We start from the raw sequence: 40,530 nt of genomic DNA on the forward strand, positions 1-40,530 counted from the left end.
GGAAAACCAAAAAACACCCCGGCACCAAAAAAGAATAAGGTCGTCAAAGCACGCGGAACATCGCTCACCATTTCAACCATCACGCCCGTCGCACAGCAGCTTGAAAGACTCATTCCGGCACCAAACATGACTCCCCCCAGCACTAAGCCCAGATTGATAGGGTTAACCCATAGATTATAACTGCCGGGACTGGCATTCAGCAGCAAACCCGCATTAATAATAGCGGTAATAACGAACATAAACATTAATGTCTGCAGCAATTGCGTCGAACCACGGCGATAGGCGCGGTTAACACTGCCGGCAAAACCTATCGACCCCTTTGTTAGAACAAAACCGAGGCTCAAACCGAACAATAAACGCAAAAAAAGTGATGAACTTTCAAGAAAGACGGCACCTAAAAGAAGAGAGGAAATGGCGATAACAATACCAAATGAAGCTTGTTTTTTATCCATGGTGATAATCCAGAAGAAATGAAAAGTAGGCATTCATACACTGCGGATTTTTGAGCCGGTATGAAATGGAGCGCGGATTATTCTCTTGCCGTGGATATATGTCCAACCCTAGTTTATAACTTATTGTTATATATGCATTGCTATACTTATATCGGACGAAAACCGACTGCAAAAAATAATGCTTCCAGATCTATTTTTTATCTATGACTCTCTTTTGAAAGAGATAAATCATGGTCTACCCATTTATTAAATCATTTGAGTTTGATGGTGGTTAACGAGCAGAAGAGACAACAAGTTATTATTGACAGTTTGAGATAAAACATAGAAAAAATATATGCTTAAAACGGGTACAGAATATCTGCTCTATAGATTATGTTGGAATATATAATTTAATAATTGCATTTTACGGTACTTTTCACCGAGAGTATCCTCCGCAAATCGAATCATTTTAATTTTAACTATCGTTATTTAAGCAGGGGTTATGTCTTTATTTGTTATTCTAAATTTACTCACGTTCGTGGGTATTCTGTATGCTGTTTTCCGTTATCAACAACGAGGTGTGAGCCTTTCTAAATCTGTATTTTTGGGGTTAGTTCTTGGTAGCTTGTTTGGCCTGGCGTTACAATTCATTTACGGTGAAGGCAACGTTGAAATAGGTAATACTATTTCATGGTTATATATTGTCGGTGGCGGTTATATTAACCTCTTAAAAATGGTTATTATGCCATTGGTTTTTGTTTCAATGATATCTGCTGTGGTAAAGCTTGATAGCAGTCATGGAAGCTTAGGTAAAATAGCGGGTTTGAATCTTTCGGTATTATTAGGTACAACGGCAATTGCTGCGCTTATTGGTATTATTGTGGCTAATAGTTTTGGATTAGATGCTGAATCTATACTGCATGGTTTTAGCGCAGGTAGTCGAGAAGCAGCTAGACTCGGTGCACTAACGGCCAAGCAAGGTCAAGTAGATGATCTTAGTTTACCGCAGCTATTAGTTAGTTTTATTCCTGTTAATCCCTTTGCAGATTTAAGCGGCTTACGCTCAACATCGGTCATTTCAGTGGTTATTTTTTCAGTACTCATTGGTATCTCGGCACGCCAGGTAATGATTGAACATACTCAATTAAAAGCACCTATCCGCTTATTTGTTGACACAATGCAACGTATTATTATGCGTTTAGTACGCATTATTATGGCATTAACACCCTATGGTATTGCCGCTTTAATGGCTAAAGTTATTGCCACATCGAGTCTATTAGATATTTTAAATCTACTTAACTTTGTGATTGCTTCTTACGCAGCAATTGCTTTGATGTTTATTGTACATGGTTTGTTAGTTTCATTAGTGGGGGTTTCAATGAAATCCTACTTTAGTAAAATATGGCCGGTACTGATCTTTGCCTTTAGTTCACGCAGCTCTGCGGCAACAATTCCCTTAAATGTTGAAACACAAATTGATAAACTAAACGTTCCCCCTGCTATTGCAAACTTAGCGGCTACATTTGGGGCAACAATTGGTCAAAATGGTTGTGCAGGTATTTACCCTGCTATGTTAGCGGTAATGGTGGCACCTTCGGTTGGTATTGATCCGATGGCAATTAGTTTTATTCTGCCGTTAATAGGCATGATAGTGATCAGTTCATTTGGTATTGCCGGCGTTGGTGGTGGTGCAACATTTGCTGCACTAATTGTGCTTCCTGCAATGGGATTACCCGTTGAAATTGTTGCTTTATTAATTTCAATCGAACCATTAATTGATATGGCACGTACAGCGCTTAATGTTTCTGGTTCAATGACAGCAGGCACTATAACTAGCCGTATACTCGGAAAAACAACTGACACCAAATCACTCAGTACCGATCAAGTCGTAGAAGGCGCTTATAAAATCTAGTTCATAAACAATGACCAAAGTGAATAAAGCTTTGGTCTAAGTATGTAGTTTTTTTGTTACTAAATTATTTGTTGCTGTACCAGTTGATTTTGTATTTGATTATGACTTGAAAATAAAAAATCTGCTTTATGGGCGGTGTTATTTAACTGTTCTTCCTCTAATTGATGGCTAGCAGGATGGATCAGCAACAAATTATTATTGACTGTTTGAGAGCACAATACTGGCAAATTTATTCTTAAAAACAGGTGCGAGATATACATTAAAGTTTGTCGTTTTAATTATGTTAGATAACTCTGGGTGAGAAGTCCTATTAAAGTCCATAGCACTGAATTTAAAAGAATTATTACATCGATTAATGTCAGTAATAAGGCCTGAAACTCACCGGTACCCCTCATTCTATCCCTAATATTCTGCTGTTCAATGATATGGCATGATACTAACTACGACAAAAAGTAATAAAAAATCCCGTAAAGCATCGCGTTACGGGCTTAATGAAACCTTATGCGTTCCTATGAAATGGCTAGATGCTGTTTTACATCGTGCCGCCCATACGCACGATAAGTCATTGATATTTAACGCTATAATTAAACTGTAAAATCAAGACACCCCGCTTTATACCCCTACTTGTTCTCAGTAGTGCATCAAAAAACCTTCTAAGATGTAAACGCCCCCTAAGCAGCGGGTTGGAAGTAAAAGGCAGACGCGACCCCAGTGACACGAGTTAATGGGGTTGATACACCAGAAATACGCGGCAAAAGTGAGGCTGAAAAGAACAATTCCCGATTAGCAAAAAAATTTACAGTTGATAAGCTAAGGAATGGAAAAATAATTGAACTGAAGAATATGAAACGAAGTAAATACTTTCGAATTATTGACGACGTTTACATTGATGGGGAAAACCTAACACAACTGCTTATTAAAACTAACCACGCTACAGCTTATGATGGAGGGGAAAGAAGTTCATGGTGTAAACAGTGCAAATACCGCAATTAATCGCGGCAATCAGATTAAGACAAAAGGAAGTTACTCTTGAGTAACTCTTTTTTGCTTATCGTAAGCAGCCTGAAAATTTATACTTGGTAAAATCACAGCATCAAAGCCAGCGTTTAATGTAAACATACTTATAAAGCTTCTTAAAAAAGGAAAAGCTATAGCAGGTGCATTCACCGCTGGAAATTGGCTTTTTTTAAATTCATCTTTAACAATTTCGTTTGTTTTAAATTCAGCCACATAATTTAAAACAAATTGATAATTCTGTGTAGATTTAAATTCTACTTTGAAACGAACAATAAAAGAGTCCACTTCTTCTTCATTAAAAGCTGGTGCAAACTCAAGTTGAAAATCTTCGTCCTCAACTTGAGCTCTGCTAAATTCAAATTTATCTACCATTGTATTTAAAAGCTGTATTTGCATCGTTATGCCACCATTAAATCTAATTCATAATTGGCATCATTACCAGAGATGCAAAATGTGTCATAGGCCTGTGGATTATTCAATACAGGAGTATACCTTGCATTATAGAGAATTTCATCTTCTAGGCTGGGAACGTGAGCTTCTCCTGATTGAGCATAGTTTGGAATCAACTCAAACCCAGCTTCCACTAATTCCTGTTCAAATTCATCATCAGACATGCTATTAATGCGAGTCATAGCACTCTGTAACATTTCATCTAAATTCATTTTACTTTCCTTTTTTCTTCAACTAACTCCAATTTATCGGAGTCTATAAGCTCTCTTTTCTTTACACATAACACTAATGAGTTAGGAACATTAAGCTGTATTTTTTTTCTTCGTTCTTCTTTATGCTTTATAAACAAGCTGTTTATAACAACATCAAGATCCATTTGTTTCGAAATAAAATTCCAAATAAGACGATTGTCCTCAGATGTGTCCCGATATCTATCAAATATATTTGGATTTTTATCTATCATTACTTTTTTAAGTATATGAAATACTTTATTTCCCTCTTTTTCAGTTACATCTAACACTTTTAAACATTCAATATTTGTTTTTAACACTGAATATTCATCATAGATATAGCTGCCTTTATGATAAGCCTGATTAATTGCCCATTCACACGCATTCTCCAGAGGGCAACCTATTCCATCGATAAAAAAATAAACTCCATATCCTAACCAGTCATTTTTATTTTGACTAGAATTAAAGTTATTAGCTTGAATAGAGGCTACACGCGTAGAATCTGTACCGTGATAACCCACATAGTTAATTGATGTCATAAATATCGTTAATCATAAGTATAGAGACTTAAATATAGTTTATTAGAAGTGGACAAAATAAAGTTCCACATAGAGAATGATGATATTTTTGACTTTATCATGACATCTGCTTACCTAAAAGTATACTCTTACATATCAAGTGTATATATACTGTATGGATACTCACAAAAAAGTTTTCAACAGACTAGAAGAAAAAAAAGGAAAACTGTGCATAACTTAGTAAAAGTAATGTTTAATTTTAAAAATTCTGTTAACAACCAATACCAATCCATGTTATCCACAAAAAATAGTTATAAAATTGTGATTGTAATTGTGACTGTGATTGTTTGAAATTTAACCGTTAAAATATTCCATTGAGTTTCTTCTTGTTGCTTTGCGTGTATTGAGAACCAACTTAGTTGAAATGTATAAAAGGTTTTACGCTCGTTTCTGGAGAGAATATGAGTGTAAATAGAGGGATATCAACAGATAAATAGCATAAATGTTTTAAGACGCAGAAGTTGTCCCACATTTTTAGGTAAGCAGATCTACACTAAATAAAGATCTTAACAAATAGCTCCTACATATTTCAAGGTTATAGATATTTAGCGGTTACACAATTCTTTTTACATCCTCTTCCCGTCAAAAAGTATGTCCTCACTTTTTTCTTTAAAGAGAGCTGGTGTCTATCTGTTTTTCACCCACATTAGAGGCCATAGTTAGCATCAACTAAATCCCCACCTTAACGTTTTCATAAGACACTTTTCCTCTAATCAAGTCGATATTGGCTGATAAAATTGATATTAGAGAATAAAACGCTGAGGCTTTTGTTTTCCTCATAAAATTAACTATAAAACGCTCCAAAGCCTTACAACACACGACAGTTAAGTGGCTAACTAATTTGACAGAGTGTTCAGCGACACCAGTAAAAATTTTCCAAGTCGTTTAAAGCAACTAAACCACCAGCGTATGCCCATTGACCTTCAACCACTCCCGACATTCTTTATAATCCGGCATTACGCGCTCTACTTCTAACCAGAACTTAAATGAGTGGTCCATATGTATCAAGTGGCAAAGCTCATGGACAACGACATAATCAACAATGCGGTTAGGGGCCATTACAATCACCCAGTTAAAGTCTAAATCCCCTTTAGGTGTACAGCTTCCCCAGCGGGTTTTAAATGATTTAATATGGATTGAAGCAAGCGTTACGCCGACTATCTTGGCGTAACGCTCGGCTTTTTCGCGCAGTTTGCGTTCTGCATTACGTTTATACCAATGCACTAGTGCGCCACGGGCAAAGTGGTCTTGAATCTTTGATTCTGCCAAGCCAATTTGTAAACGGCCATTGATTAATTTAGCGGCTTGATACTCACCTTGAACCACTTTTAAGCGGTAATTCCGGCCAAGGTAAGGAAAGGCCTCACCGGAAACATATTGTTTGCTGGTGGCAGGCGTTGCTTCCAAATGACTTGCTATCTTCTTAATGATCCAGGTGTGCCTGCCCTGTATGATTTTCTCGATGCGATCGCTGGTTAGCTCTTTCGGCACCACCAGCATCACTTCACCATCATCTACCGTGAGTGAGGCGGTTTTAGTTCTGTTGGTTCTGCTTATTACAACCACATAACCCTTACCTTGAATAAACTCGGCTGCTTTCATCATAGGGTCACTTATAAGCAAACTTAGTTTTAGCCAAATCCATAAAGCGATCCTGCAAGATATTCACCAGGGTTTTATCACCAAAGGACTGATCCAGCACTTCATGTTTAATCTCTTTTTTCATACGTTTCATTTCATCGGGTTTATTAAAGAAGTCGACAATTTCAGTGGCTTGATCAAACATTTTAACCAGGGCTTGAATAGTGGTTTTAATCTCTTCATGTATGGACTCATCAATCAGATCACCGTCTTTGGCTTGTACCACCTCACTCATCAGAATATTAAAGAAAGCGAATTCAGTTTCCGATAATCCCACCTCCTGCGCAGCCTGTTGATGCTCTGTTGCAATATCGCCCGTCATGGTCAGCATCAGCTCTAACTGCAGCTCCCACTGCCCGGCGGTTTTTTCAATAATATCGCGCAAGCGTAAACTCAGTGAACGGTAATATTCAGGATCTTCACCCAGATTAATGGAAATATGTGTTTTAATGGCACTTTCTATCTCAGAGGCTTTAACCTCCGCACTTTTATGCCCGGCAAGGCTATCTTTAAAGTTACTCGCCAGCAGGTCAATCGGGGCGATTTTAGGATCAACTCCGGTGCTGATAATATGCGTATCCACGAGCTCTCGGACTTTCACGCCAATCTCTTTCATATCTAAACCGGCATCGCGGTAAAGGTTCTTTGCGGCGTTATGCACTTTACCCAGAAAACGCATATCGGGTAAAAAGGGCGCGGCGGACTTATCGGGTAAAATCACATTAAGCTGCTTGGCAAAACGTTTAAAGGCGATATCAAACTGCGCACGGACGGTTTCATCCTTTAAAAGCAACACATAATCATCCACATCACGATCATTAACCTTATGCTTGATTGATTTAAAGAATGACAGCGTGCGGGTTTGTGCCGCTTTTAACTTAGGAATTTCATCTTTTAAGCTTTGATAACTGCCCTCCACATCTTCACTGCTGAACAAATCCAAGGCTTCGGTTAAATACTGCGAGACACCATGATAATCGACCACATAACCGCAGGTTTTACCCTTGTAGGTTCGGTTAACGCGGGCGATGGCCTGCATTAAAGTGTGATCCTGCAGTTTACGGTCGATATACATGACTTGTGCAATGGGCGCATCAAAACCGGTTAGAAGCATATCTTTCACAATTAAAAAGGCGGTATTATCAAACTGTTTGTGCTTTTCATCGGTGCTGATTTTATCCGTGCCGAAGGGTTTCTTAAAATTGGCAATAACCTTTTTCTGATGCACTTTATCAGTGTATTTCGCCAGGTATTTTTCATCATTGTGATCCCCTGAAATAATGACTTCAGAGTGTGGCGCATGCAGATCATCTAAGGTTGTTTTGAATATCGCTGCGGCATGACGACTGCCGACCACTATCATCGCCTTAAACCCTTCCGGGCGAATGGAGGTTTTGTAATGCTTAATTAAATCGATACAAACCCAGCGAATACGTGCGGGCGCTTCACGAACAGCACGTTCAACACCGTATTTCTGTTTAATTTCCCGCTGTTCATCCGGCGTATAATCACCAAAATACTCATCAAAGAGTTTATCTAACGACTCCCCGGCCACTTCAGAGGTCACCGCACGGCCTTCATATAAGAGCTTAACGGTTGCACCATCCTCCACCGCTTCATTGATTTTGTATTTATCAATATAACCGCCAAAGGCTTTATCCATTTGCTGGGTTTTAAGCAAAGGGGTTCCCGTAAAACCAATCTTCGGAGCATTGGGTAACGCGGCATTAATGGTCATGGCTAAACCGCCAAACTGAGTACGATGCGCCTCATCGGCTAGAACAATAATTTTATCACTGGGATTTAAATCGATAAAAGCATCGGCGGGGCTGGCTTCAGTTTTATACTTATTTTGGTTTTCATCCTGCGCTTTCGCCTGCTCTTTCTCTAAATCGGCAAACTTCTGCACCATGGCCGTCACTAAATCAGAGCTATCTTTTTTAAGTAGCTCTTTAAGCTCGGCCACTGATCCCGCGTTATAGACGGTTTCGCCCTGCGCATCACGGAAGGTATTTGACAGCTGTTCATCAAGCTGGGTTCTGTCGGTAATAAAAACCAGTTTATATTTTTTCAGCTCGGCATCACGGCGCATTTTAACCGCCAGCATCACCATAGTCAGAGATTTACCGCTACCTTGGGTATGCCAGATAACCCCGGATTTTTCTTTTCTGTCTTTACCGGTTTTTAACCGCTTAATCACTTTATTAACCGCACGGAACTGCTGATAACGGGCAACCTTCTTAATTAAACGCCCATCACCGGTTTCAAAAAGAATAAAGTTCTGCACAATATCCAGTAAGTTAGTCTTATCGAACAGACCCGCCAATAAACGCTGCTGCGCACTAACCTGAGTAATGGCCTCATAACTTGCGGTTGGCTCTGCGACTTGAGCAAGCGGCTCAGGTTCATTCTCAATCAAGGCGTCTTCCGGCAGACTGATCTCTATTTTTTTGGCTGAGTTAATATCACTAACATTGGAGGCCAGTGCTTGCTTGCTAAGCTGCGTATCCGTAAAGGGGTAAGCATCCTTCCAGTCACCGTAATGCTGCGCACTGGAGCTGATAGTACCTACCTTAGCCTGGTCGCGGCAGCTTGATACCATCAGCTGGTTATACCAAAACAGCTTTTCCGCCCCCTGCTGTGTTGGCTGGTCGCGTAAATTGGCATAACGGCGCAGTTGGTTAATGCCTTCTGCCATGGGCGCGGAAATATAAGGCGATTTACACTCAATGACCACCAGCGGCAATCCATTCACAAAACAGACAATATCGGGGATGATATTCTGGTTAATGCCTTCGACTTTAAACTGATTGGTACAGATAAATTCATTATTGTCAGGATGGTCGAAATCGATAATTTTAACCGTCTGCCCTTTACGCCCTTTGCCTAAATCCTGTTCGACCGACAAGTAATTAACCAATGTCTGATAAAAGGCATGGTTATATTCCATTAATGCCGCAAAGTTAGGATGGGTAATATCACGCGATACCTTGCGCAGATTTTCTTCGCTGATCCACGGATTAAGGCGTTTAAGCGCGGCATTCAAGCGCTTAACTAAAACCACATCACGCAGATATGCCCGCTCCGGTTTTCCATCGACACAGGCATGCTCGGGTGAAAGTTCTTTACCCGGCACATACTGCCAGCCAAGTTTAACCAGTTGGGTAATGGCAGGCGCTTCTACTTTATCGAATTCGTTGTTTTTCACTAGCTATCCTTGCTGTTTGCTCGTTCCCATGCTCCGCGTGGGAACGGCGTTTTCACTACACGTTAACATTACCACGCAGAGCGTGGGAACGAGTCATCATATCAATACCTTGCGAGTGCGGTAATGCGGCCAACTCAATTCGCTACGCACTGCGTTCCGAATTACCAGCAGGCTAACTCTGCTCTGAATAAGTGTGTTTCCCTAATGCCGTCAATCGATATTGCTGCAATCGGCTGGTGGGTTTATCCGGGATGGTCATTTCAATCAATCCCGCGTTTAATGCGGGTTTAATATAACGCTGATTAAAGGATTTTTTATCATGCAGCTTTAATAATTGCTGCAATACTTCGCGCTTAAACTGCCCTGTTTTATGTTGATTCTTTTCTGACGCCATCACTTTTAACAATGCCAACACTTGGGGGGTGACTTGTGGGGTAACTTGGGGGGGGGCCGGAACGCCATCTTGCGAGAGAGACTGATTATTAAGGTGTAATTGCTGCAGCGCTTCTTCTATCATGGTCAACATAAACTCGATAAAAGGTGCACTATTGCTATTTTTGGTACTTGCAGCAATCGCTTGGTAATAGTCTGTTTGATGAATTGAAATTAAGCTTTCTACGGGTAGATAGGTAAAAACATCATGATATTCTTTTAAGATCAGCGTTTGCCATAAACGTCCCATTCTGCCGTTACCATCAGCAAAGGGATGGATAAATTCAAATTCATAATGAAAGACACAGCTTTTTATCAGAGCATGATCATCACTGTTTGCTAACCAGTCAAACAGGTCACCCATTAATCTTGGGACTAAATTCGCTGGCGGTGCCATATGGATCACCTTGCTGTTTTTTATCACCCCAACCCCGCCAGAACGATATTGCCCGGCGCTGTCGATTAAACCCAGCATCAATTTTTTATGGGCTGACAATAAGGATTTTTGATCAGCAAATTGCAACCTATCTAACTGCTCATAAACGCTCAAGGCATTGCTGGCTTCCTGCACTTCACGCGCAGGGGCGATAACCCGCTTACCGTCTAAAATAGCAGTGATTTGCTCTTCACTTAATTGGTTCCCCTCAATGGCTAATGAGCCTTGAATGGTACGCACACGGTTTACTTTACGCAGCAGCAATGACTGACTCAAGGCCAGTGTTGCTGACAAAGCGCCAAGCTGCTCACTGATGGATGCAACCAACGACAGGATTTTGTTGTTTAGGGTGAAAGGAGGAATATAACTCATCATGCGATCGCTTTAAGGCTAGATGCTTTAGGGCTTGAAGGTGCTGGTACCGTGACTCGTACTTTGCCAGTAAGCAGATCCTGCATCAGGGCTTTTTTGAGTACTTTATTTTTTTGTAATGTTGTAGCTGATAAATTAATTTTTCCAGTTATTGATTTTAATATACAAACTATCTTTTGTTGTTCCTGAACAGAAGGGACAGGAAGAGGAATAGAAATCAGCTTTTCTTTCGTCAAATGAGCGATGCTAGTTTGAGATATATAGTCCACTAGAAGACCAGTTTTTTTTGCATACCTCATATATTCCATTAAAAGAAATGGCTCATAAGACGACTCTATAGGTCTTAACCTGTGAATAGCTTTTTGATAATAGCAATTGCCCATTTCTCCTTGCCAAATCGCGGTTCTGCCCACATCACCACCTTCACACATCAGTAAATCGCCTTTTAATAAAGAGAATTTTTTACATTCAGCATCTTTGAAATCCATTGTTTCAAGGTTGGTTAAATCAACGTCACCCCATTGCACATTCTTATTGCCCAAGTATGGATAAGGTTTATTCCCAATTTTTGAAGCTTTACTTAACATTTTTCCAAGCTGTACTTGAAATAACTCACTAATCAAAGCAACCTCCCACCCCTTTGGAATCCTGCCCACGGGCGAGTCTTTAAATTCCGTATGGGGCTTACCATCGACACCGACGCCGCGAGTCAGTAACTCCTGCATCATGGCGGTTTTTAGATCTTTAAGCTTGTCGATTTGCGCCTGGGTTTGTTCAATCACCTCATCAACCGAGGTCAAGATCGCCGCAATTTTTTGTTGTTCAGGGAGTCGGGGAGAAATTAGTTCAATGTTAAAAAAATCGCTTGCTGTTATATTTAGTAAGCCATTCGCCCGGACGCTGGAAGTTATAATTTTTCGTAATTGATAATCTAAACATCCACCATGAAATGAGTATTGAATAAAGTCTGGGTCAGCTTTACCTTCATTAATTCGAAAACTATGGTAAACATTTGGAACAGCTGCAGACTTCCACCCATTTAATTTAAATACACAGCCATAAGGAAATGTTTTCGAGTTACCTTTATTGTACGAAAGTTCACCACGATTCAATTGCGTGTATTTTTTTAAACTTTCACCAGCCATATTTCTTGCCCATTTCTGTCGTTGGTCCATCCATCCAGAAGTTGAAGAAATGGTAAGAACGTTTTTTGGATTATATTGCACTGGTGTTCTAATTCGGCTGACCAATTCATTCAATAAGCTAATTTTCCACCCTTCAGGAACAACATCACTCATAACCCAACTCCTGCAGATAATCCTGCATTACCTTTTCAGCTTCAGTGACTTGTGCATCAAGCTGATGCAGGGAGACCTGATATTTATCCCACCAGCGTTCCAGTTGAGTGATGACTTTGCTGTCTACCTCGATGAGATTCCCGCCTGCGCGGGAATGACGGTCGATGGTTTCTCGAATCTGCTCTTTGCTTTGGATTTCATTCTTGAACTTGTAATAGCTTTCGCTTTTAGTATCAAAAACCACACTGACATCAAAACCCGCTAGCATTTCATCGACAATGTAATCATCTTCCACTTCACGTTTGGGAATGCCGCCGTGCAGAATAGCGCGCACATCAAAGATTTCAGCGGGTGGAGAAGTATCGGCATAACGGCGGATATTCAGGTTGTAATCATTTTCGGCAATCTCAGCTATAGTAACGACTTTGCAATAACGCTTAATATCGCATTCGCTTTTAAAACTATGGCTGTCAAAAGTCTCCACAATCTTGGCGATATCTTCCAAGCGCAGTTTATTCTGGTTTTTACCCGCCTGAAAATCGAGTTCGCCATTAATAAATAGAACTTTACCTTTGCGATCACTGGTTTTGTTTTTATTGATAATCAATAAGCAGGCCGGAATACCCGTGCCGTAGAACAGCCCAGAAGGTAAACCCACGACTGCTTCCAGTAAATCGTCCTCCAGAATCCCCTGACGAATGGCCTTTTCGCTTGAACCTCTAAAGAGCACACCGTGCGGCATGACCACACCGACCATCCCCTCGTTATTGGTACTGGCGATCATATGCTGGACAAAGGCTAAATCACCGGCATCTTTAGGAGGTGTACCGTAAGGAAAACGGCCAAAACCATCACTGTCACATTCCTCTTTACCCCATTTCTTTAATGAAAACGGCGGATTAGCGATAACGCGGTCAAAACTCATTAGCTCACCGCCGATAGTATGCTGCGGATCGCGCAGGGTATCGCCCTTGCGAATATCGGCATTAAGGACACCATGTAAAAACATATTCATCTTACTGATTGCCCAGGTATTAAGGTTCATCTCCTGCCCGTATAAGGACAAGTTAGCGGCATTCTCGCCATGTTCGGCAAGGTGGTTGCGCATCTGTACCAGCATACCGCCCGAGCCCGATGTCGGGTCATAAATACGCATACCGGCATGGGGTTTTAATAGGGCCACCAGTAATTGCACCACCTCGGAAGGCGTATAAAATTCACCGCCCTTTTTACCGGCGCTGTCGGCAAACATTTTAATCAAATACTCATAAGCGGTGCCAAGCAGATCCGGACGTTCAAAATCGATATTACGTAAACGGTATTGGCTGAAATGTGATAACAGATCGCGCAGTTTTTTATCGGAGAGTTTATTTTTGATATTAAAATCGATAGTGACCAATACACCTTCAAGGCTGGGGTTAAATTCTTCAATCGATTCCGTCGCTTTGTTAAGCTCTTCACCAATATTGTGCTTGAGGTCTTTCAGCGCTGCCCAGCGTGCATTAGCCGGAATAAAAAAGGTCGCGTCATATTCATCTTCATCATTGGCCAGATCAACAGCCTGTGCCTGCGTTTTGCCCTTATCGAGATAAAGCTGAATCACCTGCTCCTGGGATTCTTCAAAGGCATCGGAGAGACGTTTTAAAAACATCATGCCAAATATATAATCTTTAAATTCCGAGGCATCCATATTACCGCGCAGTATATCGGCGGTTTCCCATAAAAAAGATTCAAGCTGCTGCAGGGTGATTTTGTGGGTCATTTAAATACCTATAATGCGATCGGGAGAGAAAGAAAAGCAGAGCGCTGTCTCTTTATAATGCTTGCCAGTTTACTGCTTAGCGGCAAGGGATACAATGCGCCAGGTCGGTATTAGGCAGCTCTAATGAGATTACAAGCGGTTTAGGATCTGAGTCTTTAGATTGAATACAAAGAGGCTCCATATTATTGGATCCCCTGTATTGACAATGTACAGAGAAGGCTCTATGCCCTATCGATTTCAAATTGGATAAAGATTGGACAGTCAATCTTTTTTTGTGATCAAGGATAGTTACGAAAATATAGAAGCGGATTAATATTTGCTCAATTAGATGGGTCCAGTAATTCATTCTTGTTGATTACTGGTACAAATATGTTGGCCTAAACGGAAAAGTTATCGGTATGACCACCTTTGGTGAGTCAGCACCTGCTGAACAGTTATTTAAAATGTTTGGTTTCACCGTAGAAAACGGTGTTGAGTCTACTTTTTCTTTATAAGTCAAGGCTTTATAAGTCAAGGCTTTATCTTCCGTTTTTATTACGCTATATTAAAGCAAAATTAGATTCAAATAATAAGTGCATAACTTGAATAGGTAGAAAAATCGCTCAGCTGACTATGGGCGAATCGCTTTTTCTCCGGCAAGAGATGCAACAATAAAAATATATAACCAACCGACCTATAAACAACGATGCCAGATTTACGCCTTAAATAAAACAGGTCTGAGTCAAAATAAAATAGCAAAGCAACTTAATGTAAGCCAATAGACGATCAGCTAAGCGCTTTCGCGTTATACTGGCCAACGCGGTTCTCGTATTAAATAAGCTCATAAATTAGCAGAAAAACGTCGCTTAAAAGCTTCTAAAGCAATTAAAATGACGATAAATCTCATTGAATTCATCAACTCTAAAATCAAGGGGAAATGGGGTTCAGAGCAGATTTCAGGTTGGCTCCATGAAAATACTCTCTTTAATATTAGCCATGAAACTATCGATCAAATAGAAAGCACAATAGACATTTATTGTGAACAGCTCAAACATATCTGTTGTTAGCAGTTCAAGTTCGAAAAATTATTTTATATTTATTCACAATATATTTGAGGTTTACATGGATAATGCGCTCCAATTAGAGCTGAATGCCGAAAGGGAAAAAAACAAGTTATTGTTAAATATTGTGAACAGTATTCCAGAGCCCATTATGGCCAAAAATTGGCGGGGGAACTTTATTTTCGCAAATAAACGTGTCGCTGAACTTTATGGCACCACTCCAGAGAAGATGATTGGAAAAGAAGATTCCTTTTTTACGGGCAATAAAGAACAAGGTCAGTTTTTTAAAAAAAATATCCAGTCTATTATTCGACGCTTTGATACTGAAATGGTCTACGAAGATTCTACTGATGCAAGGACAGGCGAGATTCGCCATTTCCACTCCTTAAAAATCCCTTTTAAAAACAACAATGATGAACTCAATATTGCCATATTTGCAAAAGATATTACTGAAATCATCTCGCTCAAAAATAGAGCAGAAGCCAATGCCAAGCGTTTGGAACATGTCTTGGAGGTCTCCGGTGAGGGAATGTGGGATTGGAATATACAAACCAATGAGGTATTTCAGAATCAAAAATGGGCAGACATCACCGGCGTTAAACATTCAAAGAGATCGTTTTCAGAGTTTCAGGATTGTCTTGTTGAAGAAGATAAAAAATATGTTCTTGCCTCTCTTCAGGCGCTAATCGAAAAAAAAATTCCTTATGATATTGAGTTCAGATTTAGGCGCCCTGACGGTCAAGTGATATGGATTTGGGATAGAGGACAGGTTGTTGAGTATGATGATCAGGGCAAGCCGAAGTTATTGGTTGGGATCATGCAGGATATTACAGAGAAAAAATTCAACCAGTCTGAAATCGAGTTAATGGCCTTTTACGATACCTTAACCATGCTTCCCAACCGTGCACTATTAAATGATAGGTTAAACCTTGCGCTTGAGCATAGCAAACGTTTTAAAAAATATGGTGCAGTGCTGTTTCTCGATTTAGATAACTTTAAAACCTTAAATGACGCTTATGGACATCAAGCGGGTGATGATTTATTGGCGATCGTAGCACAACGTATTCAATCGGTTATACGTAAGGATGATACTGTTGCTCGATTTGGCGGCGATGAATTTGTGATTGTGCTTAATGAACTGGATTCTGAGCCGGTCAAAGCGGCCATTAAGGCGCAACGTCTTGCTCAGAGCATTCGTCATTCAATCAATCAAAAAATTAATATAAAAATAAGCAATACGACTTCCGAGATTGATTACTTCATTAGTGCAAGTGTCGGTATTACTATTTTTTATGGCCAGGTCAAAGCGCCCTCTGAACTACTTCAGCTTGCGGATTTGGCATTGTATCAGGCTAAGAAAAATGGCCGTGATGATTGTGCTATGTTTGACCCTGTGATGCAGGAAAAATTAGATTACAGCACTCGCTTAGATAAAGAGTTGCGTCAGTCTTTGAAACAAAAAGATTTTGTGCTGTATTACCAACCCCAATACGATGCCAAGCAAAACCTAGTGTCTGCCGAGGCTTTAATTCGTTGGAGTCATCCAGAATTGGGGTTGGTCAATCCGGGTGATTTTATCAAAGTGGCCGAAGAGTCCAACTTGATATTACCGATTGGTGATTGGGTATTAAGCGAAGCATGTCAGCAATTAAAAAAATGGCAGTCTGATCCACAATACCAGCACTTGTCCCTATCCGTTAATATCAGTGCTAAACAGATTTGGCAGAAAGATTTTGTGGTGGGGGTAAAAAGGATTGTTTCTGATTCTGGTATTAATGTGTCTAAATTAAAATTAGAAATTACAGAATCTATTTTATTAAGAGACATAAATGGAACGGCAGAAAAACTTAATGATCTGGTAGCGTTTGGATTAACCTTTTCTTTAGATGATTTTGGAACGGGCTATTCATCGTTGGGCTATTTAAAAAACTTACCCATTGATGAAATTAAAATTGACCAATCCTTTATTCGTGACCTATTTAATAATAAAACGGATTTAATTATGATCAAATCGATCATTGATTTGGGTAAAAACTTTGGTATTAATGTTGTTGCTGAAGGCGTCGAGACTGAGGCTCATTTTGAAATTCTTAAGGAGTTTGATTGCGATATTTATCAAGGGTATTATTTCAGTCGTCCTGTTCCTCTTTCAGAGTTTGCCACTTTAATTTAAAATTTAAGTACTTTTCTCTTTTATTGAATTTTATAAGTTTAGGATCTGTTGATCTTTGTTTGAAATTTATACAGTAGGCGGCAATCCCATATAATTTGCTTCACCAAAAAACAAAAAGCCCCGAAAAACAGAGTTCTTCGGGGCTTATGAAACGTTATGAGTTCCTATGAAATAATCAAAGGATGATTATCACATCATACCGCCCATTCCACCCATGCCGCCCATATCAGGCGCTGGTGCAGCGGATGCTGCAACAGGACGATCTGTTATCATACATTCAGTGGTAATCATAAGAGCCGCTACCGATGCAGCAAACTGCAGTGCGCTACGGGCTACTTTAGTCGGGTCAATAATACCCATTTCTAACATATCGCCGTATTCGCCAGTAGTTGCATTGTAACCGTAGTTTCCTTCACCGTTGCGTACATTGTTTGCCACAACAGAAGCTTCTTCACCGCAGTTTTCTACGATTTGACGCAGTGGTGATTCCATGGCGCGCAGTGCAACACGAATACCAACATTCTGATCATCGTTCTCGCCCGTTAAGCCTTTTAATATAGCAGCGACGCGTACCAGAGCAACACCACCACCGGCAACAACACCTTCTTCAACCGCAGCACGCGTTGCATGCAGAGCATCATCTACACGATCTTTTTTCTCTTTCATTTCAACTTCAGTTGATGCGCCAACTTTAATTACCGCAACACCACCAGCTAATTTAGCTGAACGTTCCTGCAGTTTTTCTTTATCGTAATCAGACGTTGAAGCTTCAATTTGCTGTTTGATTTGGCTTACGCGTGCCTTAATAGCAGACTCATCACCAACACCATCGATAATGGTTGTTTCATCTTTGTTGATAACAATACGTTTAGCCTGACCTAAATCTTCAAGTTGAACTTTTTCCAGATCCAAACCAATCTCTTCAGAGATAACCGTAGCACCGGTTAAAGTTGCAATATCTTGTAACATTGCTTTACGACGGTCACCAAAACCAGGTGCTTTAACAGCACATACTTTAACAATACCGCGCATATTATTGACTACTAATGTTGCCAATGCTTCGCCTTCTACATCTTCGGCAATAATCAATAATGGTTTAGAGGCTTTTGCAACAGCTTCTAATGTAGGTAATAATTCACGAATGTTACCGATTTTTTTATCAACTAATAAAATAAACGGGTTTTCAAGTTCAACTGTGCCGGTTTCATGATTTGTCATGAAATAAGGAGAGAGGTAACCACGGTCGAACTGCATACCTTCAACCACTTCTAATTCTGTTTCCAGACCCTGGCCTTCTTCAACGGTGATAACACCCTGGTTGCCGACTTTCTGCATTGCTGTTGCAATGATTTCACCAATTTCATGGTCAGAGTTGGCAGAGATAGTACCGACCTGAGTAATTGCTTTTGAATCTGAACAAGGTGTAGATAATTTTTTTAACTCGGCAACGGCGGCTTTTACTGTTTGATCAATACCGCGTTTTAAATCCATCGGATTCATACCAGCAGCAACGGCTTTTAAGCCATCAGCAATAATAGCCTGCGCCAATACGGTTGCCGTTGTTGTTCCGTCACCGGCAGCATCATTAGTTTGTGATGCAACATCTTTGACCATTTGTGCGCCCATGTTTTCAAACTTATCTTCCAGTTCGATCTCTTTAGCAACCGTGACACCGTCTTTAGTAATTTGCGGCGCACCGTAACTTTTATCAATCACAACATTACGACCCTTTGGTCCTAAAGTGATTTTAACTGCATCGGCTAAGATATTAACGCCGTTTAACATTTTGATACGAGCATCGTTTCCGAATTTTATTTCTTTAGACATTATTATGTTCCTTTAAATCATTAATATTGAGAGTCTTACTTTTCGAGATTGAGAAAAGCAGATGGGCGTTATTCAACGACGGCAAGGATATCGTTTTCACTTAATATAATAACTTCCTGGCCTTCAATTTTTTCTGTTTTTAGGCCGTAACCCTCACTAAAAATCACAATATCACCCACTTTCACATCAAGTGGCTTAACTTCACCGTTTTCTAAAATACGACCTTTACCGACAGCAAGGACTTCACCACGTGTCGATTTTTCAGCTGCGCTGCCTGTTAAGACAATACCACCAGCCGATTTAGTTTCTTTCTCAGTACGTTTTAAAATAACTCGATCATGTAATGGACGAATAGTCATGTTCTTTCCTCAATGGTAATAGATGTTTGGATGTAGCTAATAGATGGTGCTTAAAAACGAGTTTTCAAGTAAAAAGAATAAAAAAATAATTTTATGCGAAACTGCCTTAAACGGCAGATTTTGATATGGCAAAGCACTTGAAGAGGCAGGGCCTGAAAATTACAGGGCCCTTTATCTAAATCGGGAAGGAATACAATATAAAGCTGAAAAAGTTTGCCTTTCAACTTGCCCTGCAGGCGCTTTGTCAGAAAGCCGCCTCGGCATTACAACGGATCAGATGGTTGAAACTTTAGGTTTGGATAATTCATTAATCATACGATTAATTTCACTGACAATAATCAGGAAATTTTTATCGTTTTTTTGATATTGATAAGCAGCAACTTTGCCTTCAATTACCCTTAATCGCCCCAAACCAACAATAAAAATACGACCGTTAAAAAACGCTCGAACAAACTTGGCTATTTGTCGAGGTTGGTATTTTTTAAACGTCCGCAGTGTAATAGATTTTTTAATATTCACTTTTGACTCCTGTTAAATTCCGTTTATAAAGTCTTTATTATTAGTTCATGTTAACTTGATAACAACCTGTTAACAATAAGATGTTAGCAAGTGACGATCATTTTATGACTTCCCTCTACTTTATAGGTATTTATCAAATAAAAATTTACAAAATTGAAACTTGTCTGCTAGTGATCTTTATTATCATCTTTACGTTCAAATTCACCTTCAATGATATTTCCATCTTCTTTTTTATCACCAAAAGTTGTTCTACTTGAGGATTGGTAAAACCCGCCGGACATTGCTGAATTTAATTTCACATTAGCTAATAAATACTTGGCAACCATGCTACGGATTGTTGGCTGTAAAATTAATAACCCTAAAAAATCTGTTACAAAACCAGGCGTGACCAGTAAAACCCCGGTCACAAGTAACATAAACCCTTCAATTAACTGCTGCCCGGGAGACTCTCCCTGAGCAATGCGTTCTTGAAATTGTCGTAATACCTGTAACCCCTGACTGCGTACTAATGCAGAGCCAACAAGTGCAGAGATTACAACTAATGCCACCGTTGGCCAAGCACCTAAAAAACCGCCCACTTTGATCAGAACATAAAGCTCTAACAAAGAAACGCTGACCATAGTTAAAAATAACTTTGCAAACATACTGACTCCTGAAATTAAAATGTTACTTATATTAATTTGGGGGCAAGTTTCGATAATTCAATGTAAAAAGTGATTCCCCTGGCAGCAACAGGGTTTTGTCTAAGAAATGCTTCATAAGTTCACTTTTTAAATTATTTTTTTAGACAGAAACTTACTTTTTTTTCTAAAAAATAAAAATAGTGTGCATTTATTCAGTTTTCCAGATTTTGATGCACCAAAAAACAGGCATTAACAATAGAGACATAATGAGAAAGATATAACCGTGCAGGTCCTCGTAAAAAAGCCCGGAAAGATAAGTAAATCCAGCCATCATCAAACCTAAAGCGACTCCGGCGTACAGTGACTGGTAAGAGACCATTTCTGATTTTTTCTGTAAACTAATATAACGAATGGCCGCCAAATGTGTCACCGCAAAGGTCAATGCGTGAAAGGTTTGAAAAATTGCCAGCACATAAAAATTATCACTGACAGAAAATACCGACCAGCGAATTATTGCGGCAACAAGGCCTAATAATACCATCTGTTTAATTGACCAATTGCTAAATAGCTTTTTATTAAAACGCATTAATAATATTTCAGCAAAAACACCGATCGCCCATAACCAGGAAATACTCACACCTGAAAGACCTATTTCATTCCAGTAAATAGTACCAAAGGCATAAAAAGCACCATGACTGCCCTGAATTGAGCCAACAATGATTAAAAACAACAGCACACTGGGTCGTTTAAATAGAGTAAAAAGAGATTTTTTTTGCTCTTTGTTTAAGTCAATATCATCGTGTAATTGTGGTGATAAATTTAATAATGAAAGTATCCACATTATTAATGCCGCGGCTATAATTGCCCATAAAATAGCATCTTTTCCTAAGACTACGATCAGCCAACCGACTGAGGTTGAGCCGACAATAAAACTAAAAGAGCCCCATAAGCGCACTCTGCCGTAATCAAGCTGAATTTGATTTACTAAACGGGCACCAATAAGGTCACCTAAAGGCGGCAGTGGTCCCATCACAAAATTGGCAACTAAGGTAATGCCGGCTAACCATATATAACCATTATAAAACAATAACAATGCAAAGACTGATACAGTGATAAATCCTAATATTCTTAATAACCGCAGGGTCGATTGTGCACTGGAGACCATCGGTAATAAGGTCAGATTACTGACAAACCTTAACAGTAAACCGATCGAAAAAAACAAACCTATACTTTCACTGGACATACCTTTATCTGCTAACCAAATTCCCCAAAAGGGCAAAAACACCCCCCAAATAAAAAAGAAACTAATAAAATATAAGCTCAGCCAAAATGAAGCGGGGATAGAAAACAAAGTGCACCTCGGGGAAAAAAGTATAAAGAAAATCGTTGAGAAGATGGTACATCATAATAGCTGGTAACTGGGAATAATAAGATTGTAAATAATTAATCTGAACTGAGTCTCTAAGCTTTATAGTTTCCTGCTGAGAAAGTCTGGATTATGGCTATTTTGTTAACCCGCTATGATGATCTCCATAAACAGCTTTTCTTTTTAAGCTTTAAGCGCGAATTAAATTTCAAATAAAAAGAGTCTACCAATGCCTTGGATTATCCTGATTTTTCTTATAGTCTGTATTTCATATTAGTGCCGTCAGATTAGCCCTCGCCTCAGGCAAATAATAGGCTAAAATAAAGTATGAATTTTACCAATCTGCAAAACGAATGGGTTTGTTTTATCTTTGCAACTGCGTTACTAAGTACTTAATACAAAAATAGTGGCTTAAGTGGCGCATGCAAAAATAGCCTCTCGTTTAATGAGATTGATATTATTTTACTTTTCCCATAATTCAACAATACCATGACTCCCATTAACGGCAGTGAGCAGCATAAAATGAAGAAACCGGAAAAACTCACCATCCGCATTAACTTTCGCCGCGAAAAAGACAAGAGAGCTGAAAATGAGCGTCTCGGTCACTATCACTGGGGAAGGATCCTAGGCGTTTCCATCGTAGTGATTGTTGCCCTCGCCTCTCTTATTGGCGCTGGATCCTACTATTTAAATCAAGATCATATTGATAGCAAAGTTATAGCATCAGCGGCGGATAAAAGCATTACCCGATCACCGTCCTTAATGAAAGAGGAGGTCATCGAAACAGCAAAACCATCTTCGCGTGAAGCACAGATCGCTCCTGCAGTGACAATAGCGATCGAACCTTCCGCAGCAGAGACAGCTTCGACAGAGATAACAGCCGTTGAACCTGCCGCAGCAGAGACACCTCCAACAGAGATAACAGCCGTTGAATCTGCAGTCGTAGAGACAGTTTCTGAAGATCTAATCGCCATTGAACCTGCCGTTGCAGAGACAACTCCAACAGAGATAACAGCCGTTGAACCTGCCGCAGCAGAGACACCTCCAACAGAGATAACAGCCGTTGAACCTGCAGTCGTAGAGACAGTTTCTGAAGATCTAACTGTTATTGAACCTGCCGCACAAAAAAATACTGTTTCACAAGGTCTGTTTACTCAATCTCAGAAAAACATCCTCTCCGATAACGTCACCCGTTTTGTTATTTCCCAAGCAGTAGAAAGCAATGAGCCGATTGGCACTATCAGTGAGATTGAATTTGACGATAACAATATTGCAACCGTGTATGCCTACTCCGATGTCAGTGATTTAAAAGATCAGACTCTTTATTATCAATGGAGCTTAAATGGCAAAAATATAGCCAAAATCAGAGTAAAGGTGGGATCTAATCGTTGGAGAAGTTACTCAAGTAAGTTTATACAACCTCACATGCACGGCGAATGGAAAGTTGAGTTACAAAATCAGGCGGGTGAAAATATCGCTATCAATCAATTTCATTACTAGATTTAGTAATGCCAAAGGCATTATATAGATGGTAAACCTTACAAGAGCGGATATTTAATACATTTGCTATAACAGCGATTTCGAGTGCTGAGCAACCGAAAAATAAAAATTTCCAAACCACCTTAAGATGCGGATTTCCGCTTTTTTAAGTGGCTTGGTTATATTTTTTTAACGCTAAACTACTTACGTTTACCGGTATGGTGTTTCGGTTTTTGGGGTTTCTTTGGAGCATGAGCAGCATTTGAGGCTGGTACCACTAATCTAGCTTCAAATCCGGCAATTTCTTTGCGGGTAATAAATTCACCCAAACGATTTTCGATAGCACAAAGGTTTCTAAAATCATCCCTGGAAACAAATGAAATCGCCTCACCAGATGCGCCGGCACGCCCGGTACGACCAATTCGGTGAACATAATCATCGGCTTCGTCGGGCAAGTCATAATTAACCACGCGAGTCAGTGAGTCAATATCAATACCACGTGCAGCAATACCCGTTGCCACTAAAAACTGCAGTTGCCCCGATTTAAAGTCTGCTAATAGTTGTGTTCGCACCGCCTGACTGCGGCCGCTGTGGATAGCCTCGGCTTTAATACCGCGTTTTTCAAGCTGACCGACTAACTTGGCCGCGCCACGTTTGGTTTCGATAAAGATAAGCGCCTGTTGCCACTGCTCTTCTATGATCAAATGACTCAGCAACGCCGATTTATTTTCTTTATCAACACTGACCAGCCACTGCTCAATTTGCGGTGCAGTTTTATAATCAGGCGAAACCGCTATTTCAACGGCATCGGTAATAGCCGTTTTAGCTAAAAAACGTACCTGATCAGAAAGAGTCGCCGAAAACAGCAGGTTCTGTCTTTTTAACGGCAAGCGTTCAACAATTTTATTAATATCAGCAATAAAACCCATATCGAGCATGCGGTCAGCTTCATCTATGACCAACACTTCCAACTCATCAAAATGGATGGCTCTTTGGGTATACATATCCAATAATCGTCCCGGTGTGGCGACTAAAATATCAACACCTTCGATAAGGCGCTGTTTTTGAGGTTCAGAGTCAATGCCACCATACATTGCCATGGAGGTAAGGTGCAGATATTTGCCATATTGCACAATATTTTCTTCAACCTGTACGGCCAGCTCCCGAGTGGGCGTCAGAATTAGCGCGCGAATACGCTTTGCCCGCACAACAGGTGCATCAATCAGGTTTTGTAATATAGGTAAGACAAAACCGGCTGTTTTACCTGTGCCTGTCTGCGCTGCGGCGATCAGGTTTTTTCCCGCTAAAATAACAGGAATCGCCTGCTCTTGAATAGGTGTCGGGGTGTGGTAACCGAGTTCGGTTACCGCTTTTACAAGCGGATCGCTTAATTTAAGGGTGGAAAATAGCATTTGGCATCTCAGGGGTAATTAATAAACAAACGGTTATGCATAAGGGCAATAACCTTATAACATCGGCATTCTAACATGAAAGACAGCATTCAGAAGATATAAACGCGGTTCATCAGCACAGTTATTATTGCTGGCAATAGGGGGTGTTTCTTATACCCTCCCCCCTTTAGCTGGTTCCAAAAAGATTCACGATTTTCTGTTAGGAATGCACTGTATCAGTGTTTAGAAGGTAAGGCTGAGTTAGCAAAAATGACGGTTGTTATGCCAAAAAATATAGACAACATCGCCAGTCCAAGTTTGGCATGATTGAGTATGCCGATAGTAATTAAACAGATCCCGGTTAAGATTAACAATGCACCAATAAAAAAGAAAAGTTGAGGATATCTGCCGATTAAACTGGGGTGTTTATTGGTGTTTTTTAAAGACTTATTTTTATGCCCGTTATTGACCGTTTTACGTTTATGTTTTCCTGTTGACATGACCTTCTCCCAAAATTCTACAATAAAGCATCAGATTGTATACCCAAACATCGTTGCTTAATAACAGATCTTTTTATAACAAAATTTATTTTCTCAAACAGTAAGTTAGATCTCATTGTATATTTATATTTTATTTTTTATTCACTAATAACTATTTAAAAAATGACAACAACTGCGACATTAAAAAGGAAGATAAAAAAGGATATTCAAAGCCCTCAGATAGGACTTATACCAAAAGCATTAAATTTATGATCAGTTGCTTCAAAGGAAAAATTTAAGCTCGCAAAGCCGTCGGTATGATTTTGAATAGTAAATCAGATTACTTTATAAATGCATTTGATATGGTGTTATCGGTAGGGTGCATTCTATGCACCGCGGGCAGCGAAAATCGGTGCATAGAATGCACCCTACGAGCTATGCGTTTGTTGTCATGGTTCGAGCTAGTTGGCGCTCAAGTAAGACAGCCATTAAATTTAGGATCAATTTCAAATAGTAAATCAGATCACTTTATTAATGCGTTTGGTATTAAAAGTATAAAGAACAGGTGTTTTTTTAGCGGATGGTTATTTTAATAAAAGCGCAAGAATCTTCAAAAAGGTTTCTATATGGGTGTTAAAAAGATTTAAGTTTAATAAGCAAAATTCGCTCAGGGTTTAATTAAAAAACCCTGAGCGACAGCCCTCTAAAATTCTTCCAGGGTCTGCTTCATCTGTTCGACACTGATGTGGCGCACATCTTTTCCTTTGACTAAAAGAACCACATACTCGCAAATATTTTTACCATGGTCACCTATTCGCTCCAATGCTCGAGCGCACCAGGTGATACGCAGGGAATTTTTAATTTCGCGGGGATCTTCCATCATTTTAGTGATTAATAGGCGCGATATATTGTCAAATTCTATATTGATCTGCTCATCCTGTTCAATGACTTGCAGCGCTAGCTCAACATCCAGGGACGCATAGGCTTTCATTGCCAAATGCAGATTTGACAGCACCTGTTCGCCTAAATGTTTTAGCTCTTTAAATTGGCGCAGATCTTTTTCTGAATTAATTAATTTTAACGCATTACGTCCTAATTTTACCGCCTCATCACCAATACGTTCGATATCGGTGATGGTTTTAATAACACAAAGTATTAAACGCAAATCACTTGCAGCGGGTTGTCTGGTAGCAATAATGTGAGTGCAGGCTTCATCTATTCTAATTTCAAATTGATTTACTTTTTTATCATTAATAATAACCTGCTGAGCAAGATCTTTATTCGATGTCAGCAGACAATTCAAGCCGTCTTCAACTTGGTTGATCACCAATTCGCCCATTTCAATTAACAAACAACGGATGTCTTCGAGTTCCTGATTGTAGCGCTTAGATATATGCCCGGTAATATTTAAATCTTGTTTCATATGATGCTCCAGCGACTGCTTTTAGGATTAACCAAAACGGCCTGTTATGTAGTTTTCAGTCAGTTTATGTGAAGGGTTAGTAAAAATGTGATCGGTACTACCAACTTCAACTAAACTCCCCATATGAAAATAAGCGGTCGTTTGAGAGATACGGGCAGCCTGCTGCATAGAATGCGTCACAATCGCGATCGTATATTTCTCTTTTAACTCATCGATTAACTCTTCAATAATGGCGGTCGCAATCGGATCAAGGGCCGATGCAGGTTCGTCCATTAATATCACCTCGGGACTCACGGCAATCGTTCTGGCAATACATAAACGCTGCTGCTGACCACCGGATAATCCGGTACCCGATGAGTTTAATCTGTCCTTCACTTCCTTATACAATCCCGCTTTTTGTAGACTATTAATAACTATTTCATCCAGATCATCTTTAGAGGCTGCCAAGCCATGTATTCTCGGGCCGTAGGCGACGTTATCATAAATAGATTTAGGAAAAGGATTGGGCTTTTGAAAGACCATGCCGACCCGCGCACGCAATAACACCGGATCCATTTTTTTGTGATAGATGTCTTCCCCATCAAGCAATAAACTGCCTTTAATACTGCAGATATCAATAGTGTCATTCATGCGATTTAAGCAACGTAAAAAGGTTGATTTACCACAACCGGAAGGCCCGATTAACGCGGTAACCTGATTACGGGCCAGGTCTATACTGACATTTTTTATCGCTTGTTTATCGTTGTAAAACACATCGACGTTACGCATCGACATTTTAGCATCGTCGGCAAAGACATTGCCGACCGTGTGTTCGATATCCATTCCGTCTGTTAATGAGTTGGTTTTTATTGTCATTTTATTCTCGCCTTGTCTGTATATTGGCTGCTAAATGGCATTACTTGCCATTTTTTTCGAATTTACTGCGCACATAGGTTGCGCTGAAATTCATTATTAATAGGAAAGCTAAAAGCACTAAAATAGCGGCGGAGGTCTTAGCTAAAAAGGCCGATTCCGGACTGTCAGCCCATAAATAAATCTGTACCGGCATCACCGTTGCTGCATCGGTAAAATTACCCGGTACATCAACAATAAAGGCGACCATTCCGATCATTAACAGCGGAGCCGTTTCACCCAGCGCCTGTGCAAGCCCGATAATAGTACCGGTTAAAATACCCGGCATGGCCATCGGCAGCACATGCCCTAATGTAACCTGCATATCTGAAGCCCCTAAACCAATAGCGGCTTCACGAATCGAGTTTGGTACCGCTTTTATCGATGCGCGACTGGCAATAATAATAGTCGGCAAGGTCATCAGGCTCAGTACAATACCGCCAACTAAGGACGCCGAACGCGGTAAACCGAAGATATTAATCAGCACTGCTAAACCCAATAAGCCGAAGACAATAGAAGGTACGGCAGCAAGGTTGTTGATATTAACCTCGATAATATCTGTCCAGCGGTTTTTAGGTGCAAACTCTTCCAGATATAATGCGGCGGAAACGCCAATGGGAAAAGAAATCAGCAGTACAATTATCATGGTTAAGATAGTACCGCTAAGCGCCCCTCTTATTCCGGCTAACTCAGGTTCACGGGAATCACTATTGGTAAAGAAAAGTGTATTAAAACGTTTTTCAACCGCGCCCGATTCGAATAATTGCTTTAACCACATGGCCTGTTTACTGTTAATACGGCCGCTGCTTTGACCCGCAGTAAATTCGCCTTTAAAATAGCTATCAACATCATCGTCAGCCAGCAGCCACATTGAGACCGTTTGCCCTAATAAATCAGGATTGGCATTGACCATCTCCTCAATTTTGAACTCGGCGCTGTAACTCAGTAGCTTCACTAAATCACGTTTATCGCCGCGCGCGGTGATCGAGGGGAACATTTGATATAGCGATTTTTTTACGGTTGTTGAATAGTTTGCCTGCTTCAATGCCTGCTCTGATTGATTCGAGGGTTCAATATTCAGCCATTGGCGATTAAATTCAATATCCACTTTTATCCAATGCTGGAAAAAAGCCGGGTAGGCCTTAGTACCGATATCAGCAAACAGGATCACCACCATCATAAAACCAAAACTGATCGCAAGTCTTCCCAATAAACGAAAGCGTTTTTCTTTACGATTACGTTTTTTCAGGCTTTGTTTAATTCTTTCAGTATTACTGTGCATATTACTGTGCATAGTTGCATCATTGATATTTAGCGGCTCTTTGCTTGGTTGCAGCTGATTAGTCATATTGTTCTCGATATTTTCTGACCACTTTTAAGGCAATCACGTTAAGTAATAGTGTTGTCACAAACAGCATTAAACCTAGGGCAAATGCAGCTAATGTTTTAGGGCTGTCAAATTCCTGATCGCCCGTTAATAAGGTCACAATTTGTACCGTTACCGTGGTCACCGCAGCCAGCGGATTAGCGGTTAAATTTGCAGCCATACCCGCCGCCATTACAACGATCATGGTTTCACCAATAGCCCGCGAAACCGCCAGCAGCATGGCACCGATAATGCCCGGCAGAGCTGCGGGTAACAGTACTTTTTTAATAGTCTCAGACTCAGTTGCTCCCATTGCCAGAGAGCCTTCTTTTAACGCTTTGGGTACGGCATTAAGCGCATCGTCGGAAAGCGAAGATACAAAGGGAATAATCATAACGCCCATCACTATTCCTGCGGCTAGCGCACTTTCTGAAGCTACATTTAAGCCCAGTATTTCACCCGTATCACGGATGAACGGTGCAACCGTTAGTGCCGCAAAAAATCCATAAACGACGGTCGGGATCCCTGCCAGTATTTCCAGCATAGGTTTAGCGACGGTGCGTAAAGTGGGACTTGCATATTGAGATAAATAAATCGCAGTCAACAATCCAACCGGCGCTGCAATCATCATCGCAATAAAGGAGATCAGCATAGTACCTGCAAATAAAGGTACGGCGCCAAACGCACCGGATGATCCAACCTGGTCGCTACGCATCGCTATTTGCGGACTCCAGGTGGTGCCGAATAAAAAATCCAAGGATGATACTGATTTGAAAAATTGCAGCGATTCAAACAACACCGACATTAAAATCCCTAAGGTGGTGAAAATGGCCACAATTGAACAGCTTAAAAACAAAAATTTGATGACATTTTCAGATAATGCTCGAGCGGAAAAGCTTAATTTGAAACGACTGACAATTAGCATCACGCTGGCTAAGGCGGTAATTAATATTAGTCCGGCTTTTAAAATACTCGCTTTGTCTTTTAACAGTTGCAGATACAGTGCAGCCTGCTGTTTTACACCGTCATTTGATAGGTCACTGAGATTTGACAGTCCGCTGAGGGCAGAATCTGCCATAATACGAATATCATTAAGGTATAAACTTAAGTCTGCGGTGGATAATGCCTGTACCGACGCATCAAGCGATCTGACCAGCAGTGATTCGAGAATAATGGGTTCAACTATCCCCCATAACAAGAGTAGAAATAACGCGGGTAAACCGCAGCAAAATGCAGTCAGCAAACCAAATTGCTGCGGCAAAGAATGCATATTTTTAATCTGACTGACGCCGCCTGCAACCTTAATCGAGCGTTGCATTCCGTACCAATAACTTCCGAGTGTGAGTAACGTTATTATTAAAATTAAAGCTGTTGAGGTCATACAATGGCCTTTAAAGTGAAAAGGTAGACCATGATTGGGCTACCTTAATTCAAGTATTATCAGGTAATAATGCAGACTGACATTACAGTTGTAGCGTTTTATAGGATTTCACATCCGCAGTGACTTCAGCAAATTTCTCAGTACCCAGCGGTATTAAGCCTTTATCTGTTAAATAGCCCATTTCACCCATTGCTGATTCGCTGGTAAATTCAGCTAAATATTCTGCAATGCCCGGTACTTTATTAACATGGGAGTTTTTGACGTAAAAGAAAAGTGGACGTGAAACAGGGTAACTGCCGTCGGCTATCGCTTCGAATGAAGGAGCAGTACCATCGATAAATGAACCTTGAATTTTATCTGTATTTTGATCAAGGAAACTAAAGCCGAATATACCCATTGCTTTAGGGTTGGCATCTAGCTTTTGAATAATTAAATTGTCATTTTCACCGGCTTCGATATAAGCATGGTCTTCACGGATCGAGTGACAAATAGTTTTGTAAGCACTTTTATCTGTTTTCTCAATCCCTTTAATCCACGGGTACTGCGTACAGCCCCCTTCCATGACTAATTCAACAAAGGCATCTCGCGTACCTGATGTAGGAGGCGGTCCAAGTACTTCAATTTTAGTTGCGGGTAGACTTGGGTTAACATCTTTCCATGTATTATAGGGGTTATCTATTAATGTTTCGCTACCGTCAAGTGCCGGCACTTTATCGGCTAGCGCTAAAAATAAATCTTTACGGCTGAGTTTCATTTGCGGTGCAGAATTAGAGTTGGCAACAACAATACCGTCATAACCAATCAGTACTTCAGTGATTTCTGTTACGCCATTTTTAACGCACATTTCAAATTCACTTTTTTTCATGCGACGTGATGCGTTGGACATATCAGGAGTATCTATACCATTGCCGGCGCAGAATAATTTCATGCCGCCACCAGTACCCGTTGACTCTATTTTAGGGGTGTTAAATTGTGTCTTTTTCCCAAAACGTTCTGCCACTACGGTTGAAAAAGGATAAACCGTTGAAGAACCAACAACGCTGATCACATCTCGACTTGCAGCTGTTGCAACCGTTGATGCGAGTAATGAAGCTGTAAATGTTAATGCGACCGCGTTTAATACTAATTTTTTCATTTTTAATACCCTTAGTTATTACGATAGGGTCATTATCACCGCCTAGTGTTACAGTTTCATTACAGCAAATTAAAATTAGAATTTTAAATTCAGCATACATATAGGGCTAAAAACGCCTTATTAACGCAAAGGCAGCAAAACAGTAAAGGTTGAACCATGCCCTTCGATACTGTTAACCCTGATGCTACCATCATGGTTTTCAACGATATTTTTAACAATCGACAAACCTAATCCGGTGCCGCCTAAATCCCTGGAGCGCGCTTTATCAACACGATAGAAACGTTCAAAAATACGCTTTTGATCCGCCAAACAGATACCTATTCCGGTATCCTTCACTATTATCTGAGCCTGTTCATCTGACATTTGTAAGCTTACATTGACATTACCCAGCGCCGGCGTGTATTTGATAGCATTACTAATAAGATTATCAATGAGTTGATTTATCTCCTGCTGGTCACCATTAATCAATATTTTTTCATTGGGTAACTGACAGGAAAGGGCTATATTTTTCTCCCGGCAAATATTACGCGCATTAGTAAGCGCGGTTTTCACACTGGCAGTTAAATCAACCGCTTCACACACCAGGCCATTTTTATTTGCGTCCAAACGCGAGAGACTCATTAAATCAGTGACCAATGAAGAAAGACGCAGCCCTTGTGATTGGATATCGCCCATAAACCGGGTGCGCATGCTGTCTGGCATCTCTTTATAATCTAATAAGGTTTCTGCCAAGCCGAGGATCACGGTGATCGGCGTCTTCAGCTCGTGCGAGGCATTGGCAACAAAGTCACGCCGTACTCTTTCCAAGTAAGCAAGCTCGGATATATCGTTGAGTACTATTACTGCACCAACCGACTCACCTGAATCATTATTTAGCGCGGCAACATAAATGTCGATAACTTCGGCATTTTTAGTATGGTCATCATGGTATAACTGCGTTTTTACCACACCTTGCTGGGCAATTGCAGCCTGCACTGCCGATGTTATTTCAGGTACCTGAATCTGCTTAGCCAGCGGTTGCCTGATAGAAGCTGTGTTGGACAGATTAAACATTTGTGCTGCGGCCTGATTCATGTGGATAATTTGAAGGTCTTCATTAACATAAATAACTCCTTCCACCATACCTGCAAAAATGATTGCTAAGCGATTGCGTTCCGTTTCAATTTCATTAAGGCGTTGCTCAGCGCTTTGCGCCATCAGATTAAAAGCATCCGCCAATAAACCGATTTCGTCTTTTTGGTGGGTAATAATACGTTTACTATAGTCACCTTGGGAGATGGCCTCTGCCACAGCCGTTATTTTTATTAAAGGAGCTGAAAAACGTTTGGCAAAATAATAACCTAAAATTAATGCCACTAACGCTGAAATAAAGGCACTTAACGCTATGGCGAGGCGTAATTGCATTAATTTTTTATCTATAATGGTCAGCGGTAAAGACACTCGTACAAAACCCTGCACTTTTTGTTCAATAATAATAGGCAGTGCCAGATAAACCATGTTCTTACCTAAGGTTTTGCTAAAGCGCGTGGTCGGGACAATACGCTGTTGATGTGCCGCGATGATTTCCGGACGATTGGCGTGATTATCCATGGTCAGGGGGGATTTTTGAGAGTCGGCCAGCACAGTGCCGCTTTCGTTGATAATGGTTAATCTGCTTTGGGTTTTTTTGCCCAAATCAACGATTGTCTGGTTGAGTTCCGGTAATGATGTTTGTTTCGAGAAGGGACGTAAAGATTTGGATAATTCAGCCAAAAACTGCGCGCGAATAGATAATGAATGATGAATTTCTTGCAAGGTATTTTCAGTGGTCTGCCGGCTAATTAATAAACCCACAATAGTGGTTAAACTTAATATAAGCACTACGTAGCCGACAAATAAACGGCGCAGTAAACTGGGTTTAAACAAAGATGATTTTAACATGTACGACTCATTTTTTTATAACCCCAAGGATCGGCTCAAAAGATATGTTGAACGCATTGATTTATAAGCGCGAGTAACATTCAAATTTTGTCCCGCTAAACAATAAGCGGATACTTTGATAAAAAAGGCATCGTCTGCCGATGCTGATTTTTTATTGCACATAAAAATCCTTATTATAAATCACTGCTCGACTAAATGTTACGGTATGGAATGTTACAGTATGTAATGAATGAAGAACTAATGATCATTTGCTCGCCTCCCTTTTTTGTTTGCAAGAAATGGCGCATAAATTTAACTGCTCAGTATTATTCGAAAAACAGTTCATTTTATTGCCTACTTAGCAGGCGGAGTCATTACCATTAAAATCGATTATTAAACCACTCTTTCCACAATCCAGTGTTAATTTTCAATCTTTTTTGCCAATATATCAAAGCCGGTAACAACACTAACAGGGTGCTTAAAGTATCAACAAAGGAGTGGTAGTTAAGAAACCGCATCAAAGCACAATAAGCAAATAAAGATAATGGAGCCAGCAGCTTTAATATCCTATTGCGCCCTGTTAAGTTAACCACAAAAATCAATGCCACTGCGCTGTGAGTACTGTAATCTAATCCCCAAGCAGGCCAGATATTAAAGTAGTTATCGAGCAACATTAAACTATAAACAAGCACTAATGAAAGCAACAAGACTTTTATTTCACCGCCACGATTACTCTCTTGCTGATATAAATAAAATAACCAGGTAATGATTAAAAGTGGTATATAAAGATCTGCGAGAATAGCCAATAAATTGATCATTTAAGGCTCAAATTGATCAAAAACTAAATACTGGCGATAACGTAACGGCGCTTTAGCTACTTTAAAACGCACATTTTTCGCCCCACTTTGCTGCACCCAGATCACCGCTTAATCTCATCGAATTTCTCATTTACATTCAAATTTAGCGCGCATAACAATGAGTTAAATGTTTGATCTAAAGGGGCATTAATTTCGGTTAATTGCCCACTCTCAGGGTGTTTAAATGATAAAAATGCGGCGTGTAATAATAAACGCCGGTTAGCGAAATTATCACGAAACATGTTGTTATGCTTGCCGTCACCATGGGAAGTATCACCGATAATAGGATGACGAAGATGTGCCATGTGCCGGCGCAGTTGATGTTTTCGTCCCGTTTTGGGTGTCATCTCCATTAAACTGTAACGCGATGAGTCATAGGGACGGACCGCAATCGGCAATGTTGTTTGTGCCAGGCAGCGATATTCGGTAAATGCCTGCTGTGCCGGTTTATCCTGCTGCGCTTTTTTATCGGCAATTTTATCGATGATTTCTTTCAACGGATAATCAAGTTCACCATCACCTAAATGACCACGAACCACCGCCAGATAACGCTTACCTATGCCCTGTCCGGCAAATTGCGGCATCATATTACGCGCACTGTCTTTATCCAGTGCAAATAATAAAACCCCCGAAGTGGGTCTATCTAATCGATGTACCGGAAAAACATATTTGCCGATTTGATTACGTACTTTCTGCAGTGCAAACTCGGTGGCATGGCTGTCTAACCAACTGCGGTGAACCAATAAACCAGAGGGTTTATTAACCGCAACAAAAAAATCATCCTGATAAAGAATTTCTAAATCAGGGCTGCTGACTTCGATCCTTAAATCCTGTTCGTGCAGATCCACTGCAATCGGCTGGTCTTCTGACAAAACACTACTGTTTTCTTTATTACTCATGATTTGTTTGTAAACTCATTGTTTAATTTATAACGAATAAAGCAAATTTTTAATACATTGACCGTAAGGAGTGAACCTCGATGGATTGAGGCTTATGCGCGAAATAGCAAATCAATACGGCCGATAATAGCAGTTATTTCAGTGCTATTGCCCGCCATAGTTTTAAAATATTCCTGCGCCATCGGTAAGAGCAGCATTGTACTTGGTAAGGGTTGTAACAAGCGCACCCGTTGGTTCATCTTATCTAAGAAGATAAATTGTAACCACTGCACAAAGCTTAAGCTGTCAATCGCAAAAGGTTCCCGGCTATCGAGTGCCTGTTGCTCAGGTTTAGTTTCCTGCCATAAGCCTTTATTGCGCAATTCATTTTCTAAGGCCGCCAATAATGGCAAAATAAGGCGGTGTTTTTTTAATTCCAATTCATTTTTTAGCATAATTTCTTCTGACTGAAACGAGTCTATAATGGCAATATAATATAGATTAAGGCAGCATAAATCACTGACTCATTCATTACACAAAAGTTTAACACTTTGTATAATCCGCTTATTTATAAGCGCGCTAGCCGCAAATCAGAAAATCATGTAAATTCCTAACAATATCAAGTTAGTAATTGATATAATCCGAATACTTTAATAAACAGCAGAACAGATGACTATGAACATAAATAACCTTAGCGACTTTTTAGAAAAATCAAATTGCCAATTTTGTGTTTATGATTTGGGACGTAAAGTTTGCAACATATCCAACAGCTTTTTTAAAAATGTTGAACGTAACCAATTACCTTACCCCTACCCTATTCAGCAGCACGCTTTTATTGCAATAACGTTTTGGCAAATTGGCGCACAAAAAGAACACTTCATTTGGTTTTTAAAAATGCCATTAGATGAGCAGGGTTTGTTACAAATTCCCGCACAGATGAGCTTTATTAAAATGGTTATAGAAGCGATGGGTGAAGATTTAACCGCTGATATGAGTGACAAACTACAAGAGCGTATGGCGAGTAATCCATTTTTATTTAAGCCAAACACCGAAAAACTGGCTATTTTTAATGCCATTATGAATGCCCGTTTCATCCGCCCTGCTTCCTCTTTTTACAGCGCAGCACGGGGATATTTTTCAGGTTCAACAAGCTGGAACGAGTGGCAGGAACTTGGCATTCAAGGCATTGCAGATCTCACCGCGCGTTTAAATCATGATAATAATCAGCAGAATTTAATTAACGCTCTTCCTTATTTACCACAACAGCCTTTGCAATCCCTCGCCTTGTGTTTAGAACATCAAGATAAAATAAACCCTGACTTGTGCCAGGCTATTGCCACACAAATAAGAGGCGAACTGCAGGAAAATCGCCAGGAAAATGCGATTTTATTATTACGGGCATTAGCAAGTTCTCCCTCACCTGAAATCACCAAAAAATTGATAGAGGAGCAATTTTCTTCAGACTTAATCCACAATATGCATTGGTATGTTGGCATTGCAGGACGCCTATGGAACGTCCTTGAAGATGAAACCTTACTTAATCGCTTTCTAGAATCATTGGCAAATAATCAAGTAGCACTTTTTCCGCAGCTCTTTGCAGATATTGTTGCGATTCCTTTATTACGCGAAAAAGTACTCAAGCAAATACGTTTACCTGCCCGTTCACCCGCTTTAACAGAAGCAATTGGGCGATTATTTTCAGGTGTTCAAAATTAGGTGGAGTTATAATGCTCGAGCTGCTATTTATCCTGTTTAGTGTTCTTTTTAGCGCTATTATCTGGAAATTACGTAAACAATCAGAATATGCCAGAGATCAAATCACTCAGCATTGTCTGAAATTAGATCTGCAGTTACTGTCGGTTGCTCGTTCGAATTTTAATTTCAAATTGGGTGAAAATTTTTTACAAGCCAGTTTTATTTTTGAATTTAGCAGTGATAATAATAACAACTATCAAGGGCATTTATATATGCGCGGATTACGTCGGCCAAGATTTGAACTACCGGCTTACCGTTCGATAGAATCCCCCCATTCAATCAATTAATTACAGAGTTTTTTATGGATCGTATCATTCTAATTGCACAGCAGATTGCCAAAGAAGGCAAACAACCTAATACCGCATTGATTAAAGCACGCTTACCTAAAGATGTGCCCTTGCCTGTTATTATTCGAGGTCTGAAAATGTGGATGAATGATCCTGATAAAGTGGTAAACATACCAGCAGAAATAGCAGCAGCTGAAAATCTGCAGAGCAATACCACTATTGATACTTTAATCGACACTAAAATTAATCAAGCCATAACACCTTTGCTAAAACAGGTTGAGTTGTTAACTAAACAACTTGTTGATTTACAAAAACAACTTCAAATACAAGAAAAAGAGTAACCGTGTTTATTAAAGAGATAACTTTTGAGTGTTACAAAAACACCCAGTACGCAGCCGTTGAAAAGGCCATTAACAACTACTTTGATATGTTACGCTATAACGGTCAAATTCTCGGACGGGAATTTCCAATCGCCATGTTTGAAGGTTGGTTTGTCTCAACTCTGGTCTGTCCGGAGGAAAATAGCTTAAATGAAATGTTTAATAGCCCGCAAGTGAAGCAGGCATTAGAAAGTTTAACGCAAGCCGGATTACTTTCACCTAAAATTAAAAATATTGCTGAAGATTTAAACTCTTTATGCTGCGCAGAAAAATTCCAGCCCAGTTGGCAGATTTTATACACCACCTTTTTAGACACCTGTTCGCCGCTGCGCTGCGGTGAAAGCCTCGCGCCCATCCCACTCTATCGAACACCTGAAGCAATTAGTAACGGTGATCGTAAAGCGGTTCTAAAATGGCAGGAAGAATGGATTAACTGCGACGAACTGCAAATGAACGGTTCAGCTGTTTCCAGTGCGGCTTTAACAGAGATTGGCGAAGTCGGCAGCAGACTATTTCAGCGCGGCACTAATTTATGCGAGCGCATTGAAGCTATTACTAAAGTGCCCACTTATTATTATCTGTACCGTGTTGCCGGTAATAGCTTAATAGCAGAGCAGGAGCGAAAATGCCCCGGTTGTGGAGGGGATTGGAAACTCCCTACGCCATTATTTGATATTTTTGATTTCAAATGTGAGCAATGCAAAGTATTATCGAATATATCGTGGGATTTCAAAAAGTAAGGGAAAATGATGATTAAAAAAATAAAAATTTTCGGCGCACTCGGTATTATTCTTATTATCGTTTTTTTCGTTTTAAATAGTTGCTCCAAGGATGAAGTCGGTAATGTTTCTCTGGGACTTTTCACCACAAAAGACATTAAAATTGAAAAGCTAAATGATCCGTTAATACCCGGTGTAACCTGTCATATTTCCAACATAGTTGCTGATTTAAGTTTTGCTGATCCTTCTGATTCATCGATCAGCTGTCGTCAAACCGGTGAAATCACTTTGGATATGGTAAAGCATATAGATGACTCCAAAAACGGCGATATAGTTTTCACGAAATCAAAAAGTATTTTGTTTAAATCATTAAAAATCAGACGTATTTTTGATCAATCAACACAAACTCTACTTTATATTTCTTATAGCACCAAAGAAATTGAAGGCAGCTTTAAACACTCAATGTCTACCGTTCCGCTCTGGGGAACAAAAGCTTATTCTGCACCCGTTACAACTGCGGAGTAAGTATCAGCTAAGGTTATTTAATCAATTTTTATTAAAAAGCTTAATTATTATATAATTAAGCTTTTTTTTTAGCTGCGAATAAAATGAAACTCTATTTTTTACAATTCGGTAATATTATGGATATTCATCTGGCCTGGTAACTATTTATGTAATGGTGGCATTCTTTCAATAAGTTTAAAAACTCAATTAACCCGCGATCAAAACTACTTTCCGGTAGAAAGAGATGATAACCATAAGCTTTATGCAACTGTTCTGCCCGATATAACCATGCTGCGACAGGGCCTTTGTAGGTAATTCCGTTTAGTTGAAAGGGCTCAAAGTTAATCAGACCCTCCGGCAGATCAATTTCGCGGTTGTTTACCGCTAACAATAATAATTCCAGCTGCTCGTGGAGTAATTTATTAGCCAGCCTTGGTGAAATAGTTTGTGCTATGTTTGTCAAACTATTTAAGCTGATCCCCAAGTAAGGTACCTGCACATGCTCTCCCCCTATATCCGCGTGGATATTGCCAATGCGCTGAATATCTTGCCAGGGTAAATACCAATGACCGTTACGATGAAGAAAACAGATAGTCTTCGGTGTTATGCGATAACTTATTGGCGGCTCTAAAAATTTAAGCAAACCAACAAATAACACCATAAAAGCAGCTGACATAATAAAGATCAACTGGATTCGATAGTCATCCCAAAATAACAGATTTAACAACAGGCAGACGCTCAACAATAAACAGCCTAAATACAGTAGAAACAGACAATTACGTTTTGAATTGGGTTTAACCTGAATGACTCTTTGCGCTGTTTTTTGCAATATCCGTCTCCTTAAAGAATTTTAAAAAGATTAATACAATGATAATAGCAAATGATCAAAGATTTGATCTTGTAGTTCATCGGAAAAAGGAATTGAAGATGAAAAGTTTTGTTTAAAAACACTAAATATCGCTGCAGGACAGTGACCTAATGTTCGAGATGTGGGCGATGGAACAGGACTCGCGGATCTCGTCCGCTCACAAAGCCGTCGGTATAATTTTGAATAGTAAATCTTATTACTTTATTAATGCATTTGATATGGTGTTATCGGTAGGGTGCATTCTATGTACCGCGGGCAGCGAAAATCGGTGCATAGAATGCCCCCTACGAGCGATGCGTTTGTTGTCATGGTTGGTGCTAGTTGGCGCTCAAGTAAGACAGCCATTAAATTTAGGATCAATTTTAAATAGCAAATCAGATCACTTTATTAATGCGTTTGGTATGAAACCCTTATGCTAGCAGCATAAGGAAGTTCACTGTAATAGTGAAAACTTTGTTTGACGTTGATGGTACCACTGTCATAAATACTAAAAAGCAAAAAGGCCCCACCGGAACTAACCAGTGGGGCCTTTTTAAATAGGAGTCTAGCAATGGTCAGGATTCGCAGAGCTCATCCGCTCATGATACTTTGCTGTCGCAAAATTCGCCCTACTATCACATGATATGAAACCAACTTCGTTGGTACTCTTAACCTTTCCCCATCTAAGAGTCATCACCACAAGCGCTTAAACGAAAAAATCCCCACCCTTCTTTCGAAGGATGGGGATTTATCGTTTATTAGGCGCTTGGCGATGACCTACTCTCACATGGGGAGACCCCACACTACCATCGGCGCAATTGCGTTTCACTGCTGAGTTCGGAATGGGATCAGGTGGTACCACAATGCTATGGTCGCCAAGCATAAAAAGTTAATTAGAAAAGCTGGTTTTATTGTTTTTTTATCAAGCAATCGTAAATCTTTGTAAAATATGTTTCGCAAGCATATCTTTATTTGTCTTGGTTACACACTAACCCACTTTGAGTTTTCAAGGAGAAGATTAATAATCTTCTCTGACACTCTAAGCTTATTTGGTCAGTCCAACACGCTTTAGGTGTTGTATGGTTAAGCCTCACGGGTAATTAGTACAAGTTAGCTCAATACATTACTGCACTTACACACCTTGCCTATCAACGTTGTAGTCTCCAACGGCCCTTTAGGGAGCTT

At 40.0% G+C, this 40,530-nt stretch carries 35 protein-coding genes, 2 rRNA genes and 1 pseudogene; 10 read left to right on the forward strand and 28 right to left on the reverse strand.

Annotation, left to right across the window (positions count from 1 at the left end):
• A partial coding sequence (locus ACJAZP_RS15510; protein WP_415231653.1) for a YeeE/YedE thiosulfate transporter family protein occupies positions 1-452 on the reverse strand: 452 nt, incomplete at its 3' end.
• A gap of 481 nt (positions 453-933) precedes the next feature.
• On the opposite strand from ACJAZP_RS15510, the gene ACJAZP_RS15515 reads away from it, so the two are divergent.
• Together ACJAZP_RS15515 and ACJAZP_RS15520 are read left to right on the forward strand one after the other, a co-directional pair.
• Complete coding sequence (locus tag ACJAZP_RS15515) at positions 934-2,343, forward strand: L-cystine transporter (RefSeq protein WP_415231654.1); 1,410 nt, start codon at positions 934-936, stop codon at positions 2,341-2,343.
• Between the two features lie 711 nt (positions 2,344-3,054).
• A complete protein-coding gene (locus ACJAZP_RS15520; RefSeq protein WP_415231655.1) occupies positions 3,055-3,336 on the forward strand; it encodes a thermonuclease family protein in 282 nt (93 codons plus the stop codon).
• A 30-nt stretch (positions 3,337-3,366) separates the two neighbouring features.
• On the opposite strand, the gene ACJAZP_RS15525 is transcribed toward ACJAZP_RS15520, so the two are convergent.
• The 8 genes from ACJAZP_RS15525 to ACJAZP_RS15560 all read right to left on the reverse strand — a co-directional run bounded on the left by ACJAZP_RS15525 (position 3,367) and on the right by ACJAZP_RS15560 (position 13,767).
• Positions 3,367-3,756 (reverse strand): protein-export chaperone SecB, encoded by a 390-nt coding sequence (locus ACJAZP_RS15525; RefSeq protein WP_415231656.1) that lies wholly within the window; start codon positions 3,754-3,756, stop codon positions 3,367-3,369.
• A gap of 2 nt (positions 3,757-3,758) precedes the next feature.
• The gene (locus ACJAZP_RS15530; protein ID WP_415231657.1) at positions 3,759-4,022 is read right to left on the reverse strand and encodes a hypothetical protein; all 264 of its coding nucleotides are present in this window, start codon (positions 4,020-4,022) and stop codon (positions 3,759-3,761) included.
• The gene (locus ACJAZP_RS15535) at positions 4,019-4,579 is read right to left on the reverse strand and encodes a hypothetical protein (RefSeq protein WP_415231658.1); all 561 of its coding nucleotides are present in this window, start codon (positions 4,577-4,579) and stop codon (positions 4,019-4,021) included. The genes ACJAZP_RS15530 and ACJAZP_RS15535 overlap by 4 nt, the downstream gene beginning before the upstream one ends.
• A 933-nt stretch (positions 4,580-5,512) precedes the next feature.
• Entirely contained in the window at positions 5,513-6,223 is a 711-nt protein-coding gene (locus tag ACJAZP_RS15540; protein ID WP_415231659.1) for a M48 family metallopeptidase, read from the reverse strand.
• 4 nt (positions 6,224-6,227) lie between these two features.
• Entirely contained in the window at positions 6,228-9,467 is a 3,240-nt protein-coding gene (locus ACJAZP_RS15545) for a type I restriction endonuclease subunit R (protein WP_415231660.1), read from the reverse strand.
• A 172-nt stretch (positions 9,468-9,639) separates the two neighbouring features.
• Positions 9,640-10,710, reverse strand: a complete 1,071-nt coding sequence (locus ACJAZP_RS15550; protein WP_415231661.1) for a Fic family protein — start codon at positions 10,708-10,710, stop codon at positions 9,640-9,642.
• A complete protein-coding gene (locus tag ACJAZP_RS15555; RefSeq protein WP_415231662.1) occupies positions 10,707-12,005 on the reverse strand; it encodes a restriction endonuclease subunit S in 1,299 nt (432 codons plus the stop codon). The genes ACJAZP_RS15550 and ACJAZP_RS15555 overlap by 4 nt, the downstream gene beginning before the upstream one ends.
• Positions 11,998-13,767, reverse strand: coding sequence for a type I restriction-modification system subunit M (locus ACJAZP_RS15560; protein ID WP_415231663.1), 1,770 nt, complete (start codon positions 13,765-13,767; stop codon positions 11,998-12,000). The genes ACJAZP_RS15555 and ACJAZP_RS15560 overlap by 8 nt, the downstream gene beginning before the upstream one ends.
• Positions 13,768-14,114: 347 nt before the next feature.
• On the opposite strand from ACJAZP_RS15560, the pseudogene ACJAZP_RS15565 reads away from it, so the two are divergent.
• Together ACJAZP_RS15565 and ACJAZP_RS15570 are read left to right on the forward strand one after the other, a co-directional pair.
• A pseudogene (locus ACJAZP_RS15565) lies at positions 14,115-14,261 on the forward strand (transketolase-like TK C-terminal-containing protein); the annotation flags it as partial.
• Between the two features lie 607 nt (positions 14,262-14,868).
• A complete protein-coding gene (locus ACJAZP_RS15570) occupies positions 14,869-16,980 on the forward strand; it encodes an EAL and GGDEF domain-containing protein (protein ID WP_415231664.1) in 2,112 nt (703 codons plus the stop codon).
• 189 nt (positions 16,981-17,169) lie between these two features.
• Here the strand turns inward: ACJAZP_RS15570 and groL are convergent, their stop codons facing one another.
• The 5 genes from groL to ACJAZP_RS15595 form a co-directional block, all read right to left on the reverse strand.
• Positions 17,170-18,807, reverse strand: coding sequence for a chaperonin GroEL (gene groL, locus ACJAZP_RS15575; RefSeq protein ID WP_415231665.1), 1,638 nt, complete (start codon positions 18,805-18,807; stop codon positions 17,170-17,172).
• Between the two features lie 68 nt (positions 18,808-18,875).
• Positions 18,876-19,166 carry a co-chaperone GroES gene (locus tag ACJAZP_RS15580; protein WP_415231666.1) on the reverse strand — a complete coding sequence of 97 codons (291 nt, stop codon included), beginning with the start codon at positions 19,164-19,166 and terminating at the stop codon, positions 18,876-18,878.
• 273 nt (positions 19,167-19,439) lie between these two features.
• Positions 19,440-19,685, reverse strand: a complete 246-nt coding sequence (locus ACJAZP_RS15585) for a DUF1107 family protein (protein WP_415231667.1) — start codon at positions 19,683-19,685, stop codon at positions 19,440-19,442.
• 167 nt (positions 19,686-19,852) lie between these two features.
• Positions 19,853-20,329 carry an FxsA family protein gene (locus tag ACJAZP_RS15590; protein ID WP_415231668.1) on the reverse strand — a complete coding sequence of 159 codons (477 nt, stop codon included), beginning with the start codon at positions 20,327-20,329 and terminating at the stop codon, positions 19,853-19,855.
• A 187-nt stretch (positions 20,330-20,516) separates the two neighbouring features.
• The gene (locus ACJAZP_RS15595; protein WP_415231669.1) at positions 20,517-21,659 is read right to left on the reverse strand and encodes a 3-phenylpropionate MFS transporter; all 1,143 of its coding nucleotides are present in this window, start codon (positions 21,657-21,659) and stop codon (positions 20,517-20,519) included.
• A gap of 504 nt (positions 21,660-22,163) precedes the next feature.
• Between ACJAZP_RS15595 and ACJAZP_RS15600 the strand changes: the two genes are divergently transcribed.
• A complete protein-coding gene (locus ACJAZP_RS15600) occupies positions 22,164-23,174 on the forward strand; it encodes a DUF2914 domain-containing protein (protein WP_415231670.1) in 1,011 nt (336 codons plus the stop codon).
• A 179-nt stretch (positions 23,175-23,353) separates the two neighbouring features.
• On the opposite strand, the gene ACJAZP_RS15605 is transcribed toward ACJAZP_RS15600, so the two are convergent.
• The 11 genes from ACJAZP_RS15605 to ACJAZP_RS15655 form a co-directional block, all read right to left on the reverse strand.
• Positions 23,354-24,565, reverse strand: coding sequence for a DEAD/DEAH box helicase (locus ACJAZP_RS15605; protein WP_415231671.1), 1,212 nt, complete (start codon positions 24,563-24,565; stop codon positions 23,354-23,356).
• A gap of 215 nt (positions 24,566-24,780) precedes the next feature.
• Positions 24,781-25,044, reverse strand: coding sequence for a hypothetical protein (locus ACJAZP_RS15610; protein WP_415231672.1), 264 nt, complete (start codon positions 25,042-25,044; stop codon positions 24,781-24,783).
• 682 nt (positions 25,045-25,726) lie between these two features.
• Positions 25,727-26,446, reverse strand: a complete 720-nt coding sequence (gene phoU / locus ACJAZP_RS15615) for a phosphate signaling complex protein PhoU (protein ID WP_415231673.1) — start codon at positions 26,444-26,446, stop codon at positions 25,727-25,729.
• Positions 26,447-26,473: 27 nt separating this feature from the next.
• Positions 26,474-27,301 (reverse strand): phosphate ABC transporter ATP-binding protein PstB, encoded by an 828-nt coding sequence (gene pstB / locus ACJAZP_RS15620; protein ID WP_415231674.1) that lies wholly within the window; start codon positions 27,299-27,301, stop codon positions 26,474-26,476.
• Between the two features lie 40 nt (positions 27,302-27,341).
• Positions 27,342-28,685: a phosphate ABC transporter permease PstA gene (gene pstA, locus ACJAZP_RS15625; RefSeq protein ID WP_415231675.1), complete on the reverse strand. Its 1,344-nt coding sequence runs from the start codon at positions 28,683-28,685 to the stop codon at positions 27,342-27,344.
• Positions 28,678-30,084: a phosphate ABC transporter permease subunit PstC gene (gene pstC, locus ACJAZP_RS15630; protein ID WP_415231676.1), complete on the reverse strand. Its 1,407-nt coding sequence runs from the start codon at positions 30,082-30,084 to the stop codon at positions 28,678-28,680. The genes pstA and pstC overlap by 8 nt, the downstream gene beginning before the upstream one ends.
• Positions 30,085-30,166: 82 nt before the next feature.
• Entirely contained in the window at positions 30,167-31,219 is a 1,053-nt protein-coding gene (locus ACJAZP_RS15635) for a PstS family phosphate ABC transporter substrate-binding protein (protein WP_415231677.1), read from the reverse strand.
• 120 nt (positions 31,220-31,339) lie between these two features.
• Positions 31,340-33,139, reverse strand: coding sequence for an ATP-binding protein (locus tag ACJAZP_RS15640; protein ID WP_415231678.1), 1,800 nt, complete (start codon positions 33,137-33,139; stop codon positions 31,340-31,342).
• 359 nt (positions 33,140-33,498) lie between these two features.
• On the reverse strand, positions 33,499-33,936 hold the full coding sequence (locus ACJAZP_RS15645) for a hypothetical protein (RefSeq protein ID WP_415231679.1): 438 nt from the start codon (positions 33,934-33,936) through the stop codon (positions 33,499-33,501).
• Positions 33,937-34,037: 101 nt separating this feature from the next.
• On the reverse strand, positions 34,038-34,874 hold the full coding sequence (gene truC / locus ACJAZP_RS15650; protein WP_415231680.1) for a tRNA pseudouridine(65) synthase TruC: 837 nt from the start codon (positions 34,872-34,874) through the stop codon (positions 34,038-34,040).
• A gap of 92 nt (positions 34,875-34,966) precedes the next feature.
• The gene (locus tag ACJAZP_RS15655) at positions 34,967-35,308 is read right to left on the reverse strand and encodes a YqcC family protein (RefSeq protein ID WP_415231681.1); all 342 of its coding nucleotides are present in this window, start codon (positions 35,306-35,308) and stop codon (positions 34,967-34,969) included.
• A gap of 220 nt (positions 35,309-35,528) precedes the next feature.
• Here ACJAZP_RS15655 and ACJAZP_RS15660 point away from each other — a divergent pair, with 220 nt between their 5' ends.
• The 5 genes from ACJAZP_RS15660 to ACJAZP_RS15680 are packed head-to-tail and all read left to right on the forward strand — an operon-like array spanning position 35,529 to position 38,519.
• Positions 35,529-36,569: a DUF3549 family protein gene (locus ACJAZP_RS15660; protein ID WP_415231682.1), complete on the forward strand. Its 1,041-nt coding sequence runs from the start codon at positions 35,529-35,531 to the stop codon at positions 36,567-36,569.
• A gap of 11 nt (positions 36,570-36,580) precedes the next feature.
• Positions 36,581-36,895: a DUF3301 domain-containing protein gene (locus ACJAZP_RS15665; RefSeq protein WP_415231683.1), complete on the forward strand. Its 315-nt coding sequence runs from the start codon at positions 36,581-36,583 to the stop codon at positions 36,893-36,895.
• 14 nt (positions 36,896-36,909) lie between these two features.
• Positions 36,910-37,236 (forward strand): hypothetical protein, encoded by a 327-nt coding sequence (locus ACJAZP_RS15670; RefSeq protein WP_415231684.1) that lies wholly within the window; start codon positions 36,910-36,912, stop codon positions 37,234-37,236.
• A 2-nt stretch (positions 37,237-37,238) separates the two neighbouring features.
• Positions 37,239-38,015: a Zn-ribbon-containing protein gene (locus ACJAZP_RS15675; RefSeq protein WP_415231685.1), complete on the forward strand. Its 777-nt coding sequence runs from the start codon at positions 37,239-37,241 to the stop codon at positions 38,013-38,015.
• 9 nt (positions 38,016-38,024) lie between these two features.
• On the forward strand, positions 38,025-38,519 hold the full coding sequence (locus tag ACJAZP_RS15680) for a CreA family protein (protein WP_415231686.1): 495 nt from the start codon (positions 38,025-38,027) through the stop codon (positions 38,517-38,519).
• A gap of 124 nt (positions 38,520-38,643) precedes the next feature.
• On the opposite strand, the gene ACJAZP_RS15685 is transcribed toward ACJAZP_RS15680, so the two are convergent.
• From ACJAZP_RS15685 to ACJAZP_RS15695, 3 genes are all read right to left on the reverse strand, one after another.
• Positions 38,644-39,327 (reverse strand): DUF2982 domain-containing protein, encoded by a 684-nt coding sequence (locus tag ACJAZP_RS15685; RefSeq protein ID WP_415231687.1) that lies wholly within the window; start codon positions 39,325-39,327, stop codon positions 38,644-38,646.
• Positions 39,328-40,109: 782 nt separating this feature from the next.
• Positions 40,110-40,225 (reverse strand): 5S ribosomal RNA (rrf, locus tag ACJAZP_RS15690).
• A 199-nt stretch (positions 40,226-40,424) separates the two neighbouring features.
• Positions 40,425-40,530: ribosomal RNA gene (locus tag ACJAZP_RS15695) — 23S ribosomal RNA — on the reverse strand; the annotation flags it as partial.

The organism is Psychromonas sp., assembly GCF_047632955.1.
GTDB lineage: Bacteria > Pseudomonadota > Gammaproteobacteria > Enterobacterales > Psychromonadaceae > Psychromonas.

Excerpts from the sequence above, each read along its gene's own strand:
- ACJAZP_RS15515 (WP_415231654.1), top strand. The coding sequence starts at position 934 with ATGTCTTTATTTGTTATTCTAAATTTACTCACGTTCGTGGGTATTCTG.
- ACJAZP_RS15525 (WP_415231656.1), bottom strand. The coding sequence starts at position 3,756 with ATGCAAATACAGCTTTTAAATACAATGGTAGATAAATTTGAATTTAGC.
- ACJAZP_RS15530 (WP_415231657.1), bottom strand. The coding sequence starts at position 4,022 with ATGAATTTAGATGAAATGTTACAGAGTGCTATGACTCGCATTAATAGC.
- ACJAZP_RS15535 (WP_415231658.1), bottom strand. The coding sequence starts at position 4,579 with ATGACATCAATTAACTATGTGGGTTATCACGGTACAGATTCTACGCGT.
- ACJAZP_RS15540 (WP_415231659.1), bottom strand. The coding sequence starts at position 6,223 with ATGATGAAAGCAGCCGAGTTTATTCAAGGTAAGGGTTATGTGGTTGTA.
- ACJAZP_RS15550 (WP_415231661.1), bottom strand. The coding sequence starts at position 10,710 with ATGATGAGTTATATTCCTCCTTTCACCCTAAACAACAAAATCCTGTCG.
- ACJAZP_RS15555 (WP_415231662.1), bottom strand. The coding sequence starts at position 12,005 with ATGAGTGATGTTGTTCCTGAAGGGTGGAAAATTAGCTTATTGAATGAA.
- ACJAZP_RS15560 (WP_415231663.1), bottom strand. The coding sequence starts at position 13,767 with ATGACCCACAAAATCACCCTGCAGCAGCTTGAATCTTTTTTATGGGAA.
- ACJAZP_RS15570 (WP_415231664.1), top strand. The coding sequence starts at position 14,869 with ATGGATAATGCGCTCCAATTAGAGCTGAATGCCGAAAGGGAAAAAAAC.
- groL (WP_415231665.1), bottom strand. The coding sequence starts at position 18,807 with ATGTCTAAAGAAATAAAATTCGGAAACGATGCTCGTATCAAAATGTTA.
- ACJAZP_RS15580 (WP_415231666.1), bottom strand. The coding sequence starts at position 19,166 with ATGACTATTCGTCCATTACATGATCGAGTTATTTTAAAACGTACTGAG.
- ACJAZP_RS15590 (WP_415231668.1), bottom strand. The coding sequence starts at position 20,329 with ATGTTTGCAAAGTTATTTTTAACTATGGTCAGCGTTTCTTTGTTAGAG.
- ACJAZP_RS15600 (WP_415231670.1), top strand. The coding sequence starts at position 22,164 with ATGACTCCCATTAACGGCAGTGAGCAGCATAAAATGAAGAAACCGGAA.
- ACJAZP_RS15605 (WP_415231671.1), bottom strand. The coding sequence starts at position 24,565 with ATGCTATTTTCCACCCTTAAATTAAGCGATCCGCTTGTAAAAGCGGTA.
- ACJAZP_RS15610 (WP_415231672.1), bottom strand. The coding sequence starts at position 25,044 with ATGTCAACAGGAAAACATAAACGTAAAACGGTCAATAACGGGCATAAA.
- phoU (WP_415231673.1), bottom strand. The coding sequence starts at position 26,446 with ATGAAACAAGATTTAAATATTACCGGGCATATATCTAAGCGCTACAAT.
- pstB (WP_415231674.1), bottom strand. The coding sequence starts at position 27,301 with ATGACAATAAAAACCAACTCATTAACAGACGGAATGGATATCGAACAC.
- pstA (WP_415231675.1), bottom strand. The coding sequence starts at position 28,685 with ATGACTAATCAGCTGCAACCAAGCAAAGAGCCGCTAAATATCAATGAT.
- pstC (WP_415231676.1), bottom strand. The coding sequence starts at position 30,084 with ATGACCTCAACAGCTTTAATTTTAATAATAACGTTACTCACACTCGGA.
- ACJAZP_RS15635 (WP_415231677.1), bottom strand. The coding sequence starts at position 31,219 with ATGAAAAAATTAGTATTAAACGCGGTCGCATTAACATTTACAGCTTCA.
- ACJAZP_RS15640 (WP_415231678.1), bottom strand. The coding sequence starts at position 33,139 with ATGTTAAAATCATCTTTGTTTAAACCCAGTTTACTGCGCCGTTTATTT.
- ACJAZP_RS15645 (WP_415231679.1), bottom strand. The coding sequence starts at position 33,936 with ATGATCAATTTATTGGCTATTCTCGCAGATCTTTATATACCACTTTTA.
- truC (WP_415231680.1), bottom strand. The coding sequence starts at position 34,874 with ATGAGTAATAAAGAAAACAGTAGTGTTTTGTCAGAAGACCAGCCGATT.
- ACJAZP_RS15655 (WP_415231681.1), bottom strand. The coding sequence starts at position 35,308 with ATGCTAAAAAATGAATTGGAATTAAAAAAACACCGCCTTATTTTGCCA.
- ACJAZP_RS15660 (WP_415231682.1), top strand. The coding sequence starts at position 35,529 with ATGAACATAAATAACCTTAGCGACTTTTTAGAAAAATCAAATTGCCAA.
- ACJAZP_RS15665 (WP_415231683.1), top strand. The coding sequence starts at position 36,581 with ATGCTCGAGCTGCTATTTATCCTGTTTAGTGTTCTTTTTAGCGCTATT.
- ACJAZP_RS15670 (WP_415231684.1), top strand. The coding sequence starts at position 36,910 with ATGGATCGTATCATTCTAATTGCACAGCAGATTGCCAAAGAAGGCAAA.
- ACJAZP_RS15680 (WP_415231686.1), top strand. The coding sequence starts at position 38,025 with ATGATTAAAAAAATAAAAATTTTCGGCGCACTCGGTATTATTCTTATT.